Origin of the sequence: Vibrio crassostreae, assembly GCF_041439375.1 — a bacterium.
GTDB classification, from domain to species: domain Bacteria; phylum Pseudomonadota; class Gammaproteobacteria; order Enterobacterales; family Vibrionaceae; genus Vibrio; species Vibrio crassostreae_D.
This window is the reverse complement of sequence record NZ_JBGONY010000003.1, coordinates 122,856-173,508: the sequence shown is the minus strand read 5'-3', so window position 1 is coordinate 173,508 and position 50,653 is coordinate 122,856. Positions and strand designations below refer to the sequence as shown.

The following is a 50,653-nucleotide window of genomic DNA, read 5'->3' as shown; positions in this document are numbered from 1 at the left end:
AAGATGCGGTCGCTGCCGCTATTGCGCGCGCCAAAGCGAAGAAAGCTCAACAAGCGGAATCTGCTGCTGACGCTCCGGTTGAAAGCTCTGGCGATGCCAAGAAAGATGCGGTCGCTGCCGCTATTGCGCGCGCCAAAGCGAAGAAAGCTCAACAAGCTGAATCGGCTGTTGACGCTCCAGCTGAAAGCTCTGGCGATGCTAAGAAAGACGCAGTTGCTGCGGCCATTGCTCGCGCTAAAGCCAGGAAAGCTCAACAAGCGGAGTCAGCTTCTGATGCTCCGGCTGAAAGTACTGGCGATGCCAAGAAAGATGCAGTTGCTGCCACTATCGCTCGCGCTAAAGCGAAGAAAGCGCAACAAGCTGAAGCCGTTACTCAAACAGAAAGTGAAACTCCGGTTGAAAGCTCTGGCGACGCTAAGAAAGACGCCGTTGCTGCAGCTATCGCTCGTGCCAAAGCGAAGAAGGCGCAGCAAGCGAAACAGGCTGAGACAGTAGAAACTCCTAAGCCAGTACTCGAAGTGGTAGCTGAAACTCAACCAGAAGCTGTCGATCCTAAGAAAGCTGCTGTTGCTGCCGCTATCGCACGCGCTAAAGCGAAGAAAGCACAGCAAGCTAAGCAGGTCGAAGCTCAAGAAGTCGCTCCCGAACCTGTGGCTGAACCTTTAGTTGAAAAAGAGACTGTGGTTGAAGCTGAGGCTCAATCAGAACCCGCCGACCCTAAGAAAGCAGCCATTGCTGCCGCAATTGCTCGTGCTAAAGCAAGAAAAGCGCAGCAAGAGCAAGATAAAAAGAACAATGAGGAGAAAGAGTAGTGGCCTTCTTTATCGCCAGCTCACCGCACGCACACAATCGTAGAAGCACCCCAGATCTCATGAAATGGGTGGCTATTTGTGCATTGCCAGGTCTACTAGCTCAAACCTACTTCTTTGGATGGGGTACGCTCATCCAGTTAGTATTTGCTATCGCACTTGCTGTTACCTTTGAAGCAGCCGTAATGCTGTTGAGAAAACGTCCGCCAGTGATGGCGCTGCGTGATTACAGTGCGGTTGTGACCGCTTGGCTACTCAGTGTCGCTATTCCTCCGCACTCACCGTGGTGGATTCTAGTGATAGGTATGTTCTTCGCGATTATTATCGCGAAACACTTATACGGCGGACTAGGACAGAACCCATTTAACCCTGCGATGGTGGCTTACGTTGTTTTGCTGATTTCATTCCCAGTTCAGATGACGAGTTGGAATGCACCCACGAGCTTAACAGCAGAAGCGACAAGTTTTATTGACTCATTCTTGATGATATTCACGGGCTTCAATAACGAAGGTTTATCTCTGCAACAAGCACGCCTTGGTATTGATGGCACCACAATGGCGACGCCACTTGATGCATTCAAAACGGCATTAACGGCAGGCAACACTGCTTCGGAAGCACTATCTCAACCGCAATTCAGTTGGTTAGCTGGCGTAGGCTGGGAATGGGTGAACCTTGCTTACTTAATCGGCGGTTTAGTGCTGATTAAGCAGCGTGTTATTCAGTGGTATATCCCAGTGGCTTTCATCGGCAGTCTGACTCTGTTTAGCTTAGTGTTCTTAGTGCTCACTCCTGGTGAAACCGCTTCTCCAACCATTCACCTTCTGTCTGGTGCGACTATGCTTGGTGCATTCTTTATTGCAACCGACCCAGTTTCGGCTTCAACGACAGTTAAAGGTCGCTTGGTGTTTGGTGCGCTAATTGGCGCGTTAGTGTTTATTATCCGCAGTTGGGGTGGCTTCCCTGATGGCGTTGCGTTTGCTGTATTGTTAGCCAATATGTGTGTACCACTGATTGACTACTACACCAAGCCTCGTACATACGGCCACTAAAGGAGCGGACATCATGCTAAATGCAATTAAGAAAAACGGCCTTGTGCTCGCGATTTTTGCCTGTGCATCGACAGGTTTAGTAGCGGTAACCCACTACCTAACAAAAGATCAGATCAAACAGCAAGAACAAGCTCAACTGCTCTCGGTACTTAACCAAGTGATCCCACACGATCTTCACGACAATGAACTGTTTTCGTCTTGTACATTGGTTCAAGCAGAAGAGCTTGGTACAGAGAAAGCGATGCCAGCTTACATCGCCAAAATCAATGGTGAGCCAAGCGCGATTGCTATCGAGGCAATTGCACCAGACGGTTATAACGGTGCGATTAAGGTGATCGTCGGTATGAAAATCGACGGTACCATTTTGGGCACTCGTGTACTTTCTCACCAAGAAACTCCAGGCTTGGGTGATAAGATTGATCTACGTGTGAGTGATTGGATTCTTTCGTTTGCTGGTAAACAAGTAACGGACTCTAATCTTGACCGTTGGAAGGTTCGTAAAGACGGTGGTGACTTCGACCAATTTACTGGCGCTACCATTACCCCTAGAGCGGTAGTGAAATCTGTCAAACAAGCGGTCCAATACGTCAACCAAAACAACCAAGCATTGCTTGCTCAACCTCTAAATTGTGGTGGTGAATAATGAGTGATCATAAAACATTAATCAAAAATGGCATGTGGGCCAACAACCCTGCCCTAGTACAACTGCTTGGGTTATGTCCTCTATTGGCTGTCTCTTCAACGGTAACCAACGCACTTGGGCTCGGTATTGCGACTCTACTTGTATTAGTCGGTTCCAACGTCGCGGTTTCTCTAGTTCGTAACCACGTACCAAAAGAGGTACGTATTCCGGTGTTCGTGATGATCATTGCATCACTGGTTACGTGTGTTCAACTGCTGATGAATGCTTACGCGTATGGTCTGTACCTATCTCTCGGTATATTCATCCCGCTGATCGTAACCAACTGTATCATCATTGGTCGAGCAGAAGCCTTCGCTTCTAAAAATGAAGTATTACCAGCGGCTCAAGATGGCTTCTGGATGGGCCTTGGTATGACATCTGTATTGGTGGTACTGGGCGCAATGCGTGAAATCATTGGTAATGGCACCCTATTTGATGGCGCAGATCTGCTACTCGGTGATTGGGCGTCAGCCTTAAGAATCGAAATTTTCCAATTTGATAACAGCTTCTTGCTGGCTCTACTTCCACCGGGTGCCTTTATTGGTGTTGGTTTCTTGATTGCGTTGAAAAACATCATCGACAACCAAGCAAAATCTAGACAGCCTAAACAAGAAAAACCAGTCATTGAACGCGCTCGCGTTACCAATGCTTAATAAGTTACAGTAGCTTAAACCCTGCTGAGTAGCTCAACCGCTCAGCAGGTAAATAGATTGACCAAGCACACATAATAATGACGCTCATAAGAGCGCGTAACCGATGATAAAGCCTGAACCATTGCGGAACTTGTTATTTTAAAACGAGTAAGTTTGAAAGAACTTCGCCGGAACTCAAGCCCTAACTATTTGAAAGTAATGTCGCTATGAACAATGTAAAACGAGTAGAAATACTTGAGCGTTTAAGAGAAAACAATCCAAAGCCAGAAACTGAGCTTAACTGGAACAGCCCTTTCGAGTTGCTGATCGCCGTGCTCTTATCTGCGCAGGCAACCGATGTCAGCGTCAACAAAGCCACTGATAAGCTTTACCCTGTGGCTAATACTCCACAGGCTATTTTCGACCTAGGTGTCGATGGCCTAAAAGAGTACATCAAGACCATCGGTCTGTTTAATTCGAAAGCAGAAAACACCATCAAAACGTGTCGTATGCTGCTTGACCTACACAAAGGTGAAGTACCGGAAGATCGCGCTGCATTAGAAGCCCTTCCAGGTGTCGGTCGTAAAACAGCAAACGTAGTGTTAAATACCGCATTCGGTTGGCCAACCATTGCCGTTGATACTCACATCTATCGTGTATCAAACCGCACTAAGCTAGCGATGGGTAAAACCGTCGACGATGTCGAAGCAAAACTACTTAAAGTTATCCCAAAAGAATTCAAACTGGATGTCCACCATTGGCTCATTCTTCATGGACGTTACACCTGTGTCGCACGTAAACCACGCTGTGGCAGCTGTATCATTGAAGATCTCTGTGAGTTCAAAGAGAAAACGGACGTCTAGGCTCACAAGCTGTTAGCCCTAAGCGAAAGAAGCTAACAGGCCTATTGGCTAAAAAGCGCCGCGTTTATCTAGCGGCATAAAACAGAATTACAAAAACGTATACATAATTAAAGCTAGGAGCAAATCATGTCAAACGGTCGTATTTTACACACCATGCTACGCGTGGGTGATCTAGACAAGTCTATCGAGTTCTATACCAATGTAATGGGCATGCAGCTATTACGTAAGAACGAAAACAAAGAGTACGAATACACGCTGGCTTTCGTTGGCTTTGGTGACGAATCTCAAGGTGCTGTGATTGAGCTGACTTACAACTGGGGCACGACTGAATATGACCTTGGCTCAGCTTTTGGTCACGTTGCTATCGGTGTTGATGACATCTACACAACGTGTGATGCAATTAAAGCAGCAGGCGGTAACGTAACGCGTGAAGCTGGCCCTGTTAAAGGCGGCTCTACACACATTGCATTCGTTAAAGATCCTGATGGCTACATGATTGAGCTGATTCAGAACAAACAAGCAAGCGCAGGTCTAGAAGGTTAATTCCTCAACCTCTATACGAAGTTGGGCTTGAACGCCTGATGAAATGAAAAAAATAAGCGAGCACTGTGCTCGCTTCTTTTTTATGTTTCCACGTATGAACAATACCCTTCACCAATTATTATTAACAATCTCACCAATGAAACTTTACATGATAATGATTATCATTTAAATTAACTACCTATTGATTAGTGAGGTAATACAATGATTAGCGAATGGGAAAAACACACGTTACTTGCCGATACTGCATTGCAGCTCGACGATCCTGTACGAAGTATTCTTCACTATCAGCAAGCATTGAACTTGAGCGAAGAAATCACTGAGCGTACCGATATTCAGGCTGACGAACGCCTACTGATCTCGGTGATCTCTTGTCACAATCTCGCGCAATTCTGGCGATGGGCTGGTGATACCGAATACGAGCTCAAGTATCTTCAATTGGCTTCAGAAAAAGTGCTGACACTGATCCCGCAGTGCCCTAACACTCAATGTTCCAGCTTTATCGATTCTATTGGTTGCTGTAAGAAAGCGCTGATCGATTTCATGAAACGCCATCCCAATCCTAAAATTGCTTCTATGGTAGAAAAGATCGATACCGCGACCAACTGTGAAATGATTGCTCGTTTCCGTCTTAACTAGGAAAGCTCCTTTCGCAGACGCAACGTTTAGTTCATTGATTCAAATTAAAAAGCCCGTCATGACGACGGGCTTTTTAATTTGAGCTTTAGATTTTATTGGCGCTAAACCTGCGTTCTACCCAATGAGATAACAACGCGTCGGTTCTTGTCTTTACCAATCGGCGAGTTGTTGTCGGCAATTGGACGACGCTTACCATAGCCTTGTACTTGAATACGGTCTTCTGGCAAACCGAGAGACTTAAAGTACTCTCTTAACGACTCAGCTCTGCGCTCTGAAAGGTTTTGGCTAATGCCTTTGCTGTCGACAGAATCGGTGTACGTTGCCACCAGCACAAGATCAATATCTTGGTTGTAGCGAACATAATCAGCAATCTGGCTCAACCTTTTACGCGACGACTTGTTCAGCTGATCACTGTTACGGTCATAGTGCAAAATAGTGAAAGAGATATCTTCAAAGCTGTAAGGCAGCAGGTTAGCAACACAGTCACTGAACACATTGTATTTTTCTTGGAATAACACCGACGACAGCGACACTTCGATTCGCTGGTCGCGGCTCTGCCACTCTTGGTAACTGAATGTCGGGTAGCGCCCTTTCTCCAACTCACTCAAGATTCCCCACGCCGTTTGACCGCCAACGTAGCCATCAAATTGTTGGAAGAACTTAATGGTTGTCATGCGATCAGCACTTTCACCCGGACGCCAAGGTGGCGGCATCGAAATCAAGCTGACATTACGCGTAGCACCCATTGGGCGACGCATTTTAAGCTCAAAGTCCAAAATGATTTTTTTACTCGCGCGAGATGAGAACTCAGCATCACCAAAATTTGGGATAGGGTGAACCAAGCGGCATTCGAGTGGCGTGTTGGCCACCATCTCCCACGTTGACTGTTGAGGAGATGCTCCGTAACGCTTTTCTTGTGCCATTACTGGTGACGACATAAGTAGCGAAAATAGCATTGAACCTGTTATGAGTTGTTTCTTCATAAAGTGGAGTATCTCTTAAGCAATTCGTTTAACAATGCAGCCAATTGCCGCATTTTTCTCTCACGTTTAAATATGCAATTATCAAGCCGCAATGGATTAGGTAATTTATGATTTATTGCCCTTCCCTAGTTTTTATCACTGCTATTATCTGCAATAATGCAGCCTTAATCACACTTATTTGGGCTAACATGACTGTAGAAAACGAAGCTCTGACCCTAAAAAAACGCTTTCGTGGCTATTTTCCAGTGGTCATCGACGTGGAAACCGCAGGGTTTAACGCTGAAACCGATGCATTATTAGAAATCTGTGCCATTACGTTAAAAATGGATGAGAACGGAGATCTGCACCCTGCATCAACGCTTCATTTTCACATTGAGCCTTTTGAAGGCGCAAATATAGAGCAGGCAGCATTAGACTTTAACGGAATTAAAGACCCATTTAGCCCATTACGTGGTGCTGTGTCGGAACAAGAAGCCCTTAAAGAAATCTACAAGCTAGTGAGAAAAGAACAAAAAGCTTCTGATTGCAGTCGCGCAATCATGGTCGCTCACAATGCTACGTTCGATTTAAACTTCGTTAATGCAGCAAGTGAGCGTTGTAAGCTTAAACGCGTCCCTTTCCATCCATTTGCAACTTTTGACACAGCAGCTCTTAGTGGTCTTGCCTACGGTCAAACCGTTTTGGCTAAAGCTTGCCGCACTGCGGGGATGGAATTTGACAACAAAGAAGCACACTCTGCTTTGTATGATACGCAAAAAACCACAGAGTTATTTTGCGGCATCGTAAACAAATGGAAAGCCCTTGGTGGTTGGCCTCTTGTTGACGAAGAATAAAAAATAGAGTCGGTAAACGTTCACTCGTATTGCCTTCATAAAAACACAACATCCCGAGAATAATATGAATCCTGTTGTAATTTCAGTTTGCATCATGCTTGTTTTAGCTTTGATGCGCGTAAACGTTGTCGTGGCTCTCACGTTCAGCGCAATTATCGGTGGCGTAGCCTCTGGTATGAGTGTGAACGATGCTGTAGCAGCTTTCGAAAGTGGATTAGGCGGTGGTGCAACTATCGCACTTAGCTACGCAATGCTTGGTACCTTTGCTGTTGCTATCTCTCGTTCTGGTATCACAGATCTCCTTGCTCAAAGCGTGATTAAACGTATTCACGGCAAAGAGAACAGTGCGGCATCTAATGGTCTAAAATACGGCATCCTTGCGTCTTTGATCTTAGTGACCATGTCTTCGCAAAACGTGATTCCTGTACATATCGCCTTCATCCCAATTTTAATCCCACCTCTATTAGGCGTATTCGCAAAAATGAACCTAGACCGTCGTCTGGTTGCGTGTGTACTTACTTTTGGTCTGATTACTCCGTATATGGTTCTACCTATCGGTTTTGGTGGCATATTCCTAAACAACATTCTGCTTAAAAACCTTCACGACAACGGTCTTGAAAACGTAGTAGCAAGCCAAGTGCCAATGGCAATGTTGTTACCGGCTGCAGGCATGATCTTTGGTCTTCTTACGGCAGTATTCTTTACTTACCGTAAGCCACGTCAATACAAAGAAACGTCTCATACTGTTGTTTCAACCGAAGTGAAAGAGATCAACAAGAAGCACATCCTAGTGGCTGCTGCTGGTATTGTTGCTGCACTAACGGTTCAACTGTCGACAGGTTCTATGATCATCGGTGCTTTGGCTGGTTTCATGGTATTCACCTTCGGTGGTGTAATCGCTTGGAAAGAGACACACGATGTCTTCACTAAAGGCGTTCACATGATGGCAATGATCGGTTTCATCATGATCGCAGCGGCAGGTTTTGCGGCAGTTATGAAGCAAACAGGTGGCGTTGAATCTCTGGTTGAAGCACTTTCAACCAGCATTGGTGACAACAAACCTCTAGCGGCACTGCTTATGCTAATCGTTGGCCTATTGGTAACAATGGGTATCGGCTCTTCGTTCTCTACGATTCCAATTCTTGCGACTATCTACGTTCCTCTAGCGGCAGCATTTGGTTTCTCACCAATGGCAACGATCGCTTTAGTAGGTACAGCTGCAGCGCTAGGTGATGCGGGCTCTCCTGCTTCTGACTCAACATTAGGTCCAACATCGGGTCTTAATGCTGATGGACAGCATGAGCACGTTTGGGAAACCGTTGTACCGACATTCTTACACTACAACATCCCACTGATCGTATTCGGTTGGGTTGCGGCTATGGTTCTGTAATTGGGTTCTTTAGCTAAGAATCAATACGCAATAAACCGTAAGTAGTAAGCTGTAAGCTGTAAGCTGTAAGCTAAAGAAAGACATTATAAAGACTGCCTTGTGCGGTCTTTTTTGTTCCTGGGATTCATTCCACTCTTCCTTCCCCCTCACTCTCAATGAACCAGCGACGCCAAACAAAAAAAGCTTACTCTGATGAGTAAGCCTTGGACATAATTTACGTTAATACAGACAACTCTCGCAGAATTATGCCGCGGGAGCGTTATTCACCAATACTTCGCGAATAGACTTAAGCGTCGCTTCCGTTGAATGGTAATCCAGTTCTACTGCCGTAAAAATACCATTTACTTCAAGCATTAACGTCGGGTAAGAATGCACACCGATCGCTTCTTTAAAGCCTAACTGGTCATCTAATTCGCTTTCCAATAACTTACTAGAAAGATCATTTTCAAACTGTTGTACATTCATCCCTAGCTCTTCAGCTAACTGCAAATGCGTTTCTTGACTGTGTGGCAACATCGCACGAAGGTAGTAAGCGTGTTGAATTGCTTCAAGCATCGCTTCGTAATGGTCTTGAAAACCAGCAGCGATCACGGCACGACAAGCAGGGTAAGTGCTGCGAACTGGTTGGCATTCAGTCCAGAATTCGTGGTTGAACTCAGTACCCAACTTAGCTTCAATCTGCTTCCAGATAGCTTGCAGCTTACCTTTCATCTCTTCTGACATTGGATCTTCAGAATCAGGGGCCAAACCACCGACTACGTAGTTAAACTCAATACTCGCAGGTAGCTGCTGTTTTAAGAGTTCTAATGTTGGCTTATAACCCCAGCACCAACTGCACATTGGGTCATGCACATAATGAAGTTTTACGTCCATTGTTCATTCCTTATCGAGTCTTTCAAACCATTCAAACAAAAAAGGAGCCTCATTAAGGGCCCCTTCCATTCAATATTTAAGCGCAAAGGCTTAAAGCTTACTCAGCGTCGTCGCCAGCTACTTTAGCAGCCGCTTCTTTAACGATTGGCTGAAGTTCGCCTTTTTGGAACATCTCAAGAATGATGTCACAACCACCGATCAGCTCACCGTCAACCCAAAGTTGTGGGAAAGTTGGCCATTGTGCGTAAGCAGGAAGCTCTGCACGGATATCAGGGTTTTGTAGGATATCTACGTAAGCAAATTTTTCGCCACATGCCATTAGAGCTTGAGACGCTTGAGAAGAGAAACCACAGCTAGGTAGCTTAGGAGAACCTTTCATGTACAGTAGAATAGTGTTTTCTTCAATTTGCTGTTTGATTTTATCGATAGTTTCCATTGCTTCCTCGTTAATGGATTACGGCTTTTATTGCCTTTATTCTACCCCAAACCAAAAGAATAAAAACCATATAAAAAAAGCGGTTAACAAGCTAAGCTAACAATTCACACAAAAGTGATGAAATAAGCTTTTAATAAAGTAAAAACTTGCTAAACTATATCGCAAGTCAGCAAATTGACCATGGTTGGCAGTATAGCGAGCCATGAATAATAATATCACTGGAAGCAATCGAAAGAGTTAACTCTTTCATATCAATGGAGAATTGAGCAATGGCATTTGAACTACCGGCTCTTCCTTACGCGAAAGACGCGCTAGAACCACACATCTCAGCAGAAACGCTAGATTTCCACCACGGTAAGCACCACAACACTTACGTTGTGAAGCTAAACGGTCTTATCCCAGGTACTGAGTTTGAAGGCAAAACACTAGAAGAGATCGTTAAGACTTCTACTGGTGGTGTTTTCAATAACGCTGCTCAAATCTGGAACCACACGTTCTACTGGCACTGTCTTGCTCCTAAAGCAGGCGGCGAACCAACTGGCGCTGTTGCAGAAGCTATCAACGCTGCATTCGGTTCTTTCGAAGAATTCAAAGCGAAGTTCACTGATTCAGCAATCAACAACTTCGGTTCTTCTTGGACTTGGTTAGTTAAGAAAGCTGACGGTTCTCTAGACATCGTTAACACTTCTAACGCTGCTACTCCTCTAACAGAAGAAGGTGTTACTCCACTTCTAACTGTTGACCTATGGGAACACGCTTACTACATCGATTTCCGCAATGTTCGCCCTGACTACATGGCTGCATTCTGGAACCTAGTAAACTGGTCTTTCGTAGAAGAGAACCTAGCTAAGTAATTATTACTTACGCTGCGCTATTTATAGCGAGTTATCTATTGAAAGCTCATGCTTCGGCGTGAGCTTTTTTGTATCTGTCGTATTCCACAAAATCTCGACATTTCGTAATCAACTTGCCGATAGAGATTACTTCTCGACCTATTGATAGCGTTCTTCCCCCCGCTGTATAAATTCTCTATTTGCCTGTCATTAAACACTAAAGTTTGCCGACTCCATGCCGTTAAAGGTGTATCCAATGAGAGGCGACATGCAAATACATACTTTAGACAAAGCAGGAATCATCAACGAACTGAAGTTCGGCATCGGGATCAGCCAAGCGGTTGAGCAAGGTCGCCGTGCAGATTTCGCGTTGCTGTTATCTATGTTTTCTAATGATGTTCGTGATTGCACGCCGATTGACACCATTGAAATCACAGAGACCAATGAAATCACAGAGACCAATGAAGATCGCCTCCGTAAACAATTCGGCGTAGCAGAACCTCAACAACTGCGTTCAAACCAGTCGTCGTATGAAATTTCAGCTCAACAATCTAATCATTTTCATCAAGCCAGCCTTGCCAGCGCCAAGCTCAGCCATTACTTAAAGCCTGAAGCGCTTGCCTTCATGCCTGAAGATACGGGCGACTTACCCGAAGAGGTTTATCAAAATCTTTCTGGTCATGACCGACGCAAACTAGCAAGCAAGGATTCACCTGATTTGCCACATGCCACGCTCTACAATGATCTAACTACCGCGCAACGTCAGTATCAAATTCAAGCTCAAGTATAGCGGTCACCTAGCTTTCCCTTTTTCGCTGTCTATCCACCGCTATTCTTCGATTAACTCACGTCCTTAAAGCATTCACACGAGTGATATGAACCACCAGCCTTAGGCAACCTACAAACACCAGATGTTGGTTACCGCTTGAAGTTACTGCAAAATGTGACTTGCCACTAAGTTCATAAAAACTTATTAATGGGTACAGCTTAGTTTGAACCAATTCACACCCATCGTATGAAATTTAACCCATCCTTATCCGACATGGACAACTTGTTTAGGTACTGGGATGGAAATAAAAAGCTCAATCATATTGGTGACATCTGCCGGCTCGCGACTGGGAGGAACGATTGCGAACCACTTTGTTAACCTTGGAGCCACAGTCATCCTTTGCGATAAAGACACGGAAGCACTTCAAGCAACTTATTCGCAATGTACTCGGTTCTCCGACTCTGTTTACCATTACACGCTCAAAGGAAATGACAGCCAAGCGATTCTCAGCGTGTTTGATTTTATTCAATCGACCTTCAATACCACACCGGATGTACTGGTCAATAACTGGATCAGCTCCCCTATGCCTAGCCTAATTGGTGATCAGCCTGTCAGTACCTTTATTAATGACCTCTCATCTAAGGCATCGACCCTTTTCGCATTTGGACAAATCAGTGCAGAGAGGCTACGAGAAGAAGATAAAGAAGGCGTGATTGTAAATGTGATATCTCACGATGACTTCCATGATGTGTCAGGCTTAGAGAGCGCAAACTCCATGATTACCGGCTTTACCCATAGCTGGGCGAAAGAACTGACTCCATTTGGTATTCGAGTCGGTGGTGTTGTGCCCGCGGTTCATAACTCTGACGGTAAACTCAACCGATGCCATTGGGCGCAACTGCAGGATGAACTAACCAGAACAACAGAATATATTGTCTCTAATGATTACTTTAGTGGGCGAGTTGTGGCTGCTGAGGTTTAGTCCCCCCCTACTTCAAGTAAATGCGCGCAATTCATTTATCATTAAGTCGATCACTTTAGCCTTCCAAAGTCCTCAGACTAGCCAGCAAACATAAAAAAAGCCCCAGTCTCTCGACTGGGGCCTTCATCTTTTCCCGATAGATAAGTATCGTGCTAGCGAAAACTTATCTCAAACTAATGCTTACTTATTATGCGTTAGCTTTTTCTTTTTTAGCTTTTGGCGCTTTCGCTTCAGCTGGCTTTTGGTCTGCTTTCTTAAGAATAACTGTAGTACCTTCGAAAGTTTCGCCTTCAACGTATGGTTGGCCGAAGTAAGAAGTTGTTAGAACTTCTTTTAGCTCAGTGATTAGAGGGTAACGTGGGTTAGCACCTGTACACTGGTCATCGAACGCTTCAACAGCTAGCTCGTCTAGTTTAGCGATGAAGTCAGACTCGTTAACACCCGCAGCTTGGATAGATAGTGGGATGTCTAGGTCTTTCTTAAGCTCTTCTAACCAAGTCAGTAGACGTTCAATCTTCTGAGCAGTACGGTCACCAGCTTGGCTTAGGCCTAGGTGGTCAGCAACTTCAGCGTAACGACGGCGTGCTTGTGGGCGGTCGTACTGAGAGAATGCAGTCTGCTTAGTTGGGTTATCGTTCGCGTTGTAACGTACAACGTTTGAGATAAGTAGTGCGTTAGCAAGACCGTGTGGTAGGTGGAACTCAGCACCAATTTTGTGAGCCATTGAGTGACACACACCTAGGAATGCGTTCGCAAATGCTACACCAGCGATAGTTGCTGCGTTGTGTACTTTCTCACGAGCGATTGGGTCAGCCGCACCATTTTTGTAGCTTGATGGTAGGTATTCTTTAAGCATCTTAAGTGCTTGAAGAGCTTGACCGTCTGAGTATTCGTTCGCTAGAACAGATACGTAAGCTTCAAGAGCGTGAGTTACTGCATCGTAACCACCGAACGCTGTTAGAGACTTAGGCATGTTCATTACAAGGTTCGCATCAACGATAGCCATGTTTGGCGTGATTTCGTAGTCAGCTAGTGGGTATTTAGCACCAGTCTTGTCGTCTGTAACAACAGCGAATGGAGTAACCTCTGAACCCGTACCTGAAGTAGTAGTAATACATACTAGCTCAGCTTTTTGACCCATTTTAGGGAACTTGTAGATACGTTTACGGATATCCATAAAGCGCATTGCTAGTTCTTCAAAGTGAGTTTCTGGGTGCTCGTACATAACCCACATGATCTTAGCAGCATCCATTGGAGAACCGCCACCTAGAGCAAGGATTACGTCAGGTTGGAAGCTCTTCATTGCTTCAGCGCCTTTCTCAACAACAGATAGCGTTGGATCCGCTTCTACGTCGAAGAAAGTTTGAACTTCGATGCCTTGTGCTTTAAGCAGGCTAACTACGTCATCAGCGTAACCGTTGTTGAATAGGAAACGGTCAGTTACTAGGAATGCGCGTTTCTTACCTTCTAGGTCGCTCATTGCGATTGGAAGGCTACCACGACGGAAGTAGATAGACTTAGGTAGTTTGTGCCACAACATGTTTTCAGCTCGCTTCGCTACAGTTTTCTTGTTGATAAGGTGCTTAGGACCTACGTTCTCAGAGATAGAGTTACCACCCCATGAACCACAACCTAGAGTTAGAGAAGGTGCAACGTTGAAGTTGTACAGGTCACCGATACCACCGTGAGTAGTAGGGATGTTGATTAGAATACGAGCAGTCTTCATCTTGTCACCGAAGTAACGGATGCGGTCTGCGTTAGTATCTTGGTTAGTGTAAAGACCAGATGTATGACCAATACCACCGATTTCAACCATAGTTACCGCTTGAGCAACAGCATCTTCGAAGTCGTCCGCACGGAATAGACCTAGAGTTGGAGATAGTTTCTCGTGAGCGAATTCGTCATCGTAAGAAACTTTACCAAGACCTTCACCTACAAGTACTTTTGTATCAGCAGGAACTTTAACACCAGCCATTTCAGCGATTGCTGGAGCAGGCTGACCTACGATTTTAGCGTTTAGGTTGCCGTCGATAAGCAGTACTTTGCGTACTTTATCAGCGTCAGCTTTAGATAGAACGTGAGCTTTGTGAGAAGCGAAACGCTCTTTTACTTCGTCATAGACTTCGCTAACTACAATAGCTGCTTGCTCAGAAGCACATACAACGCCGTTATCGAATGTTTTAGACATAAGGATAGAAGCTACAGCACGTTTGATGTCAGCTGTTTCATCGATAACTACTGGAACGTTACCAGCACCAACACCGATAGCAGGCTTACCAGAAGAGTACGCTGCTTTAACCATGCCTGGACCACCAGTAGCAAGGATAAGTGCGATACCGTCGTGCTTCATAAGCGCGTTAGAAAGCTCTACAGATGGTTGGTCGATCCAACCGATGATGTCTTTTGGAGCACCCGCTGCAACAGCTGCGTCTAGAACTAGTTTCGCTGCGTCGTTAGTTGAGTTCTTTGCACGTGGGTGTGGCGAGAAGATGATGCCGTTACGTGTTTTAAGAGAGATTAGAGATTTGAAGATTGCTGTAGAAGTTGGGTTCGTTGTTGGAACGATACCACAAATGATACCTACAGGCTCAGCGATAGTCATTGTGCCTAGGTTGTCATCTTCTTCTAAGATGCCACATGTTTTTTCGTCTTTGTATTTGTTGTAGATAAATTCAGATGCAAAGTGGTTTTTGATAACCTTATCTTCAACAATACCCATTCCAGATTCAGCAACTGCTTGTTGTGCTAGTGGAATACGAGCGTGGTTAGCAGCAAGAGAAGCTGCACGGAAGATTGCGTCTACTTTCTCTTGAGAGAATGTTGCAAACTCTTCTTGTGCTGCTTTAACGCGAGCTACTAGAGCATCAAGTTCCGCTAAGTTAGTTACAGGCATGGTGGATCTCCTAAAATAATAAATATTAAAAACTTTTTATTAATTTCGCTGCTTGCTTTTAACCTCAAACAACAACGTTCTTAGTAAATTGCTTTCAGGACTGAGTATATTATTTCACTGTATGAAAAAAATTGACCCAGATCAGTTACCCCAAAAGAATTAACCAAAAAGTAGTAAGGCAATCGCAAAAATGAACTTAAGATACTGATTTAAATAGATTAAAATCACACTTTCCGTTAGCACAAAAAACAAGCAAACAGACGGCTTTTTTCTACATTGCGTCATAAACTGTAAAAAAGTTTCATTTTTAGTCCGTTAAATTACATGTATACAGCTATATTCGTGCTACTGAGAGTATATCCATACCGTTGCACGGGCTAGATTCTGACATAATTTTTATTAAATCCGTGCGACAGTTAACAGTTACTCAATAAAAAATTACAAAATCAAACAACAGCAGCAAGCTTGCAACAAGGAAGATACAAAAGTGAGATTCAATTAGTTTTTCTACAAAAAAACACCCATTTCAAGTTAGTTTTTTTCATTCGTGTAAATTGAGTTTGTCCCTTACATTACGCGCCTAGACTATTCACAGATCAAACCTTCAACCTTAAGTACGCTAACTGGAGAACGCTCTCATGCAAGGCTTAGAACTCGCAATTTTTATGCAATTCTTCCTTGGGCTTGTTGCTGCCGTAAACCCAATCGGCATCATGCCTGTTTTTGTTTCTCTTACTGCTCATATGCCGCCAGAAGAGAGGAACAGGACAGCCTTACAAGCAAACATTGCTGTTGCCGTGATCCTCATTGTCTCTCTTGTTGCGGGGCAAATGCTGCTTGATATGTTTAGTATCTCGCTGGACTCATTTCGTGTTGCAGGTGGTTTACTATTACTGAGCATCGCATTTTCGATGATGAGCGGTAAGCTCGGTGAAGATAAGCAGAACAAACAAGAAAAATCTGAATACATCAGCAAAGAGCAAATCGGTGTTGTTCCACTTGCTATGCCGCTAATGGCAGGTCCGGGTGCAATCAGCTCGACCATTGTTTACGGGTCTCGCTACCCTGCTGCTATTGATACGGTAGGAATCGGCATTAGCATCATCGCATTCGCAACATGCTCTTGGCTTTTGTTCCGTTCAGCACCAGTTATCGTTCGTTTCCTAGGTCAAACGGGTATCAACGTGATCACTCGTATCATGGGTTTGATCCTTGGTGCGCTAGGCATCGAATTCATCGCCAATGGCTTACGTAATTTGTTCCCAGGTTTGGCATAACGTTTAACGGCATTTCGGTTGCTCTATAAAGGGCAACAATATTGAAATATAGATGAGGCGAGTAAAGCAATTGGGCTTTCACTCGCCTCGTTATTATGAAGCTAGTATAATGACTGTTAATGCATTTAACAGAAGATGAATCTCTCCTTATGTCACGCAAGCCACTCAAGCATCATTTGTACGTCATTATCTTTGGTACTCACACGCCTGCCGGACGTGCATTTGATATCTCTCTGATCGTTGCAATCTTGGCTTCGCTGTTAGTTCTAATCTTAGAGTCCATTCCTAATGTAATGAGCGAATGGTCACAACAGTTGCGTTATATCGAATACACCTTTACTGCACTCTTCACTCTTGAGTATTTGTTGAGGCTTTATTGCTCTCCAAAGCCAAAATCTTACGCTACTAGCTTTTATGGTGTCGTTGACCTATTAGCGATTCTTCCAACCTACTTAGCGATCATCTTCCCTGGCGCTTCGTTTATGGGTGTGGTGAGGCTGCTTCGTGTGATGCGTATCTTCCGAATCCTAAAACTGGTTCGCTACCTGCAAGATTCCAATATTCTGTTGCGCTCACTGTTAATGGCAAGACGAAAGATACTGATCTTCTTCAGCACCGTTGGGATCTTAGTCGTTATCTTTGGTGCTCTGATCTTTGTTATTGAAGGACCAGAAAATGGCTTCACTAGTATTCCTCACAGCATCTATTGGGCAATCGTGACCATCACGACAGTGGGATATGGTGACATGGTGCCGCAGACCGCGCTTGGCAAAGCCATAGCATCACTGACCATGCTATTGGGTTACTCAATTTTGGCGGTGCCGACAGGGATTATTACTGCAGAACTCAGTAATGAAATGAACTCACACAAAGAGTTGGTTAAGTGTCCTAACTGCAACCGAGCGGGTCATGATTCTGACGCCATGTATTGCAAACACTGTGCAAGCGAATTGGCAGATCCAGACAAGCGTGTCGTCACCGACAAGACCGAATAAAACCAAAAAAGAGCTCCTAAGAGCTCTTTTTTGGTTTTCTTAACTATCTAACAGCCATCTGTGAAAACTTCCACTTGGTAGTCATCATTTGCTTCCATCGCAGCCGTGTATTTCACATAGCATTGGGTCTTCTCGATAGCGGTATTGAAGTCATTGGGAAGAACGTCCGACAAATATTCCGATCGGGTAATCAGCCACAAATCAGGGTCGCCAACAGACCCATTATTATGTGCAGCCCAAGTCCACTCTTTCGTTAAATCATGGTACCCAGAATCAATCGCCAAAAAGTTTTCCATTCCCCCTTTTTCAACAGCAGGGTAGCCAAACTGTACGCTTCCGTAGTTTGGTACGAGGTAACGTTCTTGGTCTTCCATTCCTGCCACAGCTGCTTTTTCGAATGCTAAATCCGCTGCGGTATGGACTGATGCCCCTAACCCTTCCATAACCGAAGCCCTAGCATCATGTTGTATGTTTAAAAACCTAGGTGCTGCAACAACCGCTAAAACACCAATAATGACGATAACAACAATCAACTCGATAAGAGTAAAACCTTTAAGGTTTGCTTTCATTTTCTAGCTCCAACTTTAAGACGCACGAAAGGTAAGGTTTTAAAGTCAGGCTTCTGTCATCAGAAACAAAAAAAGCGCCCTAAGGCGCTTCTTCGTTAATTATTCTCAAAAATGAGGCAGTTACGCTTTCTCAGCTAAGATAATGCGTAAAGTACGACGTAGTGGTTCTGCAGCACCCCAAAGCAGTTGGTCACCAACAGTGAATGCGTTTAGGAAGTCGTTACCCATCGACATCTTACGCAGACGACCGACTGGTACAGACATAGTGCCTGTTACTTTCGCTGGTGTTAGCTCCTGTGCTGTGATGTCGCGGTCATTAGGAATCACTTTAACCCAATCATTGTGTGTCGCGATGATCTCTTCAATCTCATCCATTGGAACGTCTTGCTTAAGCTTGATCGTTAGTGCTTGAGCGTGGCAACGCATTGCACCGATACGTACACAAGTACCATCGATAGGGATTGGCTGACCATCTAGGCCAAGAATCTTGTTCGCTTCAACGCCCGCTTTCCATTCTTCCTTGCTTTGGCCGTTTTCACGCTTCACATCGATCCAAGGAATCAATGAGCCAGCAAGAGGAGCACCAAATTGGTCTGTTGGGAATGAAGATGAACGAATCGTATCCGCAACCTTCTTATCAATATCAAGAATCGAGCTTGAAGGATTTGCTAACTCAGAGCTTACGCTGTCGTTGATCACACCCATTTGTGAGATCAGCTCACGCATATTCTTAGCGCCAGCACCCGATGCCGCTTGGTAAGTCATCGCACTCATCCACTCGACCATGCCTTTTTCATATAGGCCGCCTAGTGCCATAAGCATCAAGCTCACAGTACAGTTACCGCCAACGAAAGTGTTGGTGCCGCTGTGAATGCCTTGCTGGATTTGAGCCAAGTTAACAGGATCAAGAGTGATGATTGAATCAGCATCCATACGTAAGGTAGAAGCCGCATCAATCCAGTAACCTTTCCAACCAGCTTGACGCAGCGCTGGGTATACTTTTGATGTGTAATCGCCACCTTGGCAGGTAATCACAGCATCAAGCTGTTTTAGGCTATCAATATCAAAAGCGTCTTGAAGTAGACCCGCATCTTTGCCGCCTAGAACAGGGGCAGGAATACCAATCTGAGATGTGCTGTAATAAACAGGCTCAATCAAGTCGAAGTCTTTCTCTTCAACCATACGTTGCATCAGTACAGAACCAACCATACCACGCCAACCAACTAGACCTACTCTCATCGCTCACTCTCCATGTATAAATTAAAAATTGCTCTCCCCCATCTATAAGTTTTTCAGAAACAGAACTCAAGTGCTTTTTGTCAAAAAGTGTAACTTTTTCGTTTCTTTTAAGTGAACGTAATGAATCGTGCAGTTATCTCTGTATCGGCATTCCATCTCCACCTCATTGATTAAGCGCTCATTATCGACAAATTCAAACATTTACAACGCCAAAACCGCTTGAGTCGACGCTCATCACAAACAGTAAATCCCTCTTTCAAACCAAGGTTAATCAGAGTTTTATTTTACAAAACGAAAACAACGTGCGACAGATTTCAACATGTAACAATCATGAATTTAACAATATTTTAGATTATGGAACCACAATTGATTGGGTTAATAGTCAAATATCACAACTTGGGCGTATTTTTTCGATATAATAAACTAATTACTGTAGTGTCCGTTCTGCACCACACACTATAACGAAGCACTATAAATGCTCGAAATTACAAGAGGCTTTTATGAAGCAGAGTAAAACTCGCCTACCGAACCTATTACAGGTATTCATCGCGTTAGGACTATTTCTATCCCTTGCTTTTTCCTTTACTGCAAAGCTTGACCTTCCAATTCAACTTGCCTTGTATATTGGCTGGTTCATTATCATGGTTCTTGGTATTCGTCTTGGACACCAATACAAAGACTTAGAAAAAGCAGCACTCAAAGGAATATCCAATGGCTTAGGCGCGGTTTTAATACTTTTAGCCGTTGGCGCTCTTGTTGGTACTTGGATCTCAGGCGGGATCGTACCTACTATCATTTACTATGGTCTGAAAGCTATCCACCCTTCTATCTTCCTTTTAGCGACCATGATTATCTGTTCTCTAACCGCATTGGCGACCGGTACTTCTTGGGGCGCTGCGGGTACAGCAGGTATCGCGATGATGGGTATCGGCCAAGGCCTAGGTGTTCCAGCACCGATTACTGCAGGTGCAGTGCTGTCAGGTTGTTACTTCGGTGACAAGATGTCTCCGCTTTCTGATTCAGTGATTCTGGCTTCTTCAATGTCTGGTGTTGAAGTAGTTGAACACATCAAGGGCATGCTTCCAGTTGCATTAATCAGCTACGTGATTACAGGCATCATGTTTACTGCGTTTGGTTTCCACTATGCGGGTAACGTGGACATGAGCCAAGTAGACTCTGTAATCAAAGCAATGGAAGTTCAGTTCTACATCACGCCTTACTCATTCGTTCCGGTACTTATCGTGCTTGGTCTGTTGGCTTTCCGTATGCCTTCATTCCCGGTAATCAGCTTCGGTTCTCTGCTGGGTATTATCTGGGCGGTCATGATCCAAGATATCGACTTCCTAACGGCATTCAACACGGCTTGGGCACCGTTCTCAATCTCATCTGGCGTAGAGTTTATTGATTCGATTCTTAACCGTGGCGGCATGTCTTCAATGCTGGGTTCAGTTGCGGTTATCGTATTTGGTCTAGGTTTTGGTGGCTTACTGGATAAAGTGGGCGTACTAGAGACAATCGCTAAGGTGTTTGAGCGCCGCGTAAACAGCGCAGGTTCACTAGCGACTAGCACAATTGGTACGGCTTTCATGGGTAACGTGTTCGGTTCTGCAATGTACGTATCGTTAATCCTTACACCAAAAATCTGTGCGAAAAACTACGACCGTTTAGGCTACAAGCGTAAGAACCTATCGCGTAATGCTGAGTTTGGTGGCACGTTAACGTCGGGTATGGTTCCGTGGAGTGATAACGGTATCTACATGGCGAGTATTCTTGGTGTTGCGACGCTGTCTTACGCACCGTTCATGTGGTTAAGCTTCATCTGTATCATCGTGACTATCGTGACATCTTACATGGGTTGGTTCGTTGATAAGTGTGAACCAACAGCACCAGCGTTTGAAGCTGAAGAAGCAACAGAGTTAAGCAAGCAACAAGCTTAAGTTCAGGAGCTAACGCTTTCGAACGTAACTCAAAACGTTAATGGTTAAATGCAAAAAGAGCGCCCTAGGGCGCTCTTTTTTGATCTGCTGATTTACTTATTTGTTGGCGGTTCGTTTACCCAACCAGTAACCGATACCTAACGGAGCAAAGAACACCACTAAGATAAACAGGATGAAGTAGATAATCACACCTTTGATTAACTCCATCAGTTTATCAATCGCAAGTACCACCACCTCTTGAGAGACGCGATCAAGGTCTTGTGTGAACAGTTCTCTCTCTGAAGTCACAATACCCGCAATCTCGATGCGCTCTTTGGCAATCATCTCTACAAGTGCTTCTCTCTCACGTGTCACCATTTTTTCTAAAGCCACACGTTCATCGCTCAACATCGCCAGTTTTTGGTCTGTTTTGTCACTAAGATCATTGAGCAATGGCTGCATTTCTGCCGACATAATAGAGGCTAGCGTTTGCATGTATTCTGGGTTGTTCTCAATAAAGTCTTGCATGCTTGCTGATGTTTGACGAAGGCTTTCTAGCGTCATCGATAGGTCTTCACCCGTTAGCGAGCTATTCAATGTAACCAACTCGGCTTTCCACGTCATCAGTTTCGGTGTCTGGTCAGCCATTAAGCTTAAGCGGTCTGATGCATCGCTCATTGCTTCTGGCATGGTGCCTAAGCTCTGGAGGATTTGCGACTCGTCTTTACCAAGGTAACTTAGCCATTCACGGTAAGCAGGCGTGCTTCTGAATGTGAGGTCTTTAAATGGGTGGCTAGCGGCAAACTGAGCAACGAACGCTTTGCTTTTTTTGAAATCACTGGAGCTCAATACACCCTTTGCCAGTTTCTCTGCTTCTTGGTCAAGAAAACGAGCAGTCTCTACCGCATCATCCGTCGCGAACAGGTCCGCGCCATCGCCTTGGCTATAAAACTGATTCATTTGGGCAGTGAAAACCCACGAGTCAATTAACGCAGACATTGGGGAAGTTTGGTAAGCCGCTTGTTGTAATCCCTGCTCTGCATGGATCTTCCAAAGCAACACATAAGATTGATGTAAAGTGTCATCAGCAGGATAAAATTGCGCGATTAAATCAGCCGAGTCTTCTACTCGTGTAAAAAACATCTTGGCGTATTCACGCGTCATGAGCCGAGCATTTAACTCTTGTTGAGTGAGAGGCGTCGTTTGACTATCTAACTTAACTTCTAAGAGAGAACAACCACTTAGCACAATGCTAAGCACCAACACCATCCAACTTCGAATCGAAACACGTAACATATAAACCTCTGACAAAGACTAAGGGCGCGGATTGTATGAGCGCTTCGTCAGAGTATTGTCAAAATTCCTGTAAAAGTTAACGCTGACTGTCTAAATATTCATGAGCAGAATCCACAGAGGCTTTTATTGCCTGCTCTAGTTCTTCTAAGTCGTGTTCGCTGATGGCTCTGGACTGCTTCATTGTCATTTCAATACTCGCGGCAATAATCGCCAACCGAGACGCTTTGATACTGCCAGCCACACCTTTTAAGCTATGTACAATGCGAGCGGCAGAGGTTTCATCTTTGGTCAGCAAAGATTTAAACTTCTCGTAGTCACCGGCATGATCTTGTACAAACACACCAAGCAACAGTTCGACAGATTCAGCATCACCATCGAGTGTTTCTAACATGTCTTCGATATCAATTGCAGGCTTTGAATCTGTCACACTAGCAATGTGCTTTTCTTCTACTGGCGTCGGTTCAAGGCCTTGCTCAACAGAGTGTTGCTGAACATGCCTTGAGACGCTAACACTCTGCGGAGGTTGAGGGTCGGAATACTGGTTCGTTGACGTGTTCTCGGGCACATAAGCGTCATTATCTGCTTGTTTCACGGCTGAGGAAACCACGTCGCTTGAAGAAGCCTTTTCTTTACTGGAATCAATTTCAGGCTCAGAACTGAGTTCGTGACCGGCTTCTGTAATCGTTTTTTTGGATCTAACGCCCCACAACACTATCCCGCTCATTGCCACTAAGCTTAGACCTAGCATCACCAACAATAAGTTGAACTGACGATCGTGGAACTCAGCTTCGAGTTTAATGATCTGTTCATTCACTGAGTTTTTCTTAATCTTATCGACCAAATAGTTAAGCTGAGCATAATCACTCAACAATGCTGACGCATCAGCCAGTAGTTGTTGGAGTGCATCTTGTTCTTCGGTTTCTAATGAATAAGATTTTTCTAGAATGGAATCAAAGGATCGATAAGTCGCTGACGAACTTTGATTGTCAGAGTACATTGCTTCAAATACCACAACTCCGAATTCATTTAGTAGTGGCTTTAGCTTAGGGGAAAGCTCTTTATCAGCACGCAACATCTTAATGTTATCAACAATGTCTTGAACTTGGCTTTCGATCGGAATGAACTCATCGAACTTTTCTAGGAACTGATCGGCTACGTACAACAGTTGGTTCACATCAGGACGAAACAAGGCGTGTTGGAAATCAGATTCAATCTGCAGTCGGATCGAATAAACTAACTGAGCGTCGAGTGCGAGATCATTGATACGAGAGACTCGAAGCGGTTCTGAGAAATAGAGCGATTGCCTCAATTCGTTGACTCGAATACCGAGCTCTTCGATTTGAGCAAGAGAATTGGTGTAGGAACGGCTTAGATTAAGAAGAGCCAATGAAGGAAGTAGCCACAGAGCCAAGAGCACAACCAAGAAGGTCGCTGGTTTTTTAAAGCGTTTGGGCTTTGCTACTGATTGTTCCATCTATATTCCTTGTGCGTGTTAACTTGAAGCCATGACACTTACTAAAAGATTGAGCACAAAATAAGCGACAACATCCTGCTGCCGCTTTTATCCGTTAACTTCGGACTATGACTTATTCCGAGTCAGTTGGTCACGTAAGTTCGGTGGAGTGCCTTTAATCGTAAGCGTGTCTGTCTCCGGATCGTAAAAGATACGTTCGCCTAGAAGCAGACTATCAAAACTAACATTCAAACCGCCACCAGCACCAACAAATTTTGTTAGTTTACGCATAGTTGCGCGATCGGCTGGGAAGCTGTCTTCTAGCTCGTAGCCTTGCTCACTAGTATAGTCAAAGAAGCTGGTACCATCTGTGCTTGCTGGCAATTCTCCAGAAAGTTCACGCACTTGTACTTCATCACCGGCTTTAAGCTGCTCGTTACAGTAATCCGCAACCTGCTTTTTGTAGCTGATCGCTTCTTCTTTCTCTAATTTAGAGTCAGAAACGAAGTCTTCTACCGCTTGCATCAGTACTTGGTTTTGTTGTTTCGCATCCAAACCGACTTCAGCTTGTAAGAAATCTAAGAAGAAATCCGCGACTTTACGGCCAACACGTCCTTTAATGTAAGTTAAGTAACGGTTTGACTCTTTATCAGTCTCATAAGTAGAAAGGTCTAGGCGAGCCGCGATATCCATTTTTGAGATATCAAGGTAGTCAGTCGCACTAATATCAAGCCCTTCAGTTACCTTTAGGCTTTGGTTTGAAGGCAATAAACCAATGAAAAGGTAATCTGTTGCAAGTGACTGATATTCGGCCATTACCAAGATACCTTCGTCAGCGAATGGGTACTTTGATAGTTCGTCTTTTAGACGTTGCGCACTCTTTTGAGAAAAATCGTAAAAGTTTGTCTCACCAGCACGAAGTTGATGCAACCACTGCTGGAATTCGCTGTCAGATTTGAAAGAACCAAACCCTTTGCCTGCTTTTGAATTAAAAACACGGTGAAGTTCAGCAACTAGGCTTTCAGATGAAGCATCGTTTTCTAGAGATTCAGCACGATAGTTAACAATCAGCTCATCCTGATCGTTCTTACTCAGCTGGTGTAAAATTACGTTGGAAAGGTGAAGGCTCATAGTGAAAATATTACCGTTCAGGTTTCAGTTGTCGTGCATAGTAGGTTATCATAAGCCGCTTTTACTATCATTATTAGAGTCCTTATGCCGATTATATCTAAATACACAGATGATCAAGTTGAAAAAATCCTAGCTGAAGTAGGTGCTGTACTATCTAAGCACAAAGCTTCGCCAGAACTTTCACTGATGATCGCTGGAAATATCGCAACCAATGTCTTAAATCAGAATGTTGCTGCTTCACAACGCAAAGGAATTGCTGAAAAATTTGCCGAGGCTTTAATTTCTTCTCTTGAAGATAAAAAGTCTCACTAAATTTGATTGACGGATAAAAGAATTATAAATGGTAGACAGCGCAAACTCATATAGCGATCGTGTATCTCGACTGGTTGGTTGGGGTCACTGGTTTGCATTTTTCAACATCATTGCTGCGATGTTGATTGGTACTCGTTATATTACTCAATCTGCTTGGCCAGAAACCTTGCTAGGTCAATTTTATTTGGCTGCATCGTGGGTTGGTCATTTTGGCTTTTTAGTGTTCGCGCTCTATCTATTAGTGCTGTTCCCGCTCACTTTTATTCTTCCGTCGAGGAAGTTATTACGTTTGGTTGCGGTTTGTTTTGCGACCATAGGTTTAACTGTCCTACTGATTGATACCCAAACGTATCAAAATATAAACCTCCACCTGACACCTGTCGTGTGGGAGGTTTTATTCAGTGGAGAGGAATCTGCATTCACGTCTGATTTGCAGCACCTCTTCATTGTTATGCCATTTATCTTCTTACTACAGCTTGGTCTGTCTGAGTGGGTTTGGCGTAAGCAGCGTAAACTGTCTCATAAACACATTGGCCGTCCGATTACTGCCGTCTTCTTCTTGTGTTTCATCAGCAGCCACTTGACCTACATGTGGGCTGATGCGTATTTCTATAACCCAATTACTAGCCAGAAAGCGAACTTCCCACTGTCTTACCCAATGACAGCGAAAAGCTTTATGGAAAAACATGGCCTATTAGATCGTGAAGAGTACCTTGAGCGTTTAGAAGCGAACAAAGAGAACGTAAACCTAGTTAGCTATCCGCTAGAAAAAATTCAATACAACCGCCGCAGTGATGATCTTAATATCCTGATGGTGAGTGTGAACAACCTTCGCGCTGACGCACTAAATGCGACAGCGATGCCAAACAGCTATGCTTACGCACAACAGTCGATCAACTTCACCAACCACTACAGTTCAAGTAACGATATGTTTGGTATTTTCGGCTTGTTCTACGGCCTGCCGAGCAGCTACGCAAGCAGCATCGAAGCTCAAGGGTCAAGCGCAGTACTGTTGGATGTATTAGATAATCACGATTATAAGTTTGCTGCTTTCAGCGGCGACAACTTTAGCGATACACTTTACTCGGATATTATCTTCCGAGGCCGTGATGTTATGCCACAGCAAGCAACTTATGATGACCAGAGTGCAATCAAAGCTTGGTCTGATTGGATTCAATCACCACAAGCTAAACGCCCTTGGTTTAACTTTATTGAACTGACTACACTGGATAACTTCGCCAGCTACGATTCAAGTTCAGAGTCGGACTCAACGTTAACAACAGCAGAACGTTTTGCTGCAGATTATCAAAAGTCAGCAACAGCGGCCGATGCTCAGTTAGCAACTATCTACGCTGAACTGGAACGCTTAGAGCTCGCCGACAACACAGTAGTTATCATTACCTCTAACCACGGTACTGAGTTTAACGAAACCAAAACCAACAGCTGGGGTGCAAACTCCAACTACAGTCGTTATCAGTTACAAGTACCGCTGTTTATCAGCTGGCCAGGTAAGTCTGCTTCTGAATACACGCACCGTTCTAGTCATCTAGACGTATCAGTAACACTGATGCAAGAGCTATTGGGCGTATCTTCGAACCCAACGGACTTCAGTAGTGGTCGCAGCCTGTTTAATGAGCGTAAGAGAAAGTGGATCCTAGCGGGCGACTCTCGTGAACTTGCTCTTGTTACTGACCAACAAACAACGGTATTAGATAAATTTGGCAACTACAAATTGTACGACCAGAATTACAAACGCTTGAAAAACGTAAGCCCTCGCTTACCTGTGTTGATGCAAGGCCTAACCGAGCTACAGCGTTTCTACACAAAAAATGACTAAATAATCAGCACACAGAAAAGGGAAGCCAAGCGCTTCCCTTTTTTATTGCCGTAAGTGATTAGAAAACAAGCAACAACACAAAATTATGAAAATTAAGGGTTTACAAGATCCTCTGCCCCTTATATTATTCACGCCACTGGAGGGATGGCTGAGTGGTCGAAAGCACCGGTCTTGAAAACCGGCAACCGTTAATAGCGGTTCTAGGGTTCAAATCCCTATCCCTCCACCACATTAAAGAAAGCCGCTGAGAAATCAGCGGCTTTTTTGCATCTGAAGCTTTTTAAAATATAAAGCTCATCTAACAAGACTCTATCCACTCTCATTTTCAAACCCATTCACTTGATACCTACTCTTAAATTCCGATCTCAGAGTTCTAAGCTAAAAGCTCCTAGTTAAGAGTCCCTAGCTGAAAGTTCTTATGCATAAACCACTTCCCTCATAACTTTACCTGCAAGCCAAATAGATACTTTCTTTTTAATGGCACGGAAACACTTCGCGTATAACGAAAGTTAAGAATTCTTGGCTTATTGAATATAAGGTTTGGTCTGCTTCTTAATAAACCGAGCGAAAAACAACCATCCAGAACAAAAACACCAAAAAGCGTTCATAAAAAAAGCAGTCAGTTGATAAGGGTATTTACAAGCGAAAGCCACCCTTATATTATACGCGCCATTGGAGGGATGGCTGAGTGGTCGAAAGCACCGGTCTTGAAAACCGGCAACCGTTAATAGCGGTTCTAGGGTTCAAATCCCTATCCCTCCACCACATTAAAGAAAGCCGCTGAGAAATCAGCGGCTTTTTTGTATCTGGAGAAAACCTAGTTCAACAGGTCAACTATTCACGGCTAGTGCCGCTTTCAATAACTGCATGTGAATAGGAACCAGATCTTGATGCTGTGTTCGATAGCCACCACCAACAACACACGCCATCGGAATGGAGTCTGATTTCGCTAAGCCGATCATCAAGCAGTCGCGTTCAAATATGCCTTGAGTAGACACATTCAAATAGCCCAGTTCATCGTCTTGATGGATGTCGATACCCGCATCATAGATGATGAGATCAGGTTGATGATGGGCAATCGCCAGCTTAGTGACTTGTTCGAAACACCTTAGAAACTCTTCATCTTCAGTTTCACGGCTTAATGGCACATCTAAATCCGATAATGGCTTTCGTGCAGGGAAATTTTTGTCACAGTGAAAAGACAGAGTAATAATCTCATCGCTATCTTGGCAAAGCGTCGCAGTGCCATCGCCATGGTGAACATCACTATCGACAATCAACACTTTATCTATGTGCTCAAAGGTCAACGCGTGCTTTGCTGCCAGCACAAGATCATTCAACAGACAAAAGCCACTACCAAAGTCATGATGCGCGTGATGGTAGCCACCACTCAAATGAATCGCTAAACCACTCTCTATCGCCATTTCTGCGGCCAAGCAAGTTCCTCCGCTGGAATAGAGCGTTCTTTCAATAAGTTGCTCACTCCACGGAAAGCCGATACGCCTCATCTTTGCCGCAGGCAGGTTTCCAGAAACAAGCAAATCGACATACTCGCTATCGTGTACCTGTTTTACTTGCTCAACCGAAACGGGCGTTGGTTGGAACACTTCAAACCTGCTCTTCCACAAGGGTTCGCTATCCATTAGCGCCTCAACAGCACTGTGTAACAACTGATATTTGTTAATCGGATAACGGTGACCTTCAGGTAAAGGCAGTTGCGAGTAGATTGGGTGGTAAATTAAAGGAATCATAATCAAGTTAATTGCGTATCTTTCTCAAAATCATAACAGTCTCAGCCTTGGCGACAACCTTAATTAATGATAATGATTATCACTACAAAACTTTCAACAAGAGACGGCAATGAAAAACGTAATACTCATCCTTGGGGTGATCTGCGGTTCGATGGCTGCAGTAATGATTTTTGTAGGAATGCTAATGGCCAGTTGGTGGACCGTTGATTTTCTCGTGTTAAGCCATCAAACTTAACTAATTGAACTGAAAAGGAATCACCATGAGCGTTATTTTTATTACTGGAGCGAACCGCGGCATTGGCTTAAGTTTGACTCAACAATACTTGAAAGGTAATCACAAGGTGTACGCAACTTACCGTGACGCCTCTTCAGTAAAAGAACTGCTCTCACTCGCAGACCACAACAGCAACCTAACCTGCATTCAGTTAGAAATAACCGATTACCAAGCGGTGAGCCAACTTCCCTCTCAAATTCCGTCGATAGATATCTTAATTAACAATGCTGGCTACTATGGGCCAAAAGGTTACGGACTGGGTAACACCGATGTCGAAGAGTGGCGACGTGTTTTTGAAGTCAATACGATTGCGCCATTGAAGCTTGTCGAAATGCTATTACCTGTTCTAGAAAACAGTGACGTGAAAAAGGTAGCTTGCTTGTCTTCTCGAGTAGGCAGCATGACAGAGAACACCTCTGGTGGTGGCTACATCTATCGTTCCTCTAAAGCGGCTCTTAACTCCGTTGTGAAGAGTTTAAGCAACGACCTAACCGATGGTGGCTTTACTGTGTTAGCGCTACACCCAGGCTGGGTACAGACTGAAATGGGCGGGCCCAATGCTCTAATCGATACAGACACTTCGGCATCAGGCCTTATCAAAGTCATCGAATCTGCCAATACTAAAGTAAGTGGTCACTTCTTCAATTTCGATGGCACCGAGATAGACTGGTAGGCTCCCCATGAATCCTCGCCTCCTTGCAAATTTACTGCAACGTTCACCTCTGATTCTGTTAACCGTGGTGCTCGGTGGGTGTTTTGGGGAAGGCCCTGGAGACTTATTTGACGACTATCAAACTAAAATAGCCAGGGTACAAGACGCTGATGAGATCAAAGAGAACTGGGAGTTTGAGGCGTTACCAAGAAAGCGAGAGCTGTTACTGGATGTACCTTCGCTCTCTATCGGACTCATCGACAGCTATCAGCTTCGCCAGTGTGGACTCTTCAACCTTATTGCTGAGCGTAACTCAGTACTCGGAAAAGTCGCTGACGAATTCCGCAATTACGATTATCAAGTTGCTTTACTCGAAGGCGTGGGCAAGTGCTTATCCAGTGATGAGCTAGACCCAGAAATCATAGAACTCTTGAGAGAGATCGAACAACAGAAACTCGCACAGTTTCCGCTACATCAATGGAATCTCATCTATGCCAGTGATGCCATGCAGTCGCAAATGCGGGGGAGTCAGTGGTTGCGTGCGGATATTGGCGATCAAGTAAGACAGACAAGCGACGCCCTAATACATATTAATCAAGCGTTAAACACGTCGCTCGTTTCGGGTAAAACCATTGAGGTGCAAGAAGTACTGGAGAAGAGTTCTACGCTTGGAGATTTGTACTACTCGCTCGCTCGTGCTTCGGCAGAATTGGATACCATTACTAAGCAACTCACCACCTTTGATGCCAATATCATCTGTGGTAAGCAACGAGACACCACTAAATTTCGTTATCTCAACAATGTGTTCGAACAACAGTATATTGGCAAGGTTCAGCCTTACATGGCTCAGCTGGATGGCTACTATCAGCAGTTAGCATCGCAGCTTGTTATGTTTGATGCTCAGCCAGAACTTCACAGCTATTATTTCCCCATCAAAGATACGCACCAAGCCTTTCGCGCATCAACTCGCCGCCATGTGGACTATTGGCAGCAACTGTTTAAACGTTGTGGGCGTAAAGTCGGACGTTAATCCTAACCTCAATAAGTCTTAGCTTTTAGTGCCCTTTTTAGCGGAAGAGCCTTTCTTAGCATACGTACCTTTGTTGGCATAAGACTTCTTAGCACCACCACCTTTACGACGTTTAAACGCTGGTCTTTCGACTTTAGGAAGGTGGCGGAGTGATTCAGGCACTTCCCCTGTTTTCACTGTCCCCATTAAGCCATCAATCTTGCTTTCTAGCGCTTGCATGAAAGGTTGGTACGCTTGGTTACGCTCAGCCATACCTTGTAACTGATGCTCCCAGTGTGCCGTCATGTCAGGAAAGGTAGAGTCCTCCGGTAGAGCATGAATCAAGCCTCTACCCGCAGGGCTACTATGTATACTCTTACCTTGACGCGTTAGCAGTTGTCTTTTGAAAAGGGTATCTAGAATGCCTGCACGGGTTGCTTCTGTGCCAAGGCCATCGGTCTCTTTCAAAATGGCTTTGAGGTCTTTGTTCGCAACAAAACGCGCGATACCTGTCATCGCTTGAAGCAAGGTCGCTTCAGTAAAGTGTTTTGGTGGCTCAGTTTTTTTATCACCAATCACGCCTTCACGACAGGTCAGTACGGTTCCTTTATCTAGCGGTGGAACCGTATCCGTGCCATCACCTTTCTCTTCGGTGTCCGTTTTGCCCATCAACACTTTCCAACCTGGGTTGATAAGCTGACGCCCTTTTGCGATGAACACGCCACCAGCGATATCGAAAACTAACTTAGCATCGGCAAAAACCGCAGGTGGGTAGAACTGCATCAGATACTGGCGGGCGATTTGCTGATAGATTTTCATCTCGTTGGCAGACAAACCATTCACCGCTGATTTCTTAGGCGTTGGAATTATCGCGTGGTGAGCATCAACCTTGCTGTCGTTCCATGCTTTGGATTTAAGGGAAAGATCCGCGCCTTGAGCACCACTTTGCAGCTCTTTCGCATTGTTAGCGATGGCGTCCACTACCGACTCTCTTTGTGAGTAATGATCTTTAGGTAGGTAACGACTATCAGAACGCGGGTAAGTGATGAGTTTGTGTTTCTCGTACAAAGACTGACATGTGTCGAGAACCTGTTGAGCACTCATTCCAAAACGCTTGGACGCGTCAATTTGCAAGGCTGACAACGAGTAAGGCAGTGGCGCGGCTTGCTTGCTTTGCTTCTGCTCTGATTCTGTCACCGTTGCAGGTTGGTTCGCAATTCGGTTAGCAACGTTCTCAACCAACTTTCGATTGAGCACGCGCCCTTCTTCATCTTGCCATGGCTTACATGCTTCACTCGGTTTCCAACGCGCACGAATATCAAAGCTATGGCCGTTGTTTTGGTATGGGATCAGCGCATGCAGAGTAAAGTAATCTTTAGGGATGAAGTTTTCGATCTCTTCATCACGCCTTACGACCAAACCAAGTACAGGTGTTTGTACTCGCCCTACCGACAACACGCCTTGGTAGCCAGCCTTTTGACCAAGCAAGGTATAAGCTCGGGTCATGTTCATGCCATACAGCCAATCGGCTCTAGAGCGTGCCAATGCAGAAATAGACAGTGGAATAAAGTCACGGTTACTGCGCATTTGAGAAAGCGCACGCTTCACAGCAGGTAAGTTCAAGTCGCTGATCAATAGCCTGTCCATCGACTCTTTTTTGGCCTTGGACACTTTGCAGTAATCGATCACTTCATCCACCAGCAACTGTCCTTCTCTATCTGGGTCTCCCGCATGGACAATTTGGGTTGCGTCCTTCAGTAGCTTTCGGATCACCGTAAGCTGTTTGCTGGATGTCTTACGAGGTCTTAGCTGCCACTGCTCTGGCACGATAGGAAGATCGGCCAAGTTCCATTTCTTGTAGCGGTCGTCATAAGCATCCGGCTCAACCTGCTCCAATAAGTGTCCAATACACCAAGTCACCACATCCCCATTGCCACATTTGATAAACCCTTGGTCTTTCTTCTGTGGATTAGGCAGTGCAGCGGCGATCGCGCGGCCGAGGCTTGGTTTTTCAGCAATAATAAGGCGAGACATGTTTTTCCAGATGCTACAAACAATTAGGGCCACATTATCTAATGTGACCCTAATAAATCAAGAAAAACTGGTTGTTTATACAGTTAGCATTCCACTATTCAAGCTTCAGCTTTCTTTATAAGAACTCGACGAACTTTGAGAAGTCACGCTCTGGCACTTTCATTGGCGTACAGCCCGGAGTACCAAGGTATAGGAAGCCAACAATTTCGTCGTCGCCTTCTAGGCCAAATGCTTGGTGTACTTCTGGGTGGAACATCCATTTACCTGAGCGCCAAAAGCCTTGGAAACCTTGTGCGACTGCAGCCATTTGCATTGCCTGTGCAGCACAACCTGCAGAAAGGTGTTGTTCAATCGCTGGTACTTTCTCGTGCTCGGTTACTTTAGCAATCACGGTGATCACCATCGGAGCTCGGAACGGCGCTTTTTTTACTTTCTCGATAACCGCTTCTTCGCTTGCATCCGCTTCAGCGGCACGCACCAATATGTCTGAAAGCTTTTGTAGACCAGAACCTTGCGCGATAACAAAGCGCCAAGGTGTTAGTGCACCGTGGTCTGGAGCGCGCAGCCCTGCTTTAATGATGTTTTCTAACGCCACACCTTCAGGTGCTGGATCAGAGAGTTTTGCGATTGAGCGTCTGTTGAGCAATAGATCCAAAGCATCCATTTGAAGTCCTTACTAATTTTTATTGTTTGTATAGTTGAACTTTAGCACAGAATACAAACGATAATAAATCTCAACCACTGTCAATTTGGGCTAGATTAAAAACAATAAAGGCCCCTAAATCTATGACTTAGGAGCCTTGTTCAAAATCTAGCTCAGCAAATTAAGTAACAATATCTACCGGTAAGATTACAGTTTGATGGCTGATTCTATAACTTAATAGCCAGTTCAACACCTTGACGGATAGCACGTACTGCATCCAGCTCACCGGCATAATCGGCACCGCCTATCACGTGCAGTTTGCCACCAAACTCTTGCCACATATCTTCAAATGGACGAACTGACACCTGACCTGCACACACGATAACGGAATCGGCATCGAGGACCTGTTCTTTTTTGCCAATACTGATATGCAGACCTTGGTCATCAATTTTATTGTAGCTCACGCCGCCCAGTAGATTCACGCCGCGCTTTTCTAGCGTACGTTTATGAATCCAGCCTGTAGTTTTGCCCGGCCCTTTACCAACGCGCCCCGCTTTACGCTGCATCACCCAAACCGTTTTGTCGCTGAATGAATCCGGGTAAGGATACAAACCACCTGGGTGTTCCATGTTCTTATCGATACCCCACTCATGCAGCCAATCGTCTAGGCTGTGTGAAGTCGGCTCTGTCAGCATGGTTGCCACATCGACACCGATACCACCAGCACCAACAATCGCGACCTTTTCGCCGACTGGTGTCTTTTCGCGAATCAAGGTTTGGTAATCGACCACGTTTTCTTGGTCAATGCCCTCAATATCGAGCTTTCTTGGCTCTACGCCAGCAGCCATCACCACTTCATCGTACTTCAACAACATCTCAAACGTTGCTTCGGTATCCAATTTCAGATTCACGCCGGATGCATCGATTTGGTTAGCAAAATAACGAATCGTTTCTCTGAACTCTTCTTTCCCCGGTATCTGCATTGCTAATCTAAACTGGCCGCCGATACGGTCATTTTTCTCAATCAAGTCAACCTTGTGTCCACGCTGCGCTAAAGTCGTTGCACAGGCTAAACCGGCTGGGCCTGCGCCGACAACCGCAATGGACTTAGTCGCTTGCGCTGGCTGAACAACAATTTCAGTCTCGTAACAAGCTCGTGGGTTCACCAAACAGCTCGCTCGCTTACCCTTAAACACGTTATCAAGACAAGCTTGGTTACAGCCGATACAGGTATTGATGAACTGCGCTTGGTCTTGAGCGGCTTTATTAACAAAGTCCGGATCTGCCAAGAATGGGCGCGCCATTGAAACCATGTCGGCCTGCCCTGAACTGAGGATACGTTCGGCCTCTTCTGGCGTGTTGATTCGGTTACATGTCACCACTGGGATCGACACGTATGGTTTCACTTTCTCGGTTACCCAAGAGAATGCGCCTCGTGGTACTTGCGTCGCGATAGTCGGAACACGAGCTTCATGCCAACCAATACCAGTATTGATGATAGTCACGCCCGCTTCTTCTAGCTTTTGAGCCAAAAGAACAACATCTTCAAAGGTGCTACCTTGCTCAACCAAATCCAGCATCGACAGTCGGAAAATAATAATGAAATCTTTACCCACCGCTTCGCGAATCGATTTGACGATCTCTAGCGGGAAACGCATACGCTTCTCGTAAGAACCGCCCCACTCGTCGTAACGCATGTTGGTACGCTTACAAATGAATTGGTTAATCAAGTAACCTTCCGAGCCCATGATCTCAATGCCGTCATAACCAGCAACCTGAGCTAGCTCTGCACTATTGGCAAAGGCACCGATGGTCTTTTTGATCTGACGAGGGCTCATCTCACTGGGTGCGAACTTAGCGATTGGCGCTTTAATGCCAGAAGCACTTTGCGCGAATGGGTGCATCGCATAACGACCGGCATGCAATAGTTGAAGCGCAATTTTACCGCCGTGCTTGTGGACGGCTTCGGTAACAACTTGGTGCGCTTTGGCGTGCTTTACTTTACTGAATTCAGCACTAAATGGGGTTAATCTGCCACGTAAATTAGGAGAGAAACCACCGGTAACAATAAGACCAACGCCTCCTTTTGCTCGCTCTTCATAAAACGCGGCAAGTTTGTGTAGGCCTTCTTTATTTTCTTCTAAACCTGTGTGCATTGATCCCATCAATACACGGTTACGTAACTGAGTAAATCCAAGATCGAGTGGTTCAAGTAAATGTGGGTACATGGCAGACATCACTTCTATTATTTTATCCTTGTGGTCTGACCACAGTATAGTTCAATCACCAAAAGTTCAAACAACCGTTTACATTTTTGTAACACCGATCATAATGCTGAAGGTATTAATCGTTCAGAACCCCTTAATTTGACTACACTTAATGAGAATATATATCGATTAACAATTCTTGGTGTAGTTTGAGCTTGGGAATTATCGTAGGATACTAAGCAGTTCATATTATTGAGATTAATGGTACTACGGCTTGTTAAAGCGACGTGATCTCACTGCGGAGACAGAATGAAAAAAATATTCAAATTTATAGGTATGATCTTTAAAGGGATTTGGAAGCTCATTACGTTTGTACGTCTTGCGCTGGTTAACCTAGTCTTTTTACTCAGTATCGCCATCATCTACTTTGTGTACTTCCATTCAGATACGGCTCAACCGACGGTTCCACAGGATTCAGCTCTGGTGCTTAACCTGTCTGGTCCTATTGTAGAACAAAGTCGCTATATCAATCCGATGGATTCGGTCACGGGTTCGCTGCTTGGCAAAGACCTTCCAAAAGAGAACATCCTGTTTGATATCGTTGAAACGATTCGCTACGCAAAAGACGATGACAAGGTTACAGGTATCGTTTTAGCACTCAAAGAGTTGCCAGAAACCAACCTAACCAAGCTGCGCTACATCGCTAAAGCGTTGAATGAGTTCAAAGCGGCAGGCAAACCTATTTATGCGGTGGGTGACTTTTACAACCAAAGCCAATACTACCTAGCAAGCTACGCAACTAAAGTCTTCCTATCACCAGATGGCGGGGTTCTTCTTAAAGGTTACAGCGCTTATTCGCTTTACTACAAAACCTTATTAGAGAAGCTAGACGTAAACACACACGTGTTCCGTGTGGGTACTTACAAGTCAGCTATCGAGCCATTCATTCGTGACGACATGTCAGATGCAGCGAAAGAGTCCGCTTCTCGTTGGTTAAGCCAACTATGGGGTGCGTACGTTGATGACGTCAGTAACAACCGTCAGATCGACGCTAAAACATTGAACCCAAGCATGGGCACCTTCTTGAAAGAACTTGAGTCTGTCGATGGTGACATTGCAAAACTGGCTGAGAAACTTGGCTTAGTGGATGAGTTAGCGACACGTCAACAAGTTCGACTAGAGCTTGCAGATGTTTTCGGCAGTGACGGTCAAGACAGCTACAACGCGTTTGGTTACTACGAATACCGTGCAACCATGCTTCCCGACATGACCAGTGAATCACACGACGTTGCCGTGATTGTTGCCAGCGGCGCAATTATGGATGGCAAGCAGCCACGTGGCACAGTTGGCGGAGATACCACTGCAGCCCTACTTCGCCAAGCACGTAACGACGATAAAGTGAAAGCCGTTGTACTTCGTGTAGATAGCCCAGGTGGCAGTGCCTTTGCTTCAGAAGTTATTCGTAATGAAATAGAAGCGATCAAGCAAGCGGGTAAGCCAGTTGTTGTGTCGATGTCGAGTCTTGCTGCTTCAGGTGGTTACTGGATCTCGATGGGCGCAGATAAGATCCTAGCTCAGCCAACCACACTAACGGGTTCGATTGGTATCTTCAGTGTTATCACTACCTTCGAAAAAGGGCTGAATGATATTGGTGTTTACACGGATGGCGTTGGTACGTCACCTTTCTCAGGTCTTGGTATTACAACTGGACTTAGCGATGGCGCGAAAGACGCGTTCCAAATGGGCATTGAAAACGGATACCGTCGATTCATCAGCCTAGTTGGAGAAAATCGCGGCATGGAAGTCGATGCGGTCGACAAGATTGCTCAAGGTCGAGTTTGGACAGGTCAAGATGCGATTCAGAAAGGCTTAGTCGATGAGATTGGTGATTTCGATGATGCGGTTGCAGCGGCGGCTTCACTTGCAGAGCTTGAAACTTACAACATCTACTGGGTAGAAGAACCACTTTCGGCGACTGAGCAATTTATTCAAGAATTTATGAACCAAATTCAGATGTCGATAGGCCTTGATATTCAGTCAATGATTCCAAGCAGTTTACAGCCCGTTACTCAACAGTTAGCTCAAGATAGCCAGCTGTTAGGCAACTTTAACGACCCACAAGGCCGATACGCTTTCTGCTTAAACTGCCAAGTTCAATAAGATAAGCTCAACGCTTTATTATCAAGAGGCACCTCTGTGTGAGGCGCCTCTTTTTATTGCATGATAATTCGCTATAATCGCCCCCCTGTTCCCTATATCACACTAAGTATTAATCGCCATGGAAAGAAAACACATCTATATCGCGTACACCGGCGGCACAATTGGCATGCAGAAGTCTATTGACCACGGCTATGTTCCTGTCGCAGGTTTCATGGATAAGCAGCTAGCTGGCATGCCTGAATTCCATCGCCCAGAGATGCCTGAGTACACCATTCACGAATACTCTCCATTAATGGACTCTTCAGATATGACGCCACTTGATTGGCAGACCATCGCTGATGACATTCGCGCGAACTACGATAAGTACGATGGTTTCGTTATCCTGCATGGTACAGACACTATGGCATACACCGCCTCTGCACTGTCTTTCATGCTTGAAAACCTCGGCAAACCTGTGATTGTTACGGGCTCTCAGATCCCCCTAGCAGAGCTTCGTTCAGACGGACAAGCAAACCTGCTGAATGCATTGCACATTGCAGCAAACTACCCTATCAACGAAGTGACACTGTTCTTCAACAACAAGTTGATGCGTGGTAACCGCAGCACAAAATCACACGCAGATGGCTTCAATGCGTTTACTTCTCCAAACCTGAATCCTTTGCTAGAAGCGGGTATCAATATCCAACTTAGCAATAACGTAAAGGTAAACGAACAACCTGAAGGCGCTTTCAAGGTTCATAACATTACTCCGCAACCTATTGGCGTAATCACAATGTACCCTGGCATCTCACACGAAGTGATTCGCAACACGTTATTGCAGCCTGTGAACGCAATGATTCTGCTTACTTTTGGTGTTGGTAATGCACCACAAAACCCAGAACTGCTTCAACACCTTAAAGACGCATCAGAGCGTGGTGTTATCGTGGTGAACCTTACTCAGTGTTTAGCGGGTAAAGTAAATATGGGGGGTTACGCGACAGGTTGTGCACTGGCAGAAGCTGGCGTTGTCAGCGGTTATGATATGACACCGGAGGCGGCACTGGCGAAGTTACATTATCTACTAAGCCAAAACCTAGGCTACGAAGAAGTGAAGGCTCAAATGCAACAAGTGTTGCGTGGCGAGATGAGTTTATAACCAGTTCACAGATTCATGTTAAACCCAGTTATTCGATGATAGCAACGGCGGCTTAACGTGAACTAAATCGTTTTATTGCTTATAAATAAACGAGTTAAACTAAAAGGGGTGGCACATTGCCACCCCTTTGTTGTAATTTAAGCTTAATGATTCGGGTTAACCCTAACAATGTCTTCTTGATCTGACTTAAACTGTTTCTTTAGTTCAGACTTAGATTTAAAGCTAATTTCACCACCAGCTGCAATTGTCATATGTTGAGCTTCAGAGTTATGTTTAGATTGATATAACATAACCGCTTGCATACACGAGTCACGCTGTTCTTTTGAGAGCGCCGTACCTTCTGGCCATTTACCCGTTTCAACTGCGTAGGTTAAACGTTCGTAGACCTCGGGGGTCATTGCGCTAAGAAGTTGTTCTGCATCCATGGTAAAGCCTTAGTTTTAACAATTTTCACCAGAAAATAACCCGTAACAGAATTGAGTCAAGAACCTGACCGATAATAAGTGCATTTGATCACAAGTGAAGGAATATGAAAATTATGAAATGGTTGGCGATTAGCCTATTGCCTTTCACTCTGGTTGGGTGTCTTGAAGGGAACAAAAATACCGATCAACTGTGCCAAAGCAACCCGGGCCTTCAGTGTGAACAATTGAACATGAACGATGGGCAATGTCGTGTCGCACGTACCGATCTTATCTGGCATCGATTTGAAGTTCAGAAGCAACCCTCCGAAATCAACAAGATCAAAGAATTTGAATTAGTCACTGCCTACAAAAAGTGCTTAGAGCTTGCAGCACAAATTGAGACTATTGATCAATCTAAACTGCAAGAGCGCCGCTTTACTTCTTTAATGCACAGCATCGAAGAGTCTGAGCGTATTGTTGACGAGCTATCGAAATCCGATACACCAGAAACGCTTTACTTCTTGTGGTCACAAACTGGGGACACCAACGCCAGACGCAGTTTCCTACAGCTAGAAGGAAAAGAAGCATTAAATACAGCAGAGATGCAATATGCCTTGGCAACCTTCTACACCACCCGCGATCATGCAAAGACACTTAAGTTACTCAATAATGCGCTAACGCTTTCTAATGGCTCAGTAGCCAACACTGAAATCTTCAAGTCGATGGCAAGTATCAACCATAGCCTTGGCCATATGGAAAAAGCGTACGTTTGGGCGATGGTTGCCAAAGACTTTGACGTGCCGATTGCTTCTGAAGCAGAGCTAACTGTGCTGTACCGTTTCGACAAGGCAACCTATAAGAAGCTAAATAAAGACGCAGACAACATCGTCGAAGCTATTGAGGATGGAGTTTACAGCCCTTCAATCGTCCCGAGTTACTGAGCGCACCATTTAGTGTGTTCTAACCTAAGCTTCCGATTCATTCACCCGCTTTCAAAAAAAACAGCTACCTTTCTGGTAGCTGTTTTTATTTATACTAGAGTTAATTCTGAAATCTTGGGACGTTCAGCATTCCTAAATCGGCAAATGTGACCTGTAAGGATTAGACAATAGTTACAAGTTATTTCGTACTTTCGTCATTTTTGTTGAAAATTAACGACACCGAATTAACACAGAATCGTTCACCTGTGGTCTTCGGACCATCAGGAAAAACGTGACCTAAATGGCTATCACAGGCGTTACAACGGATCTCTACACGCTTCATTCCGTGACTTAGATCTTCTATATAGCGTACTGCTTCATCATTCACTGGGGCATCAAAACTTGGCCAACCACACCCAGAGTCGTATTTGTTATCCGACAGAAACAAAGGGCTTTCACAGCATGTGCAGCTATAGACGCCAGTCTTATGGTTGTGCAGTAGCTTACCGCTATATGGGGCTTCAGTACCACGTTCACGACACACTGCAAATTCGTCGTCTGTTAGGCGCTCACGCCAGTATTCATCAGGCTTTATCATATTTCCTCCCTTTTGAATCACGTTAATATTTCTCCACATTCTCAGTTATTATATTTACTTTTTTCTATAAAGGCTTGCATATCAGTCGTTTTGTAGCACATACTTTCTCACCAGGAAACATTGTACATATACACTCATAAGTGAATCATCATTTAGGGGTATTTTACCCAACTGGAAGGGTACAGAGTCACTTGCAATGGTCAATTTTCAACCACTTACACCCAATTGTTAAGAAAAGCGTCGCTTTTTTTTGACATTAAACAAGTTAAGTCGGATTATCTATTGCAGATGTATACTGGATTCTGTAATTTTACTACCAGTTATCTTTAATCAGAAATTAAGTTGTGGAGCAACTACAATGACTATCAAAGTAGGTATTAACGGTTTTGGCCGTATCGGCCGTTTCGTATTCCGCGCAGCTCAAGAGCGTGCAGACATCGAAGTAGTAGGTATTAACGATCTAATCGACGTAGAGTACATGGCATACATGCTTAAGTACGACTCAACTCACGGCCGTTTCAACGGTACTGTTGAAGTTGAAGGCGGTAACCTAATCGTTAACGGTAAAACTGTACGTGTTACAGCTGAGCGTAACCCAGAAGATCTTAAGTGGGATGCTATCGACGTAGACGTAGTTGCTGAAGCAACTGGTCTTTTCCTAACTGACGAGACTGCACGTAAGCACATCACTGCTGGCGCTAAGAAAGTAGTTCTTACTGGTCCTTCTAAAGATGCAACTCCAATGTTCGTAATGGGCGTTAACCAAGCATCTTACGCTGGTCAAGACATCGTTTCTAACGCTTCTTGTACTACTAACTGTCTTGCACCTATCGCTAAAGTACTTAACGATAAGTGGGGCATTGAGTCTGGTCTTATGACTACAGTTCACGCTACTACAGCAACTCAAAAAACTGTAGATGGCCCTTCTGCTAAAGACTGGCGCGGTGGCCGTGGTGCTTCTCAAAACATCATCCCATCTTCAACTGGTGCTGCTAAAGCTGTAGGCGTTGTTCTTCCAGAACTAAACGGCCTTCTAACTGGTATGGCTTTCCGTGTACCAACTGCTAACGTATCTGTAGTTGACCTAACAGTTAACCTAAAAGAAGCTGCATCTTACGAAGAAATTTGTGCTGCAATGAAAGAAGCTTCTGAAGGCGAAATGGCTGGCGTTCTTGGTTACACTGAAGACCAAGTAGTATCACAAGATTTCATCGGTGAAGTTCAAACTTCAGTATTCGATGCTAAAGCTGGTGTTGCTCTAACTGACAAATTCGTTAAAGTTGTATCTTGGTACGACAACGAAATCGGTTACTCAAACAAAGTTCTAGACCTAATCGCTCACATCTCTAAGTAATTTCTTTTTAGAAATAGCTTTAGATAAGCATTAGCGAAGACTGTTTTGAGCAGACTTTGAAAAAGGCGACCTTAGTGTCGCCTTTTTAATACCTGCTATCTTTTAAACCGCGTCTATCTAAGCTCATCAAGATAGCCCAAATGCAAAATTCAATTCTAATACTGGCTCTGCTTGTTACTTATGAAAACACAAGCATCACTCTAGTCAGCATTTGAATTCAATTTCCTTAGAAGGATCATGTAATGGATTTATCTACTCTACCTGCATTGGCGGTACTTTCTGACAACGTCACTATCGTTGAACACGAAGGTGTAAAACTGGTTCGCGTTATCCACGATAAAGCAAACGCAGCGATTTCACTGTTTGGCGGCCACGTGGTGTCATTCCAACCGCAAGGTCAAGAAGACCTGATTTGGATGAGCCAACAAGCTAAATTCGATGGTAAAACGGCTCTGCGTGGTGGTATTCCAGTATGTTGGCCTTGGTTTGGTCGCATTGCAGCACCTGCACATGGTTTTGCTCGTTCAAGTGAATGGCAATTGGTTGAGCACCGTGAAAGCGAAGCTGGCGTGATTGTTAGCTTAGGTCTGAAGCCAAGCGAAGAGACGCTAGCAGTATGGCCTCATCAGTTCGATGCACGTTTGAATGTTGAGATCGGTGAGCAACTAAAAGTAACCCTGGACGTGAAGAACACAGATTCACAACCATGGACTTTCTCTGGTGCGCTGCACACTTACCTAAACGTTGCTGACATTCATAACACCACCACCACAGGTATGGGCGCTGAGTACATCGATAGCCTGCAAGGTAGCAAGATCTGCCAAGGCGGTGATGAACTGGTACTAACCGACACGATTGACCGTGTTTACACGCAACCAGAAACGCAAATTTTTGTTGCTGACAAGAAGCTGGATCGCACGCTAACAGTTGAAAACCACGGTCATAACTCTGCAGTACTGTGGAACCCGTGGGCCGAAGGTGCTGCTGGTATGGGTGATATGCAAGACGACGGTTACCTAACCATGTTATGTGTTGAATCAACGCTGCACGCACCAAGCCTAGAAGCAGGCAAAACATTGCAGCCTGGCGAAAACCACCAGCTGATTACGGTGATTTCAGCTCAGTAAGCGACTCAAAAAACTCTTCAAAGGCCGGTTTATCCGGCCTTTTTTACAGCTATTTTTTACAACACTACGATGACGATTAGTTAGCTTTACTGCTGTGAATAGTGAACTAAAGTTTCTCTATAGAGTGACAATAGAGCATTGTTGTCCACTTGAACGCCGACCTTTTGTGCAGGGAATGAACTCCACTCATCATTCATATATTTACGTTGATCAACTTTCTGAATTGTCATCCCTTCAGCGGGGCCATCAGTCACTACTCTGACTGAGCCACTACGACAGGTAAATAGAGATGGTTGGATAACATAAGCAATGGCTGAAGGATCGTGAACATGACAACCCTCCATTCCTACTTTTTCAGAATAGAACTTTAAGTAGTAACGGCTAACATCCCAGATAAACTGCCCTACCTCTCCAGCATCATCTCGTAAATCATCAAGGTATTGACCAGTAAAGAAGCTCTCCTCAGTGACATCTAATCCGATAATCACGACAGGCCATGATGCCGTAAACACCTTATCCGCAGCGTGAGGATCATCATGGATATTCGCTTCAGCAAATGGCGTCACGTTACCTCGATGGTCATTTTCACCGAACGCGCCCCCCATAATGACCACTTCTTTTACTAAGTCGACAATTTCAGGGTCCGCTTCCAGAGCGAGCGCGAGGTTAGTAAGAGGGCCAACCGCCACAAGAGTGATCTCTCCCGGTTCAGCTCGAACACTATCGATAATGAACTGGTAAGCCGGCTTATCAAGCGCTGTAACATCTAATGAACTTGGCGCTTTCACATCCCCAAATCCAGCCTCGCCATGCACCACAACCGTGGCTCCAACAGGATCTCTTATTAACGGCTTATCCGTTCCCTTAGCCACAAGCGCCTTCATTCCAAACTTCTGCTTCAGATAAAGGGCATTTTGAGTCCCGTTGTCTATCGTCGCATTACCATAAACAGTAGTGATGCCCACTAACTCAATATCAGGATGTGCTTCCGCAAATAGGATGGCCATTGCATCATCGATGCCCGGATCTGTATCTAGAATGATTTTCTTTGTCATATCAGCTTCTAATTAAACAGTAGGAAAGCGTAGACGATACCCAGAAAAAACGCAGATAAACGTGACCTAAACCTAAGCTCTGATTTTTATTGTAATAAGCCATAAGCTCACTATTCTAGAAGCGGATATTCTCGCCTTTTTATTTAGCCTGATGCAGACCTTTTTGATAGAATCTTCGCCCAACTCTATGCCTCTGAGATCGTCATGACTTACCAATGCCCTTTGTGTCACCAACCTTTATCTCAAAACGATCGTACGTTTAAGTGTGAAAAGAACCATCAGTTCGACCTAGCGAAAGAAGGCTATGTCAATTTGATGCCTGCGCACCACAAACGATCAAAAGATCCAGGTGACAACAAAGAGATGATGCAGGCACGTCGTCGCTTCCTTGAAGGTAACCACTATGACCCAATGCGCCAAGCGGTGGTGACGTTGTGTTCTCGCTACCTACCAGAAGAGGCGCCTAGCCTATTAGATATTGGTTGTGGCGAAGGGTATTACACCAACGAAATTGCTGTGAATCTTCAAGAAAAGAATGGTGCTACTTTTGGCCTAGACATTTCTAAAATTGCTATCAAATACGCCGCTAAACGCTACCCAGCTGTCGACTTCTCAGTCGCTTCGAGCCATCGCCTACCCTTTGCGGAAAATAGCTTAGACGGCATTCTACGCATTTACGCACCTTGCAAGGCTGAAGAGTTACAACGCACCATCAAAGATAATGGTGTGGTGATCACCGTAACACCCGCTAGCCGACACCTTTATCAGCTGCGTGATGCCATTTATGATGGCGTTCGTTTGCACGATGAAGATCCAGAGATGATCGAAGGTTTTATGCTTGAGCATCAAGAGCAACTAAACTATATGATGGAACTATCGGGGTCAGATGCATTCGACCTGCTACAGATGACGCCGTTTGCTTGGAAGGCGAGTGAAGAGTTTAAACAACAACTCACCGAAGCCGAGCAATTCAACTGTGAAGCTGACTTTATGCTGCGGGTGTATCGCAAACAAAATTAATTGATATTGATTATCGTTTGCATTGAATTCTTATCTTGCCTCCTTTAGTATGCGTGTTCTTCAAGGAGGCATTTCATGCAACGTATTATTCTTATCGGATTAGCGACTCTTCTCACGGCTTGTGCTAGTCAACCAGCAAAAGACACTTCTCAAAAAGTGACTCAAAAGGAATCTGTTTCCACATTCTATGACTACCAGTTCGCTTCTCCACAAGGCGAAGCGCTTCCTCTCGATGCATTACCTAAACAGCTAATTGACGCTGATGTAATTCTTATTGGCGAATGGCACACTCACTCGGCAATCCATCGCTTCCAAACCGATTTTTTAAAAGCGCGCTTTAACGCGACATCAAACATTGCTCTTTCAATGGAACAGTTTACTCGAGAGCACCAAGCCACACTCGACCAATACTTAAACGGTGAAATTGGCGAACAAATTCTCATGTCTCAAGCGGCAGCGTGGCCAAACTACGAAAGTGATTACCGTGCGCTCGTTGAGTTCGCCAAAACCAACGACATCGATGTTATTGCAGCAAACGCACCAAAGCCTTTCGTTCAGTATATTGGCCGTAAAGGGTTACCTTACTTAGATCAGTTATCGACCGAGCAACGCCAATGGATTGCCGCCGAAGTCGAGACGGGTGATAGCCCTTACAAAGAAAAGTTTATGGCTTCCATGCATCACGGTACACCAGAACAAACAGAAAAGCAGTTTGCCGCTCAGGTCACATGGGACGAGACCATGGCCGAATCGATTGTGGATTACCTAGCATCAAACCCAGAGAAACAAGTGATTCATGTAGCCGGCAAATTCCATACAGAAGGTGGCTTAGGCACAGCGGCATCAATTCTACGTCGTAACCCTGATTTGAAAATCGCCATCATCAGCCCAGTTGAAGAGATCTCATCGGATAGCAGCGATTATCAGCTTGAAGTGCTTTCGCCACCGGCTCGCTTTGTTAAGAAAGAGAACCGAATGAAGGCATACAAGCACCTATCAAAACGCAGCGCTAGCCTAGAATGTGACTAAACCACTCTTCTAAGCCGAAGAGTCGGTGGGCTAATCCTAGATAATTAGTCCATCGTCACAACTTGATCACGTTCCCATCATTCATCCTAACTCTATCTAAAATCAAACATTCTTATCGGCACAAGATTTGCTTAGTAAATAGACGATTTAACCAAGCAGATGAAAATGTAATGTGCGAATAAAAAAACATCACTACCGATGATTAATTGCACAAGTTTTTCACACCTCTGCCGATACTATATTTAAGGATAGGTAAGGAGAGCTATATGACGCCAGTAGGAACGAGTAATACTCAGCTGTATTCACCTTCGCAAATGAATGCACAAGCTAAAAGCACTGAAGCTGAAAAGCCTGCACCGCTAAAGGTTGAGCAAAATACCGTCAAGCTCTCTGATGAAGGCAAAGCCCTATTATCTGCCCTTAAAGAAATCGATAAAGAAGCCAAGAAAGTCGAAGCTGAAAACGCGACCGTTACCGATAAGGTTGAGTCATTTGCTCATGGCGCTTTAGGTATGGATCACCCAGATAAGATTGAAGAAGAGGACGATGGTTCTTATTCAGCTGGGCAATACTTATCCGCAGCGGCAACCGTGGGTGGCATTCTACTTGCCTTAATCTAACGTTCCCCTCTGTTACTGCACCTTCCTCTCTGCATTAAAGCGATTTGTCGTCACGACAACAGACCAGATTTGGTCTAAAAAACGAGTTCATTCCATAATTCCGCTCTCATTTTAATGGCATAATACTCGTGAAAAACACTTTTGAGCTTATTGATAAGCCTACCTTCTTTGGTGCGATTGCACTCCTACTCACGATAGTTTTCCCGCTCATTTTGTTCCCTGCACAGGGCGCAGACTGGATTGCGGTTGCGAAAACATTCATGACGGACCAACTTGGATTTTTATATCTTGCGCTAGGCCTCGCTGCCTGTGCATTTATGGTTTACGTTGTGTTCAGTGATATGGGACAAATTAAACTAGGCGAAGCTGATGAAGAGCCTGAATTCAAAACAGCATCATGGGCTGCAATGCTATTTTGTGGCGGTATCGGTGCAAGTATCTTGTACTGGGGCTGTATTGAGTGGGCTTACTACTACCAATCACCGCCTTTCCAACTAGAACCTGGCAGTGAAGAAGCGGTTCGTTGGGCGGCAACTTACGGTCTGTTCCACTGGGGACCAATCGCTTGGTCTATCTATCTGATCCCGGCGATTCCTATCGCTTACTTCTTCTATGTACGTAAACAGCCAGTTCTAAAGATCTCTAGTGCGTTAATGCCTGTTCTTGGTGAACACCGCAGTAAAGGCGTACCTGGAAAAATCGTCGATATCCTTTTCATTTTCGGTCTATTAGGCGGCGCTGCAACAACGCTAGGTTTAGCTGCACCTCTGATCACTGAAGGTCTGAATCACCTATTTGGTCTACCTAAAAATAACCTAACGCAAGTGATGGTGCTTTTAGTGTGTACTGCGATTTTTGCTTACTCATCTTATGCTGGATTGGAAAAAGGCATCAAGATCCTAAGTAACATCAACTTCTGGGGTGCGATGGGCCTACTGGCTTTCGTTCTGATTGCGGGTCCAACAATCTTCATGTTAGAAACGGGGTTAGACTCTATTGGTCGTCTACTGTCTAACTTCTTCGTGATGGCAACGTGGGCTGAACCATTTGGTGGCTACGGTACATTCGAAAACACTCACTTCCCACAAGACTGGACAATTTTCTACTGGGCATGGTGGCTAGTATTTGCACCAAGTATGGGTCTGTTTGTTGCGCGTATTTCTCGCGGCAGAACCATCAAACAAATGGTGTCAGGTTCGATCTTCTTTGGTTCTCTAGGTTGTTTCTTATTCTTCATGATTTTAGGTAACTACGGCTTATCACTGCAACTTTCTGGTGAGCTAGATGTCGTTGCTATTTTGAATGCTGAAGGCGCAACCAAAGCTATCTTCTCGATGCTTGCCCAACTGCCAATGAGCACACTAGTTATCGCGGTATTTACACTACTGTGTATCATTTTTACTGCGACAACCTTTGACTCAATCTCATACATCCTAGCGTCTGTTGTACAAAACAACGTGACAGAAGAACCAATGCGTTGGAACCGTATGTTCTGGGCATTTACTCTATCGTTCCTACCAACGATTCTAATGTTCTTGGGCGGTCTAAGTACGCTACAAACGGCGGCGATTGTTGGTGGCCTGCCGCTGCTTGCTATCTCTGTCATGTTGATGATTTCAGCGGTTCGTGCGACAAACCTAGACCTGCGCCATCAAGATGCGTACATCGAGCCAACGATCAACATCGAAGAACTGCCAGACATGGATCCTTGGTCTGCAGAGGGTATGGCGCTGGCTCAATTTGAGAAAGAAAAAGATGCTGCGCAAGAAGCCGCAGAACTTGAGCGTGTTGCTTACACAGAACTTGCCGCAGTGAAGAAAGAAATTCGCGCTTATGTGTTAGAACAAGGTTCACAAATGGAAACTCACGAGTTACCAGAGAATCTACAACAAGCACTTGAGTTGGCCGAGAGTAATCTTAGGGCCGCACAAGCGAAAAAGATCGAGTTATCTGAGCAAGCTCAGAATGCTCGTATCACGTTCAACCAGGTGGTTGCAGACTTACCGCTTGCTTGACATTAGCCATGACGCAGTCCATTGATTTGGACCCTCCTAAATACGACCAAGGCTCACAGAAATGTGAGCCTTTTTTTATGCTTTTCTAAAAACTTGAGTTATTGCTCAATTTCATATTGATGAAATAAATATGAAACGACTTTGACACAAATCGGTGTTCTAATCATCCCGCTTATATAAAAAGGGATAACTAATGAAGCACTTTATGAAACCAATTGTTACCGCAGTGGTAACCTCTACACTCTCATTCAACGTACTTTCAGCAGAAATCAAAAATGTCATTCTGATGATCGGCGACGGCATGGGGCCTCAGCAAGTTGGCTTATTGGAAACCTACGCAAACCAAGCGCCAAATTCCATCTATAAAGGGAACAAAACGGCCATTTATCAACTTGCTCAAGAAGGGGTTATTGGTTCATCCCTAACGCATCCGGAAGACGCAATCGTAGTGGATTCAGCTTGCTCTGCGACCATGCTTGCAACGGGTATCTACAGCGGTTCAGAAGTGATCGGTATCGATTCCCAGGGTAACCATGTTGAGACAGTACTTGAGAAAGCGAAAAAAGCAGGCAAAGCGACCGGCTTAGTGTCCGACACGCGCTTAACTCACGCGACCCCTGCTTCTTTCGCCGCTCACCAACCTCACCGTTCTTTAGAGAATCAAATTGCATCTGACATGTTAGCAACGGGCGCTGATGTGATGCTCTCTGGAGGACTGCGTCATTGGATCCCTAAATCGACCAACGACAAAGGTGAAACCTATAAGCAACTTGAGAAACTGACTCAAGGTGATGTTTATCTCAAATCGAAGCGTAAAGACGACCGTAACCTGCTGACTGAAGCAGAGAAAGACGGCTACCAACTGGCGTTTAATCGCAACATGCTAGACGACGCTAAGGGCGATAAACTACTTGGCCTATTCGCCTACTCGGGCATGGATGATGGCATCGCTTACAGCAACAAGAAAAAGAGTGGCGAACGAACTCAACCAAGCCTGAAAGAGATGACACAAAAAGCACTCAACATCCTATCCAAAGATGAAGATGGCTTTTTCCTAATGGTCGAAGGTGGCCAAATCGACTGGGCGGGACACAGTAACGATGCAGGTACCATGCTGCATGAACTACTCAAGTTTGATGAAGCGATCCAAACGGTGTATGAATGGGCAAAAGATCGTGAAGACACAATCGTGATTGTGACCGCAGACCACGAAACAGGCTCTTTCGGTTTCAGCTACTCTTCTAATGACCTACCAAAACCACAGAAACGTTCTGGCGAAGCCTTTGCTGATCGCGACTATGCACCCAACTTTAACTTTGGCGCATTCGATATTCTTGATGGTTTATACAATCAGAAGCAAAGCTACTACGGTATGATCAGCGAATTTCAGAAGCTAGATAAAGTGCTGCAAACAC

General features: G+C 44.8%; 44 protein-coding genes, 2 tRNA genes and 1 pseudogene (1 of these 47 running past the window's edge). 31 read left to right on the top strand and 16 right to left on the bottom strand.

Annotated features, from left to right (window positions below):
- The 7 genes and pseudogenes from ACED45_RS02940 to ACED45_RS02910 form a co-directional block, all read left to right on the top strand.
- Window positions 1–812, top strand: a pseudogene (locus ACED45_RS02940) (electron transport complex subunit RsxC); the annotation flags it as partial.
- Window positions 812–1,858: an electron transport complex subunit RsxD gene (gene rsxD / locus ACED45_RS02935; protein WP_285953196.1), complete on the top strand. Its 1,047-nt coding sequence runs from the start codon at window positions 812–814 to the stop codon at window positions 1,856–1,858. The pseudogene ACED45_RS02940 and the gene rsxD, both read left to right, overlap by 1 nt.
- Before the next feature lie 13 nt (window positions 1,859–1,871).
- Complete coding sequence (rsxG, locus tag ACED45_RS02930) at window positions 1,872–2,501, top strand: electron transport complex subunit RsxG (RefSeq protein ID WP_063524257.1); 630 nt, start codon at window positions 1,872–1,874, stop codon at window positions 2,499–2,501.
- On the top strand, window positions 2,501–3,193 hold the full coding sequence (locus ACED45_RS02925) for an electron transport complex subunit E (RefSeq protein WP_285953195.1): 693 nt from the start codon (window positions 2,501–2,503) through the stop codon (window positions 3,191–3,193). The genes rsxG and ACED45_RS02925 overlap by 1 nt, the downstream gene beginning before the upstream one ends.
- A 206-nt stretch (window positions 3,194–3,399) precedes the next feature.
- Complete coding sequence (gene nth / locus ACED45_RS02920) at window positions 3,400–4,035, top strand: endonuclease III (RefSeq protein ID WP_108194240.1); 636 nt, start codon at window positions 3,400–3,402, stop codon at window positions 4,033–4,035.
- Between the two features lie 126 nt (window positions 4,036–4,161).
- The gene (gloA, locus tag ACED45_RS02915; RefSeq protein WP_004734046.1) at window positions 4,162–4,578 is read left to right on the top strand and encodes a lactoylglutathione lyase; all 417 of its coding nucleotides are present in this window, start codon (window positions 4,162–4,164) and stop codon (window positions 4,576–4,578) included.
- A 201-nt stretch (window positions 4,579–4,779) separates the two neighbouring features.
- On the top strand, window positions 4,780–5,214 hold the full coding sequence (locus ACED45_RS02910) for a DUF2753 domain-containing protein (RefSeq protein WP_004734047.1): 435 nt from the start codon (window positions 4,780–4,782) through the stop codon (window positions 5,212–5,214).
- 101 nt (window positions 5,215–5,315) lie between these two features.
- Here ACED45_RS02910 and motY read toward each other — a convergent pair whose 3' ends face one another.
- Complete coding sequence (motY, locus tag ACED45_RS02905) at window positions 5,316–6,197, bottom strand: flagellar protein MotY (protein WP_004734048.1); 882 nt, start codon at window positions 6,195–6,197, stop codon at window positions 5,316–5,318.
- Window positions 6,198–6,385: 188 nt separating this feature from the next.
- On the opposite strand from motY, the gene rnt reads away from it, so the two are divergent.
- The gene (rnt, locus tag ACED45_RS02900; RefSeq protein WP_017061178.1) at window positions 6,386–7,030 is read left to right on the top strand and encodes a ribonuclease T; all 645 of its coding nucleotides are present in this window, start codon (window positions 6,386–6,388) and stop codon (window positions 7,028–7,030) included.
- Window positions 7,031–7,094: 64 nt separating this feature from the next.
- Window positions 7,095–8,420 (top strand): Na+/H+ antiporter family protein, encoded by a 1,326-nt coding sequence (locus ACED45_RS02895; RefSeq protein ID WP_371713280.1) that lies wholly within the window; start codon window positions 7,095–7,097, stop codon window positions 8,418–8,420.
- A gap of 243 nt (window positions 8,421–8,663) precedes the next feature.
- Here ACED45_RS02895 and ACED45_RS02890 read toward each other — a convergent pair whose 3' ends face one another.
- Both ACED45_RS02890 and ACED45_RS02885 read right to left on the bottom strand, forming a co-directional pair.
- Window positions 8,664–9,293, bottom strand: a complete 630-nt coding sequence (locus ACED45_RS02890; protein WP_017079304.1) for a DsbA family protein — start codon at window positions 9,291–9,293, stop codon at window positions 8,664–8,666.
- Window positions 9,294–9,390: 97 nt separating this feature from the next.
- On the bottom strand, window positions 9,391–9,729 hold the full coding sequence (locus ACED45_RS02885) for a Grx4 family monothiol glutaredoxin (protein WP_017076187.1): 339 nt from the start codon (window positions 9,727–9,729) through the stop codon (window positions 9,391–9,393).
- A 269-nt stretch (window positions 9,730–9,998) separates the two neighbouring features.
- Here ACED45_RS02885 and sodB point away from each other — a divergent pair, with 269 nt between their 5' ends.
- From sodB to ACED45_RS02870, 3 genes are all read left to right on the top strand, one after another.
- The gene (gene sodB / locus ACED45_RS02880) at window positions 9,999–10,583 is read left to right on the top strand and encodes a superoxide dismutase [Fe] (protein ID WP_004734050.1); all 585 of its coding nucleotides are present in this window, start codon (window positions 9,999–10,001) and stop codon (window positions 10,581–10,583) included.
- Window positions 10,584–10,830: 247 nt separating this feature from the next.
- Window positions 10,831–11,352 (top strand): VC2046/SO_2500 family protein, encoded by a 522-nt coding sequence (locus tag ACED45_RS02875; RefSeq protein ID WP_371713279.1) that lies wholly within the window; start codon window positions 10,831–10,833, stop codon window positions 11,350–11,352.
- A 277-nt stretch (window positions 11,353–11,629) separates the two neighbouring features.
- Window positions 11,630–12,313: an SDR family oxidoreductase gene (locus ACED45_RS02870; protein ID WP_146492258.1), complete on the top strand. Its 684-nt coding sequence runs from the start codon at window positions 11,630–11,632 to the stop codon at window positions 12,311–12,313.
- Window positions 12,314–12,500: 187 nt separating this feature from the next.
- Here ACED45_RS02870 and adhE read toward each other — a convergent pair whose 3' ends face one another.
- On the bottom strand, window positions 12,501–15,206 hold the full coding sequence (gene adhE, locus ACED45_RS02865) for a bifunctional acetaldehyde-CoA/alcohol dehydrogenase (protein ID WP_123304746.1): 2,706 nt from the start codon (window positions 15,204–15,206) through the stop codon (window positions 12,501–12,503).
- A gap of 638 nt (window positions 15,207–15,844) precedes the next feature.
- Here adhE and ACED45_RS02860 point away from each other — a divergent pair.
- Both ACED45_RS02860 and ACED45_RS02855 read left to right on the top strand, forming a co-directional pair.
- Complete coding sequence (locus ACED45_RS02860; protein ID WP_004734056.1) at window positions 15,845–16,483, top strand: YchE family NAAT transporter; 639 nt, start codon at window positions 15,845–15,847, stop codon at window positions 16,481–16,483.
- 149 nt (window positions 16,484–16,632) lie between these two features.
- Entirely contained in the window at window positions 16,633–17,478 is an 846-nt protein-coding gene (locus tag ACED45_RS02855) for an ion transporter (protein ID WP_327784273.1), read from the top strand.
- 47 nt (window positions 17,479–17,525) lie between these two features.
- On the opposite strand, the gene ACED45_RS02850 is transcribed toward ACED45_RS02855, so the two are convergent.
- Both ACED45_RS02850 and asd read right to left on the bottom strand, forming a co-directional pair.
- Window positions 17,526–18,047: a prepilin-type N-terminal cleavage/methylation domain-containing protein gene (locus ACED45_RS02850; protein WP_371713278.1), complete on the bottom strand. Its 522-nt coding sequence runs from the start codon at window positions 18,045–18,047 to the stop codon at window positions 17,526–17,528.
- A 120-nt stretch (window positions 18,048–18,167) separates the two neighbouring features.
- Window positions 18,168–19,286 carry an aspartate-semialdehyde dehydrogenase gene (asd, locus tag ACED45_RS02845; RefSeq protein ID WP_017629874.1) on the bottom strand — a complete coding sequence of 373 codons (1,119 nt, stop codon included), beginning with the start codon at window positions 19,284–19,286 and terminating at the stop codon, window positions 18,168–18,170.
- A gap of 500 nt (window positions 19,287–19,786) precedes the next feature.
- Here asd and nhaC point away from each other — a divergent pair, with 500 nt between their 5' ends.
- The gene (gene nhaC, locus ACED45_RS02840) at window positions 19,787–21,223 is read left to right on the top strand and encodes a Na+/H+ antiporter NhaC (RefSeq protein WP_017063453.1); all 1,437 of its coding nucleotides are present in this window, start codon (window positions 19,787–19,789) and stop codon (window positions 21,221–21,223) included.
- A 96-nt stretch (window positions 21,224–21,319) separates the two neighbouring features.
- Here nhaC and ACED45_RS02835 read toward each other — a convergent pair whose 3' ends face one another.
- The 3 genes from ACED45_RS02835 to yejK form a co-directional block, all read right to left on the bottom strand.
- Complete coding sequence (locus tag ACED45_RS02835; RefSeq protein WP_371713277.1) at window positions 21,320–22,498, bottom strand: chemotaxis protein; 1,179 nt, start codon at window positions 22,496–22,498, stop codon at window positions 21,320–21,322.
- 76 nt (window positions 22,499–22,574) lie between these two features.
- Window positions 22,575–23,972 (bottom strand): Hpt domain-containing protein, encoded by a 1,398-nt coding sequence (locus ACED45_RS02830; protein WP_102433623.1) that lies wholly within the window; start codon window positions 23,970–23,972, stop codon window positions 22,575–22,577.
- Window positions 23,973–24,077: 105 nt separating this feature from the next.
- Window positions 24,078–25,082 carry a nucleoid-associated protein YejK gene (gene yejK / locus ACED45_RS02825; RefSeq protein ID WP_017061190.1) on the bottom strand — a complete coding sequence of 335 codons (1,005 nt, stop codon included), beginning with the start codon at window positions 25,080–25,082 and terminating at the stop codon, window positions 24,078–24,080.
- A gap of 84 nt (window positions 25,083–25,166) precedes the next feature.
- Here yejK and ACED45_RS02820 point away from each other — a divergent pair, with 84 nt between their 5' ends.
- The 4 genes from ACED45_RS02820 (at window position 25,167) to ACED45_RS02805 (ending at window position 27,996) form a co-directional block, all read left to right on the top strand.
- Window positions 25,167–25,394 (top strand): YejL family protein, encoded by a 228-nt coding sequence (locus tag ACED45_RS02820; RefSeq protein WP_017068253.1) that lies wholly within the window; start codon window positions 25,167–25,169, stop codon window positions 25,392–25,394.
- Between the two features lie 28 nt (window positions 25,395–25,422).
- Window positions 25,423–27,231, top strand: a complete 1,809-nt coding sequence (locus ACED45_RS02815; protein WP_102433622.1) for a DUF3413 domain-containing protein — start codon at window positions 25,423–25,425, stop codon at window positions 27,229–27,231.
- Between the two features lie 138 nt (window positions 27,232–27,369).
- A tRNA-Ser gene (locus ACED45_RS02810) sits at window positions 27,370–27,460 on the top strand.
- 445 nt (window positions 27,461–27,905) lie between these two features.
- Window positions 27,906–27,996: transfer RNA gene (locus ACED45_RS02805), tRNA-Ser, on the top strand.
- 65 nt (window positions 27,997–28,061) lie between these two features.
- On the opposite strand, the gene ACED45_RS02800 is transcribed toward ACED45_RS02805, so the two are convergent.
- Window positions 28,062–28,982 carry a histone deacetylase family protein gene (locus ACED45_RS02800; protein ID WP_048660797.1) on the bottom strand — a complete coding sequence of 307 codons (921 nt, stop codon included), beginning with the start codon at window positions 28,980–28,982 and terminating at the stop codon, window positions 28,062–28,064.
- Window positions 28,983–29,242: 260 nt separating this feature from the next.
- On the opposite strand from ACED45_RS02800, the gene ACED45_RS02795 reads away from it, so the two are divergent.
- Both ACED45_RS02795 and ACED45_RS02790 read left to right on the top strand, forming a co-directional pair.
- Complete coding sequence (locus ACED45_RS02795) at window positions 29,243–29,929, top strand: SDR family oxidoreductase (protein ID WP_371713276.1); 687 nt, start codon at window positions 29,243–29,245, stop codon at window positions 29,927–29,929.
- A 7-nt stretch (window positions 29,930–29,936) separates the two neighbouring features.
- Window positions 29,937–30,938 (top strand): DUF3080 domain-containing protein, encoded by a 1,002-nt coding sequence (locus ACED45_RS02790; RefSeq protein WP_371713275.1) that lies wholly within the window; start codon window positions 29,937–29,939, stop codon window positions 30,936–30,938.
- 18 nt (window positions 30,939–30,956) lie between these two features.
- Here the strand turns inward: ACED45_RS02790 and ACED45_RS02785 are convergent, their stop codons facing one another.
- The 3 genes from ACED45_RS02785 to ACED45_RS02775 form a co-directional block, all read right to left on the bottom strand.
- Window positions 30,957–32,951 carry a DNA topoisomerase III gene (locus ACED45_RS02785; protein WP_371713274.1) on the bottom strand — a complete coding sequence of 665 codons (1,995 nt, stop codon included), beginning with the start codon at window positions 32,949–32,951 and terminating at the stop codon, window positions 30,957–30,959.
- A 115-nt stretch (window positions 32,952–33,066) separates the two neighbouring features.
- Window positions 33,067–33,615 carry an NAD(P)H nitroreductase gene (locus ACED45_RS02780; protein ID WP_048660801.1) on the bottom strand — a complete coding sequence of 183 codons (549 nt, stop codon included), beginning with the start codon at window positions 33,613–33,615 and terminating at the stop codon, window positions 33,067–33,069.
- Window positions 33,616–33,821: 206 nt separating this feature from the next.
- Window positions 33,822–35,831 (bottom strand): NADPH-dependent 2,4-dienoyl-CoA reductase, encoded by a 2,010-nt coding sequence (locus ACED45_RS02775; RefSeq protein ID WP_165886704.1) that lies wholly within the window; start codon window positions 35,829–35,831, stop codon window positions 33,822–33,824.
- 279 nt (window positions 35,832–36,110) lie between these two features.
- On the opposite strand from ACED45_RS02775, the gene sppA reads away from it, so the two are divergent.
- On the top strand, window positions 36,111–37,961 hold the full coding sequence (gene sppA, locus ACED45_RS02770; RefSeq protein ID WP_371713273.1) for a signal peptide peptidase SppA: 1,851 nt from the start codon (window positions 36,111–36,113) through the stop codon (window positions 37,959–37,961).
- 118 nt (window positions 37,962–38,079) lie between these two features.
- Window positions 38,080–39,096 carry an asparaginase gene (gene ansA, locus ACED45_RS02765; RefSeq protein WP_019823767.1) on the top strand — a complete coding sequence of 339 codons (1,017 nt, stop codon included), beginning with the start codon at window positions 38,080–38,082 and terminating at the stop codon, window positions 39,094–39,096.
- A 143-nt stretch (window positions 39,097–39,239) separates the two neighbouring features.
- Here ansA and ACED45_RS02760 read toward each other — a convergent pair whose 3' ends face one another.
- On the bottom strand, window positions 39,240–39,521 hold the full coding sequence (locus tag ACED45_RS02760; RefSeq protein WP_010437067.1) for a YeaC family protein: 282 nt from the start codon (window positions 39,519–39,521) through the stop codon (window positions 39,240–39,242).
- 113 nt (window positions 39,522–39,634) lie between these two features.
- Between ACED45_RS02760 and ACED45_RS02755 the strand changes: the two genes are divergently transcribed.
- A complete protein-coding gene (locus ACED45_RS02755; protein WP_123422902.1) occupies window positions 39,635–40,441 on the top strand; it encodes a DUF2989 domain-containing protein in 807 nt (268 codons plus the stop codon).
- Between the two features lie 178 nt (window positions 40,442–40,619).
- Here the strand turns inward: ACED45_RS02755 and msrB are convergent, their stop codons facing one another.
- Window positions 40,620–41,057: a peptide-methionine (R)-S-oxide reductase MsrB gene (gene msrB, locus ACED45_RS02750; protein WP_080967323.1), complete on the bottom strand. Its 438-nt coding sequence runs from the start codon at window positions 41,055–41,057 to the stop codon at window positions 40,620–40,622.
- A gap of 319 nt (window positions 41,058–41,376) precedes the next feature.
- On the opposite strand from msrB, the gene gap reads away from it, so the two are divergent.
- Window positions 41,377–42,372: a type I glyceraldehyde-3-phosphate dehydrogenase gene (gene gap, locus ACED45_RS02745; protein ID WP_017059382.1), complete on the top strand. Its 996-nt coding sequence runs from the start codon at window positions 41,377–41,379 to the stop codon at window positions 42,370–42,372.
- A 242-nt stretch (window positions 42,373–42,614) separates the two neighbouring features.
- Window positions 42,615–43,499, top strand: coding sequence for a D-hexose-6-phosphate mutarotase (locus ACED45_RS02740; RefSeq protein ID WP_371713272.1), 885 nt, complete (start codon window positions 42,615–42,617; stop codon window positions 43,497–43,499).
- Window positions 43,500–43,585: 86 nt separating this feature from the next.
- Here ACED45_RS02740 and ACED45_RS02735 read toward each other — a convergent pair whose 3' ends face one another.
- Window positions 43,586–44,554 carry a nucleoside hydrolase gene (locus tag ACED45_RS02735; RefSeq protein WP_017063437.1) on the bottom strand — a complete coding sequence of 323 codons (969 nt, stop codon included), beginning with the start codon at window positions 44,552–44,554 and terminating at the stop codon, window positions 43,586–43,588.
- Between the two features lie 204 nt (window positions 44,555–44,758).
- Between ACED45_RS02735 and rlmA the strand changes: the two genes are divergently transcribed.
- The 5 genes from rlmA to ACED45_RS02710 all read left to right on the top strand — a co-directional run.
- Window positions 44,759–45,574, top strand: coding sequence for a 23S rRNA (guanine(745)-N(1))-methyltransferase (rlmA, locus tag ACED45_RS02730; protein WP_048660809.1), 816 nt, complete (start codon window positions 44,759–44,761; stop codon window positions 45,572–45,574).
- Window positions 45,575–45,649: 75 nt separating this feature from the next.
- The gene (locus ACED45_RS02725; protein WP_371713271.1) at window positions 45,650–46,603 is read left to right on the top strand and encodes a ChaN family lipoprotein; all 954 of its coding nucleotides are present in this window, start codon (window positions 45,650–45,652) and stop codon (window positions 46,601–46,603) included.
- Window positions 46,604–46,869: 266 nt separating this feature from the next.
- Window positions 46,870–47,223 carry a hypothetical protein gene (locus ACED45_RS02720; protein WP_048611520.1) on the top strand — a complete coding sequence of 118 codons (354 nt, stop codon included), beginning with the start codon at window positions 46,870–46,872 and terminating at the stop codon, window positions 47,221–47,223.
- A 128-nt stretch (window positions 47,224–47,351) separates the two neighbouring features.
- Complete coding sequence (locus ACED45_RS02715) at window positions 47,352–49,238, top strand: BCCT family transporter (RefSeq protein WP_371713270.1); 1,887 nt, start codon at window positions 47,352–47,354, stop codon at window positions 49,236–49,238.
- 193 nt (window positions 49,239–49,431) lie between these two features.
- Window positions 49,432–50,653 carry the 5' portion of an alkaline phosphatase gene (locus ACED45_RS02710; RefSeq protein WP_371713269.1) on the top strand. The gene runs 356 nt beyond the window's last position, so only the first 1,222 of its 1,578 coding nucleotides appear in the window; its start codon is at window positions 49,432–49,434; its stop codon lies off the right edge, out of view.

Coding starts and splice junctions, on each gene's coding strand:
- sppA (WP_371713273.1), top strand. CDS start 36,111: ATGAAAAAAATATTCAAATTTATAGGTATGATCTTTAAAGGGATTTGG.
- ACED45_RS02925 (WP_285953195.1), top strand. CDS start 2,501: ATGAGTGATCATAAAACATTAATCAAAAATGGCATGTGGGCCAACAAC.
- ACED45_RS02780 (WP_048660801.1), bottom strand. CDS start 33,615: ATGGATGCTTTGGATCTATTGCTCAACAGACGCTCAATCGCAAAACTC.
- ACED45_RS02895 (WP_371713280.1), top strand. CDS start 7,095: ATGAATCCTGTTGTAATTTCAGTTTGCATCATGCTTGTTTTAGCTTTG.
- ACED45_RS02850 (WP_371713278.1), bottom strand. CDS start 18,047: ATGAAAGCAAACCTTAAAGGTTTTACTCTTATCGAGTTGATTGTTGTT.
- ansA (WP_019823767.1), top strand. CDS start 38,080: ATGGAAAGAAAACACATCTATATCGCGTACACCGGCGGCACAATTGGC.
- ACED45_RS02755 (WP_123422902.1), top strand. CDS start 39,635: ATGAAATGGTTGGCGATTAGCCTATTGCCTTTCACTCTGGTTGGGTGT.
- ACED45_RS02815 (WP_102433622.1), top strand. CDS start 25,423: ATGGTAGACAGCGCAAACTCATATAGCGATCGTGTATCTCGACTGGTT.
- ACED45_RS02885 (WP_017076187.1), bottom strand. CDS start 9,729: ATGGAAACTATCGATAAAATCAAACAGCAAATTGAAGAAAACACTATT.
- asd (WP_017629874.1), bottom strand. CDS start 19,286: ATGAGAGTAGGTCTAGTTGGTTGGCGTGGTATGGTTGGTTCTGTACTG.
- ACED45_RS02760 (WP_010437067.1), bottom strand. CDS start 39,521: ATGGATGCAGAACAACTTCTTAGCGCAATGACCCCCGAGGTCTACGAA.
- ACED45_RS02890 (WP_017079304.1), bottom strand. CDS start 9,293: ATGGACGTAAAACTTCATTATGTGCATGACCCAATGTGCAGTTGGTGC.
- ACED45_RS02830 (WP_102433623.1), bottom strand. CDS start 23,972: ATGGAACAATCAGTAGCAAAGCCCAAACGCTTTAAAAAACCAGCGACC.
- ACED45_RS02725 (WP_371713271.1), top strand. CDS start 45,650: ATGCAACGTATTATTCTTATCGGATTAGCGACTCTTCTCACGGCTTGT.
- ACED45_RS02735 (WP_017063437.1), bottom strand. CDS start 44,554: ATGACAAAGAAAATCATTCTAGATACAGATCCGGGCATCGATGATGCA.
- ACED45_RS02875 (WP_371713279.1), top strand. CDS start 10,831: ATGCAAATACATACTTTAGACAAAGCAGGAATCATCAACGAACTGAAG.
- ACED45_RS02795 (WP_371713276.1), top strand. CDS start 29,243: ATGAGCGTTATTTTTATTACTGGAGCGAACCGCGGCATTGGCTTAAGT.
- ACED45_RS02790 (WP_371713275.1), top strand. CDS start 29,937: ATGAATCCTCGCCTCCTTGCAAATTTACTGCAACGTTCACCTCTGATT.
- msrB (WP_080967323.1), bottom strand. CDS start 41,057: ATGTGGAGAAATATTAACGTGATTCAAAAGGGAGGAAATATGATAAAG.
- ACED45_RS02785 (WP_371713274.1), bottom strand. CDS start 32,951: ATGTCTCGCCTTATTATTGCTGAAAAACCAAGCCTCGGCCGCGCGATC.
- rlmA (WP_048660809.1), top strand. CDS start 44,759: ATGACTTACCAATGCCCTTTGTGTCACCAACCTTTATCTCAAAACGAT.
- motY (WP_004734048.1), bottom strand. CDS start 6,197: ATGAAGAAACAACTCATAACAGGTTCAATGCTATTTTCGCTACTTATG.
- yejK (WP_017061190.1), bottom strand. CDS start 25,082: ATGAGCCTTCACCTTTCCAACGTAATTTTACACCAGCTGAGTAAGAAC.
- rnt (WP_017061178.1), top strand. CDS start 6,386: ATGACTGTAGAAAACGAAGCTCTGACCCTAAAAAAACGCTTTCGTGGC.
- gloA (WP_004734046.1), top strand. CDS start 4,162: ATGTCAAACGGTCGTATTTTACACACCATGCTACGCGTGGGTGATCTA.
- ACED45_RS02860 (WP_004734056.1), top strand. CDS start 15,845: ATGCAAGGCTTAGAACTCGCAATTTTTATGCAATTCTTCCTTGGGCTT.
- ACED45_RS02740 (WP_371713272.1), top strand. CDS start 42,615: ATGGATTTATCTACTCTACCTGCATTGGCGGTACTTTCTGACAACGTC.
- gap (WP_017059382.1), top strand. CDS start 41,377: ATGACTATCAAAGTAGGTATTAACGGTTTTGGCCGTATCGGCCGTTTC.
- adhE (WP_123304746.1), bottom strand. CDS start 15,206: ATGCCTGTAACTAACTTAGCGGAACTTGATGCTCTAGTAGCTCGCGTT.
- ACED45_RS02820 (WP_017068253.1), top strand. CDS start 25,167: ATGCCGATTATATCTAAATACACAGATGATCAAGTTGAAAAAATCCTA.
- sodB (WP_004734050.1), top strand. CDS start 9,999: ATGGCATTTGAACTACCGGCTCTTCCTTACGCGAAAGACGCGCTAGAA.
- rsxG (WP_063524257.1), top strand. CDS start 1,872: ATGCTAAATGCAATTAAGAAAAACGGCCTTGTGCTCGCGATTTTTGCC.
- ACED45_RS02855 (WP_327784273.1), top strand. CDS start 16,633: ATGTCACGCAAGCCACTCAAGCATCATTTGTACGTCATTATCTTTGGT.
- ACED45_RS02835 (WP_371713277.1), bottom strand. CDS start 22,498: ATGTTACGTGTTTCGATTCGAAGTTGGATGGTGTTGGTGCTTAGCATT.
- ACED45_RS02775 (WP_165886704.1), bottom strand. CDS start 35,831: ATGTCTGCCATGTACCCACATTTACTTGAACCACTCGATCTTGGATTT.
- ACED45_RS02870 (WP_146492258.1), top strand. CDS start 11,630: ATGGAAATAAAAAGCTCAATCATATTGGTGACATCTGCCGGCTCGCGA.
- nth (WP_108194240.1), top strand. CDS start 3,400: ATGAACAATGTAAAACGAGTAGAAATACTTGAGCGTTTAAGAGAAAAC.
- nhaC (WP_017063453.1), top strand. CDS start 19,787: ATGAAGCAGAGTAAAACTCGCCTACCGAACCTATTACAGGTATTCATC.
- ACED45_RS02800 (WP_048660797.1), bottom strand. CDS start 28,982: ATGATTCCTTTAATTTACCACCCAATCTACTCGCAACTGCCTTTACCT.
- ACED45_RS02720 (WP_048611520.1), top strand. CDS start 46,870: ATGACGCCAGTAGGAACGAGTAATACTCAGCTGTATTCACCTTCGCAA.
- ACED45_RS02910 (WP_004734047.1), top strand. CDS start 4,780: ATGATTAGCGAATGGGAAAAACACACGTTACTTGCCGATACTGCATTG.